The organism is Kitasatospora sp. NPDC015121, from assembly GCF_055562955.1.
Map to the genome: position 1 here is coordinate 115,344 of NZ_JBVHEH010000019.1, position 51,555 is coordinate 166,898.

Consider the following 51,555-nt stretch of genomic DNA (forward strand, 5'->3'; position numbering starts at 1 on the left):
ATACTGCAGCCCATTGCCGGTTCCGTAGAAGATCGCCCAGGTTGCAGTCAAGCCCGCGAGTTGCGGGTTCTCCTGGCGCACGTTCGCGAAATACCGGTCATGGTCGGCCACGATCTTTTCGGCCGCCTTCGAGAGGTCGAGGGTCTCGCCGAGTACGCGAATCGATTCCTTCCACGGTACGAGCATCCGCGATTTCGTGTCGGGACTCGTCACCACCGGTGCGATGGAGGACAAACGCTCGTAGTAGTCGCCCATGGACAAACCACCCAGGCCGTCAGCCCAGCCGACGGCAACGATGAGATCAGGCTCGCTCGCGGCGATGGCTTCGACGGGAAGTGTTCCGCCCATCGCGAACTCGAAAGTGTCAAGATCCTCTGCGTCGTAAGGCAACAAGTACGACTGGGAAGCCGATTCCTTGACCATCGACGAGGAGAGGACCGGTTTAACGCCGAGGGCGAGGAGCATTTCCGTGTCGACAGCATTGGGCACGATCGCGGCGATACGCTCCGGCCGCTTCTCGAGAACGCTTGTACCGTAAGGGGATTCCAGGGTGAGCGGGTAGGTGGTCGTTCCTTCCGCCGCGGGAAGGGCACTTCCTTCCGAATTGGGGGAGGATGCCGTTTTCGAGTCTTCGGCCGGGGCCGAGCACCCGGTTACGAGGAGCGCTGCGGCGAGCGCGACCCCGATCAGTCCGGTGATCCGTGATCGTCTGGTGCGCAGGACTGTCATTTCTGCCTTTCGGTGTTATCGAGCGCTGTCGGTCTTACTGAGTACAGATGTCGGGTGAGCGATGGAGCCAGGTCAGGAATCTGCACGTACGGCCTCGCCGCGTTTCCAGTAGCCGGTGAAGTCGATGTCGGTCTTCGCAATTCCTCGATCACGAATGAGGTACCGACGAAGCGAGCGAACCGTCGCCTGTTCGCCTGCAAGCCAGGCGAATACGCGTTCGTCACACCATTCGGCGGCAGTGACCGCGTCGAGTAACAAAGAAGTGGTGCCGGGCTCGGCCCCCTCGCGCGGCAACCACGTGACACTCACCCCGGGCAACTCGCGCACCGATTGAATGTGAGCTGAGTTCGCAATTTCGACGAACACCTGCCCCCTGGTATCGGCGGGCAATCCTTCGAGCAGACGCGCGATCGCAGGGAGCGCCGTCTCGTCACCGACGACCAGCAGATGCTCGCAATCCTCCGGAAGTCCCTGCGATACAGAGGGACCCGCGATGTGCATTCGGTCGCCCGGACCGGCGCCGCGTGCCCAGGCGGTAGCCACTCCACTGCCGTGAACGACGAAATCGACCTCGAGTTCCCTTGTTCGCGGATCGTAGCGACGCACGGTGTAGACGCGGGCAAGTGGGCGGCGCCCCGCAGCGAAAGTCACACTGCCGTCGACCATCACCGGTAGGACGGGGTCGATTTCGCCAGGGTAGGCGAACAGCAACCGAATGTCGTCATCGAAGCCCGTGCTGGTGAAGGCAGGCTCGACGTAACCGTCGGCGTTGGTAAAGGTTTCGAGCTGGGTGCCGGTGAGCGTTACTCTCCTCATGCCCGGCGTCACGTCTGCCACCCGACATACCTCGAGTTCACGCAAGGTGACGGGGTACGCCGTTGTCGGACGGGTGTTTCGGGGCACGGAAAGACTCCTCGGAAGCGCACAGACGGGGGTTCGGCCCACGTTCGATCACGGCGAGACGGCCAGTAATTAAAGCTAGCCTGCCCTAATCGGATACGGTTATCCGTGCGTGCCGACTTCTTACACTCATCGGTCGCCTGTGCGAGAAGGCATCTACATTGGGGGCATCGTGGGACCACGGTTGGTGTTCTCTGCGGGAGAAGTCCCCGAAATCCCTGCCGCTCGACTCGCCTCGATTGCGAATGAACGCGAGCCGCTGCTGTTCTGGGTACACACCGGACGCGCAGAACTGCAGATCGGCGACCGCGTCCGCAACGTGCCCGCGGGGGCCGCAGTGTGGGTACCGGCGGGAATCGCGTACAGCATTCGAGTGGACCCGGAGGCGGTCGCATTTCCCATCCCGATGCCCGCTGCCGACCTGCCTCCCACGTTGAACCGAATCATCGACTTCGAGATCCCGGCCGCCTGGCAGGACTGGCTCGTCCACCAGTTCGCACACAACTTGGGATTTCTGCGCGGTGGGACGGCCGTGGGTGCCGGGCTGCTCGAGCTGGTCGCGGGAGCCCATGCCAAAAAGTCGGGCGCTTCGGTGCCGCACTCCCCGCCGAGATTGCCTCGCTCGGCCGAAACCCTCGAGATCGCTCGCACACTTCTTCGGACACCAGCCGACGACACCGAACTTTCCCAGTTTGCCCGGCAACTCAAGATCGGTGTCCGCACCCTGCAGCGCCGATTCACCGAGGAGACTGGGTTGTCTTTCGTGCGTTGGCGTACCTCGGCCCGGATCGCAGCAGCAACCGCCTACCTGGACGCCGGACGCGAAATCGGTTGGACGGGTGGACAGGTCGGATTCGCGACGCCCGCGGGATTCACCCGCGCCTTCCGTGAACACACCGGCATGACACCAAGCGCCTACGCACGTGCACACCGAGGTGCGGCGCCGATCCATGAGAACGAAACGTTGGCACAGAGCGTCGCGCTGTTGTCCGAGGAAGGCACCCAACCACGCTCGGCACCGATACCGCCGACGATCTCCGCAAGCGGAACATGGGCTAGGGTCAACGACTTTCACGTCGTCGTCTGGATATATCGAGGCTCCGCCCGGGTTACTTTCGGCGACCGAACGTGGAATCTGAGGCGGGGCGACGCGATGTGGCTTCCAGCGGGAGTTCGCAACAGTGTCGAGATCGCGGAAGGCTCTCTACTACTTCCCCTCGGGTCCCAGCCGGGCGCCTCTCCGGTCGCCGCACCGCCGCCACGTGTGCTGCACTTCGCGCGCGAAGCGGAGAGGTATCTGTTGCACACGGTGGTCGCGAATTACACCCACCTGCGCCCCGAGATCCACGACCCGGCGCGGATCTCGAGGCTGGTCCGCAACTCTGCGGCGGCTCGTCCACATGGCAGTCGTCAGAGCGATCCAGTCGAGACGATCCTTGGCGCGCTTCGGGCCGACCCCACCGATTCGCGCACGCTGTCGGAGTGGAGCGCTCGACTCGGCGTCGACGAGAATTTGCTCCACCAAGGCTTCACTGAGGCCACCGGCCAGAGCTACCCACGCTGGCGTGCCCAATTACGTATGACCCTCGCCCGTGCTCATCTCGAGGAGGGTCTCTCGGCCGGAGAGACTGCCCGCCGACTCGGCTACGCGCACGCCTCCGGCTTCACCAAGGTCTTCATCGCTGCCCACGGCATGTCGCCGCGGGCTTACCAGCGCCGCGGTTGGCGGGGCGCGGCCGAAGGTCTCATCGACTCGTGACCCTTCGGTCGGAGTATTCCGACAGGCCCCACTACACGAACAATGCGGCGGCCATTCCGGCGAAAACCAGGGAGATGGCAAACAAGTAGAGACGCAGAATTCCGCGATATCTCTCGCGAGCCTGCTCCACTTCGTACGAACTGCTCAGTGTCCTGAAGAGAACTATGAGCATCAGAGCGACGGCTGTGAACAGTGTGACCACGATGACCCAGTCGGTCGTGGTTTCCACCGGCGCTTTGCCGTCGTCGCGAATTGCCCACTGAGCCAGAAAGTTCAGCAAGAACCCCAAGATGATGCCGAGCGAAGTCACCATTGGCTGGCGGGTATCCCGAATGTCGTCATTCATGCTCACTACTTTCTTGACTGAATTTTCAGTCAGGGTTTATGCTCTGTGCAAGTAAGTCGACGCCAGAAAAATCTGGTGGGATCGAACAGTAGCTGGATGTTGGCCCGTTCGCGCGATGAACAGATTCCTCGGCGACCAAGCGAGCACGCGAAAAACAGAAGGAGTCACCGCAATGCACAGACGTCGGTTCATTCAGGCAGGCGCCGCTGCGCTCAGTGGCCTCTTTTTGGCAGGTTGCGGCGATTCCGACTCAGCCTCGGGCGGGAGCAACGGAGATGACGATCTTCGCGAGTGGGTGATGCCGGAAGAGGGTGATCCGCACAAGCGCACCTGGATGGCGTTCGGCGCCAGCGAAGCGATCTGGGGAGCGGCCCTCCTGCCCGAGGTCCAGCGCAACCTTGCGACGATCGCGCAAACTATCGCGCAGTTCGAGCCCGTCTCGATGCTAGTCCGTTCCGAGGAGCTGGACTTGGCACGCACCCTCGTCGGCCCATCCGTCGAACTGATCGCCGCACCTCTCGACGACCTCTGGATGCGCGACACCGGTCCCGTATTCGTGAAAGGCAACGGGACCAAAGCGGGTATCGATTTCAACTTCAACGGCTGGGGCGAGAAGCAGGATTTTGATCAGGACGGCCGCGTCGCAGCGTTTGTCGCAGCCCGCGCGGGTGTCGAATCACTGCCAACCGATCTGATCCTCGAAGGCGGCGGCATCGAGGTCGACGGCGAAGGAACGGCCATCATCACCGAAAGCTGTGTCCTCAACGACAACCGCAACCCGGGATGGTCGAAGTCGGACGTCGAGGCCGAGCTCGGCCCCCTGCTCGGTCTCGACAAGATCATCTGGCTACCCGGGATCGCAGGCAAGGACATCACGGACGGCCACACGGATTTCTACGCCCGCTTCGCGCGACCGGGTGTGGTGGTTGCCGGACTCGACACAGACCCGGAGTCGTTTGATCACGACGTGACCAAACGTCACCTCGAGATTCTCGAGAACGCAACCGACGCACAGGGACGAAACCTGGATGTTGTCGTCCTCGAGGCGCCTGTTTCGATCAGGCCGGACTTCGAATCAGATGATTTCGCTGCCGGATACATCAACTTCTACGTATGCAACGGAGCGGTCATCGCCCCTGAATTCGGTGACCCCGAGGCCGACCAGGCCGCCAAAGGCGAGTTGGAGCGCCTCTTCCCCGACCGTCGTGTCGTGCAGATCAACATCGACGCAATCGCCGCCGGTGGTGGCGGTATTCACTGCACCACCCAACAGGAGCCTGTGGACTGAAAACCCGCCCCGACCATCCTCGTAGAATTCGGACTCGTGTCGAACCGTCAAACGCAAATCTTGGAAGCAGCAGTCCGCGTCATCGCTCAGCACGGCGTACGCGGACTGAGAGTGGAGACGCTCGCTGCCGAGGCCGGCGTGTCGACGGCACTCATCTACTACCACTTCCAGAACCGCGCGGGTGTGCTGCGCCGGGCCCTCGATCACGTCAACGATCGCGCCGCTCTGTACACCGAAAGCGCCTTCACGGAGACAGACCCGCGTGCGCAGCTCGAGCAGATGCTCCTGCTGGAGTTTCAGAATTCCCCGAAGATTCGGGAGAACAGCATCGCCTGGGGCGAACTCCGAGCAAGCGCTGTCTTCGCCGACGAGCTGCGCGAGCCGCTGCGCACCACGACTCAACGATGGGCAGACGACGTCGAATCCTTGATCCGACAAGCGCAGGAATCCGGGCTCGCTGACCCGAAGGCAAGCCCGGCCGACGCCGCCGAACGACTCACTGCACTGGTCGAGGGTTTGAGTGAACGCTGGCTGAGCGGCTCGATGTCCATCGAACGAGCCAGAGGACTACTCGTCGGCGCGATCAGCGTGGAGATCGATCCGAAGTAACCCTGAACCGTTAGTCGGTGCCCTTCGATTCCGGCGACAGGGCCGGGAACCATATATCGGTCAGAACCTCGGCCGCTTGAACCCGCGTCACGTCGATCGTCCCCTGCACGGCCCAGCGTGTGAAGAATCGCTCCAGCTGACTCACGAGCAGTTCGACGCGCAACCTCGCCTCGTCGTGCTGTTCCACCGGCCACCGGCCCAGATACTTGGGCATGGCGTTCGGTAGTTCGGTCATACCGTCCCGCGCTGTCTCGCGGAACTCCGGTTCGAGTGCCACGGCCTCGTCCCACGCCGGCAGCAGGCGCTTGTTCTCGTCGAACCAGTCGAAGGCACGTTCCAGCCATGCGGTGAATTCCACGCGAGAGTTCGTGTCGAGGACTCGATCGAGATCGATGTAGAAAGCGAACGCACTCGCAGCCATCCCGGCCGCGCCGATCGTCCTGAGCATCTCCACCTTGCTGGCGAAATGCACGTAGAACGTGGCTCTACTGCATCCGACGACCGAGGCGATGTCGTCGACCGTGACTGCCGCATATCCCCGCTCTTCGAACAGGGTGCGTGCGGCGTCCACGAGTTTGGCCCGCGTCGCGCGTTTCTGCTCGTCGCGAAGGGTCCCCCGCCTGTTCTTCGGGCCATCGGTAGTCGTGCTCACGTCGCCAACCTTGCTCGCATTTCGACCTCCTGGCAAATCACCGACTCACCGTCATCAAAAAACATTGCGTCATTCATTGACACATTGTCAGCGAATGACGCACTATGACTCAAGTCACTTCTCGGGCTTCGATACTTCTTCTCGCACGCCCCAGACAGAACAGAAAGCGATGGCGAATGAGCCCCTCCCCCTTGCCGAGCGTGTGCATCATCGGCGCCGGGCCCACCGGAATCACGACGGCCAAGCGAATGAAGGAATTCGGAATACCCTTCGACTGCTACGAAGCGTCCGACGAGGTCGGCGGAAACTGGTACTACAAGAACCCCAACGGAATGTCTGCCTGCTACCAGAGCCTGCATATCGACACGTCGAAGTGGCGCTTGGCATTCGAGGACTTCCCGGTCTCCGCCGACCTTCCCGATTTCCCCCACCACTCCGAACTCTTCCAATACTTCAAGGACTACGTCGAGCACTTCGGCCTGCGTGAGTCGATCATCTTCAACACCAGTGTCGTTGCAGCAGAACGTGATGCAGACGGACTGTGGACCATCACGCGCTCCGACGGCGAAGTTCGCACCTACGACGTCCTGATGGTCTGCAACGGACATCACTGGGATCCCAACATCCCCGACTACCCGGGTGAGTTCGACGGCGTGCTGATGCACAGCCACAGCTACAACGACCCGTTCGATCCGATCGACATGCGCGGCAAGAAGGTTGTCGTGGTCGGAATGGGCAACTCCGGCTTGGACATTGCTTCCGAACTGGGCCAGAGATACCTCGCCGACAAGCTCATCGTCTCGGCGCGCCGCGGCGTGTGGGTGTTGCCGAAATACCTGGGCGGCGTGCCGGGAGACAAACTGATCACCCCGCCCTGGATGCCTCGGGATCTGCGCCTGTTCCTGAGTCGGCGATTCCTCGGCAAGAACCTGGGAACCATGGAGGGCTACGGACTACCCAAGCCAGACCACCGTCCGTTCGAGGCCCACCCGTCGGCCAGCGGCGAGTTCCTGGGACGCGCCGGATCGGGCGACATAACCTTCAAGCCCGCCATCACCAGACTCGACGGAGAGCAGGTTCACTTCGCGGACGGCACTTCCGAGGACATCGACGTGGTCATCTGCGCCACCGGCTACAACATCAGCTTCCCCTTCTTCAGCGATCCGAATCTTCTGCCGGACAAAGACAACCGATTCCCACTCTTCAAACGAATGATGAAGCCCGGAATCGACAACCTCTTCTTCATGGGACTGGCGCAGCCCATGCCGACGCTCGTCAACTTCGCCGAGCAGCAGAGCAAGCTCGTCGCGGCCTACCTCACCGGTAAATACCAACTGCCGTCCGCCAGTGAGATGCAGGAGATCACCAAGGCCGACGAGGCGTACTTCCTCGCTCCCTATTACAAGTCACCGCGACACACCATCCAGCTCGAGTTCGATCCCTACGTCCGCAACATGAACAAGGAAATCGCCAAGGGCACCAAGCGCGCAGCGGCCTCCGGAAACAAGCTCCCTGTTGCGGCTCGTGCAGCAGCACACGAACTCGAGAAGGCGGACCGCGCATGAGCACGGTGAACGGTCATTGCAACAACGAGTTCGACGCCGTCCGCACCGCCTTCGAGGCTCAACTCGAATCCGGCGAAGAACTCGGCGGGTCCATCGCCATCACCGTCGCCGGAGAATCCGTGGTCGATCTCTGGGGCGGGTACGCCGACGAATCCCGTACCACTCCTTGGGGTCCGGACACCATCGTCAATACGTTCTCCATCACCAAGACCATGACAGCTCTGTGTGCGCTCCTGCTGGTCGAACGCGGCCAATTGGATGTGTTCCAGAAGGTCGCTCATTACTGGCCCGAATTTGCGGTAAACGGCAAGGAAGACATCGAAGTTCGCCACCTCCTCTCGCATACGTCCGGAGTCTCCGGCTGGGAACGCCCGATCGAACTGAAGGACATCTACGACCTCGAGGCGTCCACCACCCGCCTCGCTACGCAGAAGCCGTGGTGGACCCCCGGTACGGCGTCGGGCTATCACGCGATCAACTACGGCCATCTCGTCGGTGAGGTCATTCGTCGCATCGACGGGCGGACTCTCGGCAGGTTCTTTGCCGAAGAGCTCGCCGGTCCACTGGGCGCCGACTTCCACATCGGCACGTCCGCAGAGCACTTCGGCCGAATCGCCACTCTGGTTCCGCCGCCCGCACTGGAATTCGACCTGTCTACTCTCGACCAGGACAGCATCTTCATCAAGACCCTGACCTGCCCATTGCTCGACTATCCCGAGGTCAACACCGCGCCCTGGCGGGAAGCTGAAATCGGCGGAGTCAACGGTCATGGCAACGCCCGTTCGATCGCTCGGGTCCAATCCTTGATCTCGAACGGTGGTGTGCTCGACGGCCAGAAGTTGCTCTCGCAGAGCACCATCGACCTGATCTTCGAGATCCAAGCCGACGGTATCGACCTCGGGATCATGACTCCGCTCAAGTTCGGCATCGGATACGGACTGCCGCACCCGGATACCGCACCCCTGGTTCCCGACGGACGCGCCTGCTGGTGGGCCGGTATCGGCGGCTCGATGCTGGTCAACGATCTGGACCGTCGGATGACCTTCGCCTACGTCATGAACAAGATGGCGCCGGGTCTGATCGGATCCGATCGCAGCAACGCGTATCTGAGTGCCGCATACAACTGCGAGATCAGCGAGGTCAACTCATGAAGGCAGCTCAGCTCATGGGGCCTGGTCTCCTCGAGATCAACGACGTGCCGGTCCCCGAGATCGGTCCGTCAGAACTACTGATTCGGGTTGGTGCAGCGGGAATCTGCCACTCCGATCTCCATCTCCTGCACTTTCCGTACAAGATGCGCGAAGAGCCGCTGACCATCGGCCACGAGATCGCCGGCACCATCGAAGCGGTCGGGACCGGCGTCGACGGTCGCTCGGTCGGCGAACGCGGCGTCGTCTATCTGTGCTGGTCGTGTGGACAGTGCCGAGAATGTATGAGCGGCAACGAGAACATGTGCCTCGCCGCTGGACGCACCGCCATGCCGCCCTGCCCCGGGCTCGGTCCCGAAGGCGGGATGGCCGAGTACGTCAAGATCCCGGCTCGCTCCTTCGTACCCATCGGAGACCTCGACTTCCTGCAGGCCGCACCACTCGCCGATGCAGCACTGACGAGCTACCACGCCATTCGCGGCGCACGCGAACATCTCCAGCCCGGTGCCACCGCCGTCGTGATCGGCGTCGGCGGACTCGGTCACGTTGCAGTACAGATACTTCGCGCAATCAGTGCCGTGCGCATCATCGCCGTCGATGTCGGACAGGATCAACTCGATCTCGCCAAACGCTGCGGCGCCGACATCACGCTCGAATCGGGACCGGACACCGCGCAGCAGATCCTCGACCTCACCTCGGCCAGAGGCGCAGAAGTCATCTTCGACTTCGTCGGTGTCGATGCAACTGCTCAGATGTCCGTTCAAGCGGTTGCGCCGAACGGCGCGTATCGCATGGTGGGTCTGGGAGGCGGAAACCCCGGGATCACCGCCGAAGCTGCCGGTGGACCGGGCTGGCCGTGGGGCGCATCGATCCGGAAGTCCTATGGCGGCACCAGAAACGACCTCGTCGATTCCATCGCCCTGGCACAGGCCGGTCTGGTAACGGTAGAAGTAGCCCGCTTCGACCTCGCTGATGCCCGCGACGCACTCGACCGTCTCGAACACGGCAAGGTCACCGGACGCGCAGTGCTCGTACCCTAATCTTCGAAAGGCGCTTCACGTGACCACTTCCGCTGATACACAAGCATTCATCGCGTCCGTCATGGCCGGGCTGACCGGTCCCGGTGGCCCTTTCGAGATGCAAGTCGAGGACGTACTTGGCAGCTCGATGCCCGTCATGAAGAACCGTGACAAGGCACTCGGCGACGTGCTCGCTGCATCCTTCGACTACGGATCACGCGACTACCTGGTGGCCAAGGACCGACGCTTCAGCTACCTCGAGCACGGCGAGGCCGTAGCAGCATTGGCCACGGCGCTGCGCGAGCGGTACGGCGTCCGCAAGGGCGATCGGGTGGGCATCCTCGCCGCCAATACGCCGGAATGGGTGATGACCTTCTGGGCGGCTCAGGCGCTGGGTGCGATCGCAGTAGGGTTCAACTCGTGGTGGGTGGCGCGTGAGGTGCAGTACGGAATCGATCACACCACTCCTACTGTCGTGATCGCCGACGCCAAACGCGCACAAGTTCTTTCCGAGCTGAACACCGATGTTCCCGTGCTCACGATGGAAGAAGATCTACCGGCTCTGATGGAGAAGTACTCGGGATCGCCACTCCCCCGAACCACGGTCGACGAGGACGATCCGGCTGTGATCCTGTATACGAGCGGAACCAGTGGGCGCCCGAAGGGGGCAGTTCACACTCACCGAAACGTGTTGGCCGTCATCGACTACCACCGCTACAGCGATCGCCTCGCTGCGGCGTTCACCGGAAAACCCAGCGATGGCAGACCAAGCGACTTGCGGTATCTGCTGACCGCACCGCTGTTTCACATTGCAAGCCTGCATAACCTGGCGATCCCACGACTCGCAACGGGCGGGGCCGTGGTCATCCACCAGGGCGCCTTCGACGTCGACGAGGTCCTTTCCCTCGTCGAACGCGAGAAGGTCACCAACTGGGCGGTGGTCCCCACCACGGCAACCCGACTCCTCGAACACGGCGATATCGAGAAGTACGACCTGAGCTCACTGAGTGCCTTTGCATTGGCGTCAGCGCCGTCGTCCCCGGCCTTGCAGGAACGCCTGCGTGCACGCCTGCCTTTTGCGCAGCACACCTTGGTAGACAGCTACGGGCTCACCGAATCCTCTACTGGCATTTCGGTTGCCACGCCACCGGAACTTGCCGCGTTCCCCGGAACTCTCGGCCGGCCGATCATCGGTGTGAGCGTGGAGGTCCGAGACGCCTTCGGGAGTGCAGTCCCCGACGGGGAGGAGGGTGAAATCTGTGCGCGAAGCCCCTACGTGATGTTGGGATACTGGAACGACGAGACCGCGACGGCTGCCGCTATCGGTCCTGATCGGTGGCTCCGAACCGGCGACTTCGGAGTTCTCGAAGACGGCCGGCTCCGCCTGACGGGCCGCCGGTCCGACCTGATCCTGCGCGGCGGCGAAAACGTCTACCCCGTCGAAATCGAGCAAACCATCGACGAGCATCCCGCAGTCCTCGAATGCGCTGTGATCGGCATTGATTCGGCAGACCTCGGCCAGGAAGTGGCGGCCGTTGTCGTTCTTCGCAACGAGGGAGAGGCGACCGAAGAAGAACTACGCGACTATGTCGCCGAAAAGCTCGCCTACTTCAAGGTGCCGGTGAAGTGGAAACTGAGCACAACTCCTCTGCCCCGCAATGCAACCGGGAAGACCATCCGCGCAAAGGTGGCTATCTCATGACCTATGACGCCGTGATCAACAACGGTCTGTGGTTCGACGGCACCGGGGCGAAAGCAGCTGTCCGAAATCTGGGCATCCGAGGCGGGTTGGTCACCGCCATCTCGCTCGATCCACTCGACGAAACCGGCTGTCCCCGTGTCATCGACGCGCGGCGCAAGTGGGTGATCCCGGGCATCGTAGACATCCACACTCACTACGACGTCGAAATCCTCGAGGGGCCGGCGCTCAGCGAATCTCTCAGACACGGAGTCACGTCGATCTTTGTCGGATCGTGTTCCCTGTCCACCATTCACGCCAGCCCGTCGGACGCCGGCGATCTTTTCGGCAGAGTCGAGGCGATTCCGCGCAAGCACGTTGTCGATGCACTCACGCGGGCCAAGACCTGGAACTCCGCGCGTGAATACATCGCGGCGCTCGAGTCACTTCCGTTGGGACCCAACGTCGCAGCATTCATCGGGCACTCCGACATGCGAGCCGCGGAGATGGGATTGGACCGTGCAACGCGGAAGGATGTGCACCCCACCGACTCCGAACTCGCGTCGATGGAAGCACAATTGACCGAGGCGCTTGACGCCGGATTCGTTGGGATGTCCAGTCAGCAATTATTGTTCGACAAACTCGACGGCGAGACCTGCCGCTCACGCACACTGCCGTCGACGTATGCAACCACGAAGGAACGACGTCGACTCAATGCGATTCTCCGCCGTCGGGGACGGGTATTTCAGGCTGGACCTGACCTCTCCAACCCCATGAGTACCGGTGCAATGGCGTTCTCCAGCGCCGGCCTGTGGCGCAAGCGACTCAAGACGAGCATGCTCTCGGCGGCTGATATCAAGTCCAACAAGTTGGCCGTGGTGATCCTCGGTCCGCTGGCGCATCTGGTCAATCGACTCGGCGGCGACCTGCGCTGGCAGCACCTACCGGTTCCCTTCGAGGTGTACGCCGACGGCATCGACCTGGTTGTCTTCGAGGAGTTCGGATCCGGCGCTGCAGCACTGCATCTGACCGACGAGATGGAGCGCAACGTTCTGATGCAGAGTGAGGAGTACCGGCGACAGTTCCGCAAGGACTACGACCAAAAGTTCGGTGTCAAAGTCTGGCATCGAGATTTCTTCGACGCCGAAATCGTCTCCTGCCCCGACGAATCCCTGCTCGGCAAGAGCTTCGGACAGGTCGGCGTCGAGCGCGGAGGCCTCCACCCGGTCGACGCCTTCCTGGATCTGGTCCTCGAGCACGGCACGAAGGTGCGCTGGCGCACAACCATCTCCAATCACCGGCCGGAGATTCTGGACAAGTTCGCCCAGGACAACGGTGTCCAACTCGGGTTCTCCGACGCCGGAGCACATTTGCGCAACATGGCGTTCTACAACTTCGGCTTACGACTACTCCGACGTGTCTACGACGCCCAAAAGGTCGGGCGGCCGTTCATGACCGTCGAGGCAGCCGTGCATCGTCTCACCGGTGAACTGGCCGAGTGGTACGACGTGGATGCCGGGCACCTTCGATTAGGTGACCGCGCCGACCTGGTTGTGATCGATCCCGCCCACCTCGACGATTCACTCGAGACGTACGCGGAGAGTCCAGTTGTGGAGTACGACAATCTCTCCCGCATGGTCAATCGCAACGACCAGACTGTCACCGCAGTGTTCGTCGGCGGCGAGTACGTCTTCGGAGACGGAGAAGCAGCACCCGTTCTCGGCAACCGCCGGACCGGAAAGTTCTTGAAAGCAGGTGCTCATTAACACGTCCAGATTCGCCGGAAGAACCGCAGTCGTCACTGGCGCAGCCTCGGGGATCGGCGCGGCCATCGCACTACGACTTATCAGCGAAGGCGCACGGGTGGCCGGAATAGACATCGCGGCAGAGGGTTTGAAGGAGACAGCGTCCCAGCACGGCGCGTCTTTCCTCGCCGTTCCCGCTGACGTCACCAAGGAATCCGATGTCGCCGGGGCTATTGCCGCTGCGGCAGCGGAATTCGGCGGTATCGATCTGGCTTTCAACGTTGCCGGGGCGTCGAGGGTGGGTCAGATCGTCGACCTCGACGAGGCCGACTGGGACTTCACCATCGACCTGGTGCAGAAGGGCGTCTTCCTCTGTACCAAACATGAAGCTCGACATATCCGAGAGCACGGGCGCGGCGGTGCGATAGTCAACGTTTCCTCCCTCAACGCGCACGTACCGAGCCCTTACGGGAGCGCGTATGCGACGGGTAAGGCCGGGGTCGAGATGTTCAGCAAGAATGCCGCGATCGAACTGGCGGCGTCGAAAATTCGGGTCAATGCAGTTCTGCCCGGCCTGGTCGACACCCCGTTGGTCGCACCGGTCATGAACTACGAGCCTGCCCGCGACATGTTTCTGAGCCGAATCCCCATGTTCCGAGCGGCAACTCCCGACGAGATCGCCGGACCGTGCCTCTATCTCGCCAGCGACGACGCCTCGTACATCACCGGAACCAGCCTGGTCGTCGACGGCGGCTGGGAGGTCTCGAACTACCCGGATCTGACGACGCTGGGCAATTAGTTCAGTTACCGGGCAACACACATTGAGTGTCGAGGCCGAGGACGTGGTTGAGCCGACCGAAGGCCAACCACGATCCGAGGCACATGCTCAACTCGACGATTTCTCGCTGGGAGTAGTGAGCTGTCATACGTTCCCAGAACTCGTCGTCGAGTCCGTGGTGGTCGAGAGCGTATCTCTCGGCGTATTCGGCAGCGAGGCGTGTCCTGTCGTCGAAGGCATCGGTGGTGCGCCAGTCCGTGACAGCCTGATCGAACGTCGATTCCACTGTCTCGCCGTCGCGCTCGGTGCGCCAGTCCTGACAGAAGATGCATCCGTTGATCTGAGCAATCCGAAGCCTGGCCGCCTCGAACTCGCGGAGTCCGAGAGTGCCGTCCGTGTAGACCTTTTGGGAGAAGCCGGCGGCCGCGGGCCCGATGCCTGGGACCATCTCGCCCCACACGTAGCCGATCGGATTCTTGCCTTCGGGTATGTCGATGTTCATGTGAGTACCTCCGAGTTTCGGGCACCGAGCTTGCCGACGCCGGGTGTGAGCGGAACGTCCAGCGCGTCGTAAAGACCGGGTTCAGCCTGACGAAGCCACGGAATTGCGTTGACGAGACGTCCTACAGCCGTGGCATTTCCGCCGGCTGCGCGGTTTCCACCTTCATCGGTGGCCTCGACGTTGATCTCGATACGTGGTCGTCCTTCGACGATCACCTTGTGCGCACCATCCCCACCGTCGGGCGGAAGCGGCCAATCGCGGGCACAGGACGGATGAATACGCGTGACGTGTTCGATCACGATCAAGGGTTCCCCGCCGACGATTCCCTGAACCTCGAATCGCAGTGCGCCCTGGGTGCCGGCCGCGAACTCCCCCATATGGTCGGTCGACACGGTTTCCTCGAGCGGGCGGCGCAGCAAGGTCTCGCGGATCTCGTCGAGTTCCACCCCGAGCGCCCGGGCGATGAGCCGAATCTGGCCGCCCCAGACCATGGTGGGCACACTCGGCGCGACCATGGGAGGTTCGTAGTCCATCGGCTGACCCATCCCGATCAGGTAGCGGACCGAATCCGGCTGTTCGTAGGTCGTGTAGTCGAAAATTTCCTGACACCGGATCTGGTCGATTGTCCCCGCAAGCCCGCTGACGAGAATCGGCAGGATGTCGTTGCCCCAGCCTGGGTCGATGCCGGAGACGAACAGAGCGCCGCCGCCTGCCTTGGCTGCAGCTTCGACGGGATCACGAAGCTCGGAGGGTGCAGATTTCGGGTCGTACAGCGCGTATACGGACGGCGTGACCACCACAGCTCCGGCGGCCAGCGCCCGCGTGATGTCTGCAACCGCGTCATCGGGCCGAATGTCACCGGAAGCCGCGTAGACCACCGCGCCCGGGGACCCTGCGAGCACGGCATCGGCATCATCGGTCGCCGCGACGCCCAGGTGCACTCCCAGATCGGCGAGATCACCGGCGTCTCGTCCGACCTTCGCCGGGTTGGCAACGATGACGCCGACGAGTTCGAGGGCAGGATTGGCTGTCACAGCGCGAATCGATGCACGCCCGACATTGCCCGTACCCCACACGGCGGTCGGAATCTTGGACTCGGCTTCATTCGAAACTGCACCCATCAACCGGACATTACCCAGCTCAGCGCGTCAGGTCAGCAGAATTGCAAGAATTCGTTTCACTTCATCCGGCCAAGAATGCCATTGCCTGCGCAGTCAGTGCGCCGTCACCGCGTCTCCGGTAAGTCTCGGCGGGCCGGCCGTTACCCGGCCTACTCATCTCGCCGGTACTTTCGAGCGCGTCGAACACCTGCCGGCGGAAGCTGTCCTTCTGAAACGGACGATCGAAGATCACCTCGTACAGTCCCCGAAGTTCGGCGACGGTGAACGATCCTCCCGACAATCCGTCCGGATCCACGTACGACGCGTACCTCGTGCGGAGGTCCGTGACCGCGAGTCGCACCATGTCGGCGTGATCGAACGCGAGTCCGCTCACTGCTTCGTCGTCGTACACATCGACGAGAAGTGCCGAATCGGGCAGAGCCGATTCCGGTAGGCCCACGGTATGCGCGACCGACAGAACCCAACCGCGATCGTCGCGGTCAGGTCGGTCGAAGATCGCCAACTGGCGAAAGTCCGTCCGAGCCAAGTCTGCCTTGACCGACAATGCACGATCAGCTGCGGCCGTGAGCAACTCGCGTTCGTGGAGAAAAGTTCCCGGTAGCGCCAGCGAGCCCAGACGGTGCCGAACAACCAGAACCTTCAGGGATTCACCGCTGTACGTCAACACCGCGACGTCCACTGCCACGGACGGACGCGGGTAGTCCGATAATGCCCTGCCGCTCGTGTCTGTCCATTTATTCACCCTTGCATGTTATCTCAAACATGATCTATGGTTAGCGCAAAGTTGATCAAACGATCTCCGCGAACTTGAAAAGGTGGCTATGAAACTCACCGCACAGCAGTCCGATCGAGCGGCCGGCGTTCTGCTCGGCACCGCAGCAGGCGACGCACTCGGCGCCGGGTACGAATTCACCTATCCGAACACCGAGGTCACCATCGACATGATCGGCGGCGGTCCGTTCAACTGGGCGCTGGGAGAATGGACCGACGACACCTCGATGGCAGTTTCAATCGCCGAGGTGGCCGCGACAGGAATCGACATCGGCGGCTCTGATGGCCTCGATGCCATTGCAGCACAGTTCATCCGGTGGTACGACTCGAAGCCCGCAGACATCGGCAACCAGACGCGAGCGGTATTGTCTACCCGCTCCGAAAGCGCAGCCGTCATGGCGGATCGTGCGCGGGCGATCAGCGGCCGCAAGGCCGGCAACGGCTCGCTCATGCGCACCGCTCCCGTCGCCCTCGCCTACTTGGACGATGCAGAGCGAGCCAGGTCGGCCGCGCACCGGATCAGTTCACTCACGCATGACGACCCGCGCGCCGGACAGGCGTGCGAGTTGTGGACCCACGCCATCCGCCATGCCGTTGTCGCCGGCAACTTCGAGGGGGCTCGCGACTTCCTCTCCGTTGCCGATCAGGAGGTCGCCGAATACTGGGGCCCGCTGCTCGATCAGGCCGAAACCGGGAAACCTCAGGACTTCTCCAAGAACGGTTGGGTGGTGCATGCACTTCAAACCGCTTGGTGGGCCATCACTTCCACGGACAATGCCGATGCTCGCCACCTCCAGTACGCGCTGGAAGCAGCCGTGCGAGCCGGCGGGGACACCGACACGACTGCGGCCATCGCGGGTGGCCTCCTCGGCGCCCGTTGGGGAGCGTCGGCGGTTCCCGCCCGGTGGCGCCGGATCATGCACGGCTGGCCGGGATACCGTTCCTCCGATCTGGTTCGCCTGGCGATCAAGACTGCTCGCGGCGGCACCGACGACAAGAACGGTTGGCCGTCGACGGCAGAACTCGATTACTCGCGGTTCCGCGGAACCCACCACCTGACCACGCACCCGCACGACGACGGCGTCCTGCTCGGCGGCGTCGATGCGGTGTCCACTGCGGACTACGACGCTGTGGTCAGCCTGTGCCGCATGGGAACACGGCAGGTCTGCTCCGATCACGTCGAGTTCTGGTTGGTCGACGATGGTCCCGATTCCAACGCCAACCTCGAGTTCGTCCTCGACGACGCAGCGCGCACCGTCCAGGCGTTGCGGGCTGAAGGCAAGCGCGTACTCCTTCATTGCGTTCAGGCACACAGTCGCACACCGTCGGTTGCGGCGCGATACTCGATGTTGATCGGACGTGACCCCTACGACGTACGCTCGGCTATGCCGTGGGCTCGCCCCAAGCGTGAACTCTGGACCACGGCCCTCGGAAACACGGCCCTCGGAAACACGGCCGTTGGAAACACGGCCGTTGGAAACACAGGAGGATCCATGCCCGCTATTACCGTCGTCGAAGGCGACATCACGACGCTGACCCTCGACGCCATCGTCAACGCGGCCAACTCCAGGCTCCTCGGCGGCGGCGGTGTCGACGGCGCGATCCACCGCGCCGGCGGACCGGAGATCCTGAAAGCTTGCGAGGTATTGCGCAACACCAGCCTCCCCGACGGCCTGCCGGTGGGTGCGGCCGTAGCCACCACCGCGGGAAAGCTCCACGCCAAGGCCGTGATTCACACCGTCGGCCCGAGGTATTCACGATCCGAGGACCGATCCGGATTGCTTCGGTCGGCGTACACGCGCAGTCTCGCCGTTGCAGACTCGATCGGTGCACGAACCGTCGCCTTTCCGTTGATCTCGGCAGGGGTCTACGGCTGGCCGAAGGAAGATGCGGTCCGACAGGCCGTTTCAGCGATTCGCGCGGCGAAGACCGACGTCGAGACGGTCACACTGGTCGCATTCAACAAGGAGACGGCAGACCTGATGCGCCGCGCGATCGCTTGAACACCAGCGGCGCAGTCAGCCGTGCACCAGACGTGATACCAACTCGGTACGTGAATGCACGCTCGACTTTCGATATACGTGCTGGAGATGGCTCTTCACGGTCGGGACGCTGATGAACAGCGCACGGGAGATGTCGAGATTGCTCGCACCCTGTGCCAGGAGTTCGACGACATCACGCTCCCGAACAGAAAGCTTCCAATGTTCGGGTACTGCAGAAGAATCCGGTGCACTGGGGAATTGGCGCAGCATGCAGTAGGACTGTTCAACGAATCCATGGGACTTCTGCAGAAATTGGACCTCTTCCCTCGAGAAGTCACCGTCACGAGAACTTCGGAGCAAGGACACCCCGGCCACGATACGTCCGGCATGCCGTAGATACAGCTCAGCCTCGTATCGATACCCCATCGGGCGAAAGAAGCCTGCGTAGTAGTCGGTCTTGTCGAACCGCTGGCCGATGTCGTTCGACGTTGCGAGGTCGGCACCCGACTCGGCGAACCTACGCGGATGAAAAGGGTCCAACTCGTGGAAGTGACCGGTGTATCGGCCATTCTCTTCAGGGCAAACCCGATCGAACACGTGGGTGTCGGCATTCATGCCGCGATCAACGGAGTAGAAGACCATCCCGGACACGCGGACAAACCTGGCAAGAAACTCCATCGCGTTGCGTTTGAATTCGGTGTTGCGTGCGAAATCGTGGTTGCACCTGATCGGTTGGGGATTCGGTTCAACGAATTCCGACTGAACCACCGACATATCGCACTCCTCCACAACGAACCGGTACGACGCTACCTCTGGCCATAATCACTGGTCAAGACCAATCGGAGTTCATCCTTTCGGATGATTCTCGCCCAGGTGGGCCACTCATAGAGTGCTACTACCTGGCGAGCCACACGCGGTGGACTCGTCGAGATGTACGGAGGTAGGTCCACGTGAGCAAAACACTCATCCGATCGTCGAAGGTCCTGACATTCGACGATGCGAACCCTGTCGTGGAAGCGGTACTCGTGGACAATGGCGTGATCCTCGACTTGGGCAGATTCTCCGACCTGGTCGAGTCCGCCGGCCCGAACACCCAGATCATGGAAGCCGGCGAAGCGGTCGTCATGCCAGGACTCATCGACACGCACCCACACGTCATGCACTTCGGCGCACTACGAGGCGGCCTTGTCGATCTGAGCGATGCCGTCGATCATGCCGATATCGTCGAACGAATCCGTGCTCGCGCAGTGGTCACAGCGCCCGGTGAGTGGATCATCTGCACGCCCGTCGGTGAAGCTCACTACTTCATCCGCAGATCGTGGCGCGACCTTGCCGAGCGACGGTTGCCCGACCGTCACGCCCTCGACCAGGCAACAACCGACCACCCGGTGCTCATCCAGGCGTGGGCACCACGTACCCCGAATATCGTGGCGTTCAACAGCGCCGGCCTACGTACTGTCGGTCTGTCGGACTTCATTCCCGATCGCGTGTGTGATGTGGAGATCGACAAGGACGAAGCAGGACGTTTGACGGGAATACTTCGCGGGCCGGTGAACAACTACTACACCTACGACCCGTTCTGGGGGCAGATCCTTCTCAAGCTCCCACCACTCGATCCCGATCACGCAGTCCCCGGAGTACTCGACGAAATGGCTCGCTTCTCCGCTCGCGGCGTCACCACTTTGTACGAGGGACACGCTATGGAACCAATCCACATACAGATGTATCGACATCTCCGTGCAGCTGACTTGCTCACCATCCGGGTCCAGGCGACTCACGATGTGGAGTCGGTCATCTTCTACCCCTTCGAACCGTTGTCGTCGCACGAGTTCGACGATCGATTGAAATCGCTTGCGCCACAGTCATCCGATACTGCCGACGACATGTTTCGAATCGACGGTATGACCATCAGCCCTGGGGGGCCCTGTTTTGCAGGGCATTTCGCCATGCACGAAAGCTATACCGACCCTTTCGGCAGACCCACCAAGGGGAATCGCTTCGTCTCACTGGAGAAAGAAGAATCGTACGTCCGATTCTGCGCGGAGAACGGCATCCGGGCAAACATCTGTATCGGCTCCTACCGTGAGCATGACGACTTTCTCGAAATCGCCGAGCGTGTCGTCACCGAACACGATTTTCGAGACAAGGCGTGGATTCTGCAGCATGCGATCACTGTCAGCCCGGACCACGTTCGCCGTTACAAAGCACTCGGGTTCCAGATCACCACTTCTGTCGGGTTCGCATGGGGCAAGGGTGCTGTGTACGAAGAGCGAATCGGCCGACACGTCTGGCGTGACATGGTCCTCTTGAGACGTCTACTCGACGCAGGCCTCGACGTCTCCGGCGGGTCTGACTGGGGACCGAAGAATCCCTGGGAACAGATTGCACTTGCGCAGACGCACGAGATTGCCGGCACCGATCTGAGAAACGACGGTCCAGACCAGGTCATCAGTCGCCAGGAATCTCTCGCCATGTGGACAACAAGCGCTGCGAAGATCCTCGGATGGGACGGAATCGGATCCATCAGCCCCGGCAATCACGCGGACCTCATCTTCGTCGACCGCGACCCGTCGACCTGCGATCTCGATGACTTGAAGAACACCCGAGTACATCGAACCATGCTGGGCGGAAACATAGTTCACGACGACGCCGTCCTCCCTGCTGCCGAGAGGGTTCTTCGATGAAGCCGAACGAGTACATCGAACATGACGCTACGGGGCTCGCCGAACTGATTCGCGACAAGCGGGTATCCGTCGACGAAGTTCACGAGGCAGCACGCACCGCGGTCGAAGCCGTCAATCCGACGCTGAACGCCGTGGTCGACGGCCCGTGGGATCGCGCTCTCGATTACAACGAACAGGGACTGTTTGCGGGGGTTCCCTTTGCACTCAAGGATTTTGCCGTACACGCGGCTGGAGTCCCGACCCGGTTCGGAAGTCGGCTTGCGGGCGAAGGGGCAATCTTTCCCCACGACACCGAACTCATGACACGATTCCGGGCCGCAGGATTGGCTGCTGTGGCAGTGACCGCCACACCGGAATTCGCATTCAACGGAAACACCGAACCTGTTGCTCAAGGCTCGACGCGCAATCCGTGGGACACCAAACGCAGCGCCGGTGGATCGAGTGGCGGATCAGCAGCATTGGTCGCAGCGCGAGCCCTTCCCATCGCTCACGCTACCGACGGTGGAGGGTCGATCCGAATTCCTGCGTCCGCCAACGGGTTGGTGGGTCTGAAACCGAGCCGAGGCCGTGTACCAGTAGGCCCTGACTCGAGCGAGCCACTCTCAGGGCTGGGGGCTGAGTTGGGGCTCACCCGATCGGTGCGTGACTGCGCAGCGTTACTCGATGCCGTGAGCGGGCCGGCCCCCGGAGACAAGTACGTGATCCGTGATCCCGCGCGGCCATACACCGACGAACTCAACCGCTCACCGGGGCGTTTACGCATTGCGATCCACACTCAGTCGTGGTCCGGAGACCCGGTGGACATCGAGGTCGCGAGTGCCGTGTCCGCTGTCGGCACGGTCCTCGAGGGACTCGGCCATCACGTCACACCCGACACGCCGGCCTTCGACTGGGATCAGTTCGTCGAAGCCAACCTGCCGGTCTGGAGTGTCTCTCTTGCCGAAGGCGTCGACGCGCTTGCCGGAGCCTTCGGCGTGACCCCCGGACCCGAAAATCTCGAGGCGACAACCTTGGCCTGCGCGGAGTACGGGCGCCGAGTCACGGCCATTCAGCTCGCCGGAGCGCTCAATGTCCTCAACCAGGTATCCCGTACGGTCGGAACCTTCTTCACGAATTACGATCTGCTGCTCACCCCGACACTCGGTGAGCCACCCCAATTATTGGGCAAACTCGATTCCAATGACGCATCACTCTCCCCGATCGAATGGACTCGCAAGTTGTTCGGCATCTGTTCGTTCACTCCACTTTTCAATGCGACGGGCGGACCCGCAATCAGCCTGCCGCTCGGTTCCACGCGCTCGGGGTTGCCTATCGGTGTTCAACTGGCCGCACCCATGTGTGAGGAGGGCTCCCTGATAGCGGTTGCATCTCAATTGGAGAAGTTGTTACCGTGGGCGCACCGCATACCGGAAGTGAACGCCGGTGAATGCTGACACGGCCGCAACTCCGATCGCACCCTATACAGCGATTGGTCTCTCGACAGTGGTGCGCAACATCGAACGCCGATCACACATAATCGCGAACCTCGACGTAGTGGAGGAAGCGATTCACGCTGCGGTGTCAACGGTTTCGATCAACATTCCTGTCAAACTGATTGCATTGGCAGAAGGCGCCTTGACCGGATTCGGGGACGAAGTCTTCGACATACCTCATGTGAAGGCCGCGCGCGAGATGTTCATCGACATCCCCGGCCCCGAGACAGACCGACTCGGCGGACTTGCCAAGCAATACGGGGTTTACATCATCGCTCAATGCAAGGCGCGGTGGCCCGAAGTCATGGCCGATCGCTTCTTCAACTCCATGGTGGTGATCTCCCCGACGGGCGAGGTGGTACATCGCGCCACGAAGAATCACGTGTGGTGCCGCGAGCGTTCCTGCACGCCGCATGATGTCTACGACCGCTGGACAGAACTGTTCGGCGACGGCATCGACGCATTTTATCCCGTCCTGCATACCTCGGACATCGGTTCGATCGGTACGATCTGCTGCAGCGACGGAGAGTATCCGGAAGCAGTACGCGCCTTGGCTTTTCAAGGTGCCGAGGTCGTGTATCGTCCGAGCGAGGCGGTTCCGATGACGCAATCAGGACCTGACCCAGGGGGAACGTGGCTACTCCAGAACCGTGCACACGCGCATTTCAACAGCCTGTACATGATCTGCCCGAACACCGGACCGGTATATTCGACTCAGTCGGCGACACAGTCATTCGACATTGCCGGAGGAAATTCACATGTCGTGGATTACAACGGAGCGGTACTCGGCCACACCGTCTCCGGGCACAATTCGTTCGTGTCGGGTGTGATCGACATCGAAGCATTGCGCCAGTTCCGCGTCTTGAACCTGAACTCAAATTGGCTCAAAGACCTCCGTACCGAACTCTTCAGCCGTATGTACGACGAACCCATTCATCCTGCAAACCTATGGCTCGAGAGTGATCCCGTTCTCCATGCCGAAGCCGACGAGATTTACCGGGCCAACATCGCCCGACTGCTCACCCGCGGGGCATACCGGAAGCCCGCATACGACTGCCGCAGCGCCCACATCACACCACGTTGAAGCGCTGCAGACCGGGCTGGAGGGTGGAGAAATTTCACCGGTTGGACGTTTGTCCAACAATTTGTCCGATTCGCATATTTCGCGGCGCGCTCTGTGTTCTACTCCTCTCCAGGGTTTGAGCTGGTGGTGAGCAAACGACAAAGACGTATTCGCTTCTCTGTCAGCTCGAGGCCGGTTCCCGGACCCGGCTTCAAGCCGAGAGCTCGATCTTTTCGAGCGCTACTCAAGGAGAATGTGAATGGTGTCGACGTTGATGCGCCGAGGAGTGGGGGTGGCTGCGTCCTTGACCGGATGCGTTGCCCTGGTCGTCGGCGGAGCGGGAGTGTCATCCGCCGCTGATGTGAACCTTCCGTTCACGGCGTCGTGTCACGGGTGGCAGTTCCCCGGCCCGATCACACACAACGAGACACGCGATTCCGGCGTCACGATCAGTGCCCCGACCGTGGTTCCGCCGAACTCCACCTTCACCTACCGCCTTGCCCCCAAGCCGATGACGGTCCCCAAAGACGGCTACGACCTCAGGTCGGTCGTGAACTGGACGCGTCTCAAGTTCGATTTCGACATTCCTGCGGGCACCACCTTCGTGGGAGCGCAGATCGTGGCCGGGACCAGCTCGAATCTGGGTGGGGTCGCTCCCTCGGTCACTCGTGTGAACGATGCCGGTTCACCCGATCCGAATGGGACGCATCTTCGTATCTCGGGCAACAACATCACCGCGGGCAACGGACCGAATACCGACGACAACGGCGGCGGCGGAATCGAAGTCGGTGGAGGAAAGACGTTCCAGCTCCCGGCAGTCGACGTCACCGTCACGTCCGGGGCCGTCGGCACCCAGATCAAGCCCATGCTCCGCGTTTCCGATACCAACTCGGGTTCCTACGACAGTGCCGCCAACTACCTGACCTTCCTGCAACAAGAGACCCTGCTCGGCGGCGTCAAGTACTGGCTGACCACCAATTGCTCACCACGCGACAACCGTTCGGCCGGATTGAACGCTGGCGGCCAGCCACTCGCCGTGATCAATGTCGACTCCAGCCTCGCCCAGACACAGACGCGAATCGACGCACCCGGTAAGGCTGTCGTCGGCGACTCCGTCGAGTTGACGGCAACGGTCACTCCTTGGCCGTCGGGAGGAACGGTGCAGTTCCGTGACGGAGGGGTCGATCTCGGCGCTCCGGTGGCCGTCGTCAACGGCGTCGCGAAGGCCAACCGCACGATGACAACAGCAGGCGACCACAACATCACGGCGTACTACACGGGATCTGCAGGCTTCATGGAATCGATGTCGGGCGCCGTGACGATCAACGTCGTCGAGCCATCCGAGCCCGAGCCTGGCACCGGTAGCCTCGGCAGCCTTGGTACCCCTGGATTCGGGTCGTGAAAACTGTGAACAGAAACCAGGATTCGTCGATGAACTCGAAACTCATCCGCGGCTCTGCGATTGCAACCGTCTCGGTACTGGCCGGCGGCTTGTTCTCCATCGTCGGCGGCGGAATCGCCTCTGCTGCCCCCGAGACCAAGAGCGTGGCCTTCACAACTGCATGCCATGTGCGCGAGATGGACGGTGTGGCAAGCCCGATCACGTTCAACGAGACGCTCGGCTCGGGGGTCACCATCACCGCGCCGACCACCGCGGCACCGGGTGAGACCGTCACCTACCGCGTGCAGCCGAACGAGATGAAAGCAAACAGCGGCGGCCATGCCAGCCGTGGAGTCGTGCATTGGGCCCGAATCAAGTACGACTTCGACATCCCGTCGGGCGTCGAATTCGTGAGTTCCCAGCTTGTGGCGGACAGTGCGTACGGCCTCGGATCCGACAGTGCCACTCCAACAGTCACACGGATCGACGACGGCGGTAATCCATCGACATCCGGAACGCACCTGCGTATCTCCGGATCGAATCGGACCACCGGAAACGGTCCGTCCTCCGCGGTTCGATCGAGTGACGGCATCATCGTCGGCGCCAACACCAAGTTCCGACTCCCTGCAGTCGACGTCACGGTCAAAGCCGGTGCGGCCGGTAGCGAGATCAAGCCTTCGCTGAGAGTTTCCGATCCCGGCTCCGCCAACTACGACGACGACCGCAATGCGCTCACCTTCGTCCAGCGCGAAAAGGACGTCTTCGGCGTCAACTACTGGGAGCGCTACAACTGCTCCCCGAGGGACAACCGGAACTCCGGCCTCAACGCCGGCGGGCAGGCTCTGACGACGATCTACGTCAGCCAACCGACAACGACCACGATCCAGATGCCCGGCTCGATCCAAGCCAGCACTCCGACAGAGCTTGTCGCGAAGGTGGATCCGGCTCCGGTCACTGGAAACGTTCAGTTCAGGGTGGACGGCGCTGACGTCGGTACACCTGTCACGCCCGGTGCCGACGGCACTGCCCGGCTACCGCATACCTTCTTCACCGCCGGAACCGCGCGGGTCTCCGCAACGTTCCAGGGAGTCAACGGATTCCAGAGTTCCAACTCGACAGAGGCGATGGTCACGGTGACTGCCGCCCCTGTCGTCAAGCAGACCGACACTGCCGTGAACGTTCCTACCGATGCAAAGACGGGCGTATCGGTGTCGCTGAGGGCGCAGGTCACGCCGACACCCACCGGCGGCACTCTCCAGTTCAAGGACGGCGCTGCTGATATCGGTGCTCCGATCCCGGTGGGCGCTGACGGCAAGGCCACTCTCGAACATGCTTTCACCTCGGCAGGATCTCACGCAGTGTCGGCCTACTACTCCGGCGCAACAGGTTTCATGCCGTCGATGGCATCGGCCCAAACGGTCACCGTGTCCGATCCCGCGCCGTCCGATGTCACCACCTCGACCTCACTGGCAGCACCCGCGACGGCCAAGCAGAATGTCGCGGCAGAACTTTCCGCGACGGTCGCTCCCAATCCGGGCGGAGGCTCGGTTCAGTTCTTCGACGGTGACCAACCCATCGGACAGCCCGTTGTCGTCGGAGGTGATGGTGTGGCGCGACTGACCCATGCTTTCGCATCGACTGGTGATCATCGGATCACGGCGTCTTTCGCGGGGCGAAGTGGATTCACACAGTCCGCGTCCGACGAATCCGTCGTCAAGGTCTCTGCTGCGCCTGACGATGGCGGGAACGGCGGCTCGGGCAGCCTCGGTTCACTGAGCGGTCTCTTCGGTTCCTGATCGTATTTCGCTCGACACTGTTGCCGCTGCACCGATTCGGAGCAGCGGCAACAGCATGTCACGGCTGTAGTCATAGCACTGATTGATTTATCGATGGAGCACAGGTGTCCAGGAATTCTCTTTCTCGACGGTCCTTTCTCGCCGCCGGGGTCGGTGCGACTGCAGTCGCCGCCGCTTCCCTTCTGCCACCGTCCCTTCAGCGCGCACTGGCAACGCCCGCAAACTCCGGTGGGCTCGATTCGATCGAGCATGTTGTCCTTGTCATGCAGGAGAACCGATCTTTCGACCACTACTACGGCGCACTGAGGGGTGTTCGCGGGTTCGGGGATCCGAATGCGTTGCGTCTACGCAGCGGTCACAGCGTCTTCGAACAACCCGGGCCTACCGGTCCTGTGCTCCCCTTCCCCATCCGCGATTCCGCTGCGGCACAACGCATGGACACCCAGAACGTCACCGGGCTGGATCACAGCTGGGCGGGCGGACATGCCGCACTCGCCGACGGCTGGCACGACGGCTGGGTAGCAGCAAAGACCAGCACGACGATGGCCTACTACGACCGGCAAGACATCCCATTCCATTACGAACTGGCGGACGCGTTCACGATCTGCGATGCCTACCACTGCTCCGTGCCGACCTCGACGAGCCCGAACCGGAACTACTGGGTCTCGGGATACACCGGATACGAGCCACTTTCGCCCAATCCAACCGAGTCGATCCTGCCCTCGGATCCACCCGGCCCCGAGGGAAGAGCTGTCACCAACGCGGCCTACAACCCCTGGCACGCCGGCTACGGATGGAAGACGGTCCCCGAGCGGTTGCAGTCCGCCGGCATTTCCTGGAAGACCTACCAGGAGTGGGACAACTTCGGAGACAACAACCTCGAATACTTCACTGCCTTCAAGAAAGTGGCGGCAGGGCTGCTTGGCCGACCGAGCCTGCTCCCTTTCGAACTGCAGACCCTGGCCGGGTTCTATCTCGCGCTGCCGTCGATGCCGGCTCCGGTCCAGGATGCAGCGGTACTGGCCCTCGAGGATGCCGCAGACCAACTGTCGCCTGCTGATCGCCAACTCTACGATCGCGCGCTGTACCGATCCCGGCCCGGCACACTGGCCGCCGAGTTCAGGAAAGACGTCGAGTCGGGTCGACTGCCGCAAGTCAGCTATCTCGTTCCGTCCGAGATGGATTCGGAGCATCCGTCGGGATCGTCACCCGCGGCGAGCGCAACACTGCTCTATCAAGTGCTCGACGCCGTCGCCTCGGATCCGGATCTGTGGGCCAAGACGGCCGTGATCGTCAACTTCGACGAGAACGACGGTTACTTCGACCATGTACCGCCGCCTCGACCGCCGCGCTCGATCGAAACCGAATGGGTCGGCAATCAGCCGCTCGGTCTCGGCCCGCGGGTGCCGATGACGATCATCTCGCCGTGGACTGTCGGCGGTTTCGTTTGTTCCCAGGTTTTCGACCACACGTCCGTCACACAATTTCTGGAGAAGCGGTTCGGAATCACGCAACCGGAAATCGACCCGTGGCGACGCACGGTGAGTGGTGACCTGACGTCGGCGTTCGACTTCGCCAACCCGCGTAGCCGACCGACGGTGTCCCGTCCGCAACCCACCCCGCCACTGGAACCGCGCTGGACGCCAACCCCACCCACCGAACAGAGAATGCCCCTGCAGGAGAGCGGTACTCGACCTGCGCGGGCACTTCCCTATCAGCCCGACGCTCACATGAGCGTAAACCCTGGCGCCGGCTCGTTGACGCTCCATCTGGCCAATACCGGTGCCGCGTCCGCACACCTGGCCTTGTACCCGTATGCGCGAGAGTTCGACGAGCCGCGACATTACGACGTCGAGGGCGAGATCGACGACACCGTTGCGCTCAACGAACGCGTCTACAACCTGACCCTGTTGGGTCCCAACGGGTTCAGACGAGAGTTCGGCGGAGCGACCGACAGCGCGGCGGCCGCGCTCGACGTCTCCACCACCGTCGACGCAGGGTCGCGCACTCTCATGCTGTCCGCGACAAATTCCGGAAGTCGTGCACTGTCGGTCAATGTGGACGGGGACCGACGAAAACTCGCTGCCGGGGCACGCGGTCGGTGGACGGTGATGTCGGTGGACGGTTGGTATCAGGCCACCGTGACAGTCGACGAAGATCCTGAATTCAGGCGCGTACTCGTCGGGCACATCGAAAACGGGCGGACCAGTGTCAGCCAACCGACGTGAATCAACACCCAGCGATCGAGTCCAGACCCGAATTTCCAGTGGAACAAGTCAATCCATCCACACTTTTTGTAGGAGGCTATCCGTGCGTCGCATCCCGCTCTCGGCACTGATCATCGCAGGCTCGCTGGTTCTGGGCAGCGGCATAGCCGCTGCCGAAGGTAGCCTGCCCATGCCCGGCAGTGCCGGTGGCACGGACGTGCCGCCGTCATATCTGACCGACGACGCCGGCCGCTCTCTGATCCTGCGAGGGTTCAACACGGCGTCGAGCGCAAAAAGCGCTCCGGACGGCATGCCGAAGTTCACCGAAGCCGACCTCGAGCGCGAACACGCGGACATGGGAACAAATTTCGTGCGGTTCCTGATCTCCTGGCGATCGGTGGAACCCGAACCGGGACAGTACGACCAGGAATATCTCGACCGCGTCGAAGACCGGGTCAGCTGGTACGCCGACCGCGGCTACAAGGTCATGCTCGACATGCATCAGGACGTCTACTCCGGCGCGATCACTCCCGAGGGCAACAGTGGAAACGGCGCCGGCAACATCGGCAACGGCGCACCGGCCTGGGCGACCTACATGGACGGCCTTCCGGTCAGCCCTCAAGACCGGTGGGAGCTGTATTACATCCAACCCGGTGTGATGCGTGCATTCGACAACTTCTGGAACACCACGGGCCAACACCCCGAACTGGTCGAGCACTACGCGAATGCCTGGCGGGCGGTGGCCGAGCGCTTCGCAGGCAATGACACCGTCGTGGCCTACGACCTGATGAACGAGCCGTGGGGCGGTTCCCTGCAGGGCCCCGCATTCGAAGGTGGACCACTCGCCGCCCTGTATCAGCGAACCACCAACGCCATCAGGGAAGTTGATCAGGACAGTTGGGTATGTGTGGCTCCGCAGGCGGTCGGCGTCAACCAAGGTGTTCCCAGCGGGCTCACCAAGATCAACGATCCACGTGCCGGCGAGCAGCGTATCGCCTACTGCCCGCACCTGTATCCGCTGCCCCTCGACCTCGGTGACGGATACTCGGGCCTCTCACGCACTCTCACCGACGCGACCATCGACACCTGGCGCGACAGCGTCGAACACATTGCGGGCAACGTACTCGGCGGCGCTCCGATCATTCTCGGCGAATTCGGGCTCGACACAACACTGCCCGGCGCAGGCGACTACATCGACCGCGTCTACACGACCGCCCGAGAACTCGGCGCGGGCGTGTCCTACTGGTCGAGTGATCCCGGGCCCTGGGGTCCGTATCTCCCCGACGGAACACAGACGATCCTCTTCGACACCCTGAACAAGCCGTATCCCCGCGCCGTCGCGGGCACACCCACCGAATGGTCCTCGACCGTTGACCGTCTCCAGCTGACGTTCGCCCCGGACCCCGCGGTGACGGCACCGACCGAGATCTATCTACCTGAGAGCGGCTTTCCCGGCGGCGTCGACGTCGCGGGTGCCGACATAGTGAACTGGGATTCCCAAAGCCGCCTCCTCACAGTGGAAACCGCGGACGACACGGGTCCCGTCACAGTCACGGTCACTCCGGCGGCCTGATCTCGAGAGTCGAAGTTCCTGGATATCCGTCCCGTTCTTTCGTAACGTACACACGACGGGTGATCAGCCGACGGAAGGCGAGTATGTCCACGGAGAAGATGTCTGTCCAAGATCGTGTTGCGCGGGTGGTTCTCGATGTCGTCGGCGCCTTACCGACCGGCGCGCAGCGCATTCTCGGTGGCAAGCCGAAGGAGATCGACGGGCAGACTCTGCACCCGGAGATCCAGCTTGCGCTGCGATTGCTCTCGGCAGTGGAAGGTACGAGCTTCGAGAATCTTCCGGTCGAAGAGGGACGCGCTCAGATCGACGCCGAATCACGGCTGTTCGGCGGTACACCGATCGACATCGAGACGGTTCGTGACCTCGAGATCCCGTGCGGGGATCACGCAATTCCCGCTCGGCTGTATCGCCCGGCCGGAGTCTCCACGCCCGCTCCACTTTTGGTGTACTTCCACGGCGGCGGGTTCGTCCTCGACAGCCTCGAAAGCGGCGACAGTGTGTGCCGCTTCCTGGCCCGACACGGCGAAATCAGCGTGTTGTCGGTGGACTACCGGCTTGCGCCCGAGTTCCCGTTCCCGGCCGGGGTCGACGACGCCGTCGCCGCCTTTCGGTACTGCGTCGAACATGCCGCAGAACTGGGCGCGGATCCGAGATCCATTGCGGTGGGCGGAGACAGCGCCGGCGGGAACCTCGCTGCCGTCGTCGCGCAGTCCACGACCGAAGACGCCGTCAAGCCCGTCTTCCAACTGCTCTTCTTTCCCTGGGTCGACCTCTCGTCGAAGCGTCCGTCGCACAGGATGTTCGGCACCGACTTCTTTCTCACCGACGCCCAACTCGATTGGTATGCAGCCCATTACCTGTCGGGTGGCGCTTCGGCTCTCGACCCGCGAGTCTCGCCGCTGCTCACTCCGGACCTGGCCGGACTGCCGCCCGCGTACGTTGCGGTAGCCGGTTTCGACCCACTACGCGACGAGGGCGAGGCGTATGCGAACCGGCTGCGAGAGGCCGGAGTTCCGGTCGCACTGAGGCGTCACAGCGGATTGATCCATGCCTTCGTCAACACCACCGGCGTCGGCCATACCGGGCAAGACGCGATGTTCGAGGCCTGCGGCGCTCTACGGGTGGGACTCTCGGGCCCGCATTGACGGCAGATCAGGAAACGGGGAGAGCCAGATCCGCCCACTCGACCATCGCTTCGAGCACGGAGCGCAGTTCCATCCCCGTCGCAGTGAGTTCGTACTCCACTCGCGGCGGCACCTCGGCGTAGGCAGTCCGGGTCACCAGGTCGAACTCCTCGAAACGTTTGAGCCTGGCCGACAGTGTCCTTGGACTGATGCCGGGCAATGCGCGTCGTAGTTCCGTGAAGCGCATGGGGCCGTGCGTGAGCTCACGAACGATCAGTGTCGCCCAAGGTCCGTCCAGGACCAGCAGGAAGCGCGCGACGCCACACTCCGGAAGCACGTGACTTGATTCACTCATCGATTCCCCATTAGTTCACTTGAAGTAACTGGTTCCCGATCTGAACTATAGGGGTCATGACTTACACAGTGCATGGCGCCACCGGCGCACAGGGTTCTCCCGTTCTCGCGGGATTGGTCGCGGCTCTCGCCGGATCGACAGGCGCGGAGGTCCGAGCAATCACCCGTAACCCTGACCAGACGTTCGAGGGTGCGAACACCGTCGTCGCGGACAATGCGTCAGTCGACGCTCTCGCCGACGCTTATCGCGGGGCGGACGGAGTGTTCTTTCACCTGCCACTCGCCGGTGACACCGAGACGCTTGCGGGTTACGCCCACAACGTTCTGGCAGCAGCGAGAGTGGCACGTCCTTCACGCTTCGTGATCTCTACCAGCGGCACGGTCATCGGCGACACCACTTCGCCGCTTGCCGGTCCCAACGCCTCCGTTCTCTCCGAGCTCGTCGACGGACTTCGCGCCGAAGGCATCGCGGTGACCGTCCTGACCCCACGCTTGTTCCTCGAGAATCTACTTCTGCCCACCGTTCTGTCGGGGGTGAAAGACGATGGCGTCCTGCGTTACCCACTGCGTGCCGATCTCGCGGTCGCATGGAGTTCACATCTCGACGTCGCTGATGCAGCCGTCGCGGCCTTGACTCTCGACGGGGCACCGGACGCGGTCGACATCGGACAGATTCCGGCGATCACCGGCACCGAATTGGCCGAGGCATTCGCTCAACACTTCTCGCGCGCAGTAACTTTCGAAGCCGTGACACCCGACGCCTTCGGTGCGTCGATTGCACCGATCATCGGAGCGGGCGCAGCGGCCGGGGTTTCTCAGCTCTACACGGGGCTTGAGTCCGCCGACAACGTCGCGTTCGACTCGGCGACGGGTTCTGCTGCCACCTTGGGTATCACTGCCCGCAGCACCCGGGCCTGGCTGGCAGATCTCGGGGTGAACTGACCGGAACAACGCAAACGGCCGGCTCCGCGAAGCATCGCGTGGAGCCGGCCGTTTTCCGGGGTCACCGGTGCGTGCGGGTCTTCAACTGGCGGTTCAGCTGCCGACTCCCGAAGTCCAGACCGGCACCGTCACTGGTGGCCAGCACGGTGAGTCCAGCGGCGACCAGCAACGAAATAAGCACAACGCTCATGGTGAGTCACCTTTCTTCCTGTCGTGAAACGGTTTTGCGCCTCCGGGAAATGTCGACATATCCGGCACCCCACTTCAGCTGACCCCAAAGTATCTGTAACTATGGGTTACGCGCAATGTGTGGTCCCTCACCTGAAAGCGCAGGGTGATACGCAGATCACGCTGCGTTCGTTGGCGGACTTACCCGGCCAGAACCATGTTCACGAACTCGTCGGCGAGTGCATGACGGTCCGCATCGCTGCGAGGAACCGCATCGGGCGCACTGTGCACCAGCTGCATCTGCCCCAGGTACATCGAATACGCAAGTACGCCACGATATTCCGCCTTCTGCCTGTCCATACCCAGATCGATCAACAACGTCACGATGTAGGCGACTCGACGCTCGGTGACACGTCGAACCGCCGCCGAAACCAAAGGATGGTCGATCCCGGCAAGCAGTTCCAATTCCGCACGGCGTCCTGCCAGTCCGGTCGTGACCGCCTCGACCAGGCGACGCAATCTGACCTCCGCCGGTTCACCGGACGACTCGACGGACGAGATCAGGCGCTCGGTTGCCAGGACCTCCCATCGATCGAGCGCAGCCTGCAGTAATTCGTCGCGGCTCGCAAAGTGCCAATAGAAGGAACCCTTGGTCGATCCGAGCGTGCGCGCCACCTTTTCCACGGCTACTGCATCAGGCCCATGGCTGGTCAGAGCCTGGAAAGCTGCAGCGATCCACTGGTCGCGAGAGAGTCGGGCACGGGCATTCGTCACCTCCGTACGGTACCGTATGGGCAGGTTCCATACGGCACCGTACGGAGGACGAAATGACACTCGCTTTCAAGGCCATGCCTGCACCGGACTGGGCAGAAGCCACCACGATCACCATCCCGTCTGTTCCGACCCATACCTCCGAGGAGTGGGCGCAGGCAGTCTTCGACGTCAAGAATGTCCCCGCGCCAGTCCTCGCGATGTTCTGGCTCAGGGAGCGGATAGTCGGACTGCTCGGCATCGCCCAGGGACGCCCGGACACCTTTGCCGTCGACAAGATCGCCGACGGCGAGGCCCTCATCGAAGCGGACGAGAAACACCTACGATTCGTCGCCTCGGTTCAGGCCGACAACGACGCCGGTCTCCTGCACGTCGTCACTGCAGTGGAGCTGAAGAACCGCGCAGGCCGAATCTACTTCGCACCCGTTCAGGTACTGCACGGCGTGATCACGCGGGCAATGATGACGTCCGCACGAAAGAGACTGTGCACGTGATCAACCGTCCGGACCGCCCTTGAGTTCCAGACTGATCTGATCGGCATCCAGCGCGGCAAGTGCCGATCCGAGCATCCGGGCGTCAAAGAGCCCGTCGTCCCGCACGTCGAGGAGCGCTTGACGCTGCGCGTCGATCACGTCGAGCTGGGTCTTCTTCTTCGACTGCCCTTCCGGTGGAACGAAACCCGCAGAAGCATCCTCGAGGAGAGCGAGCAATCGTCGATGTTCGTCGAGTTCGGAACTGGTGAGGTCCTGGTCTGCCGGGCCGACCGCTGCGACGACGCGCTTCAACGTCCCGCCCTGCAGTATCAATGAGCCCGCAGCCACCAGGAACGCAACCAAGATCAGGAGTGAGCGGCTCGGGGTGTCTTCCGGAAGAGTCTGCGCGGCAGCCAGAGTGACCGCTCCGCGCATACCAGCCCAGATGACGATCGTGCCTTCACGCCATCCCAGAGGCGCGGCAAGGTAGTAGTCGATATCGGCAACCGTCCGCCGAACCCGAATCTTGAACCGTTCCATCTGATTCGCCGAAGGCTCCCGACGCCTACTGCGGCGTCGTTCGTCCGGTGGGTAGTCCTCGGGATTGTCGAGGCGATTCGCGATGTCGGAGAGTCTGGGCTTCATGCGTTCTCGAAACTTCGCCCGTGCTTGGAGTGCTCGCAGGAGCGGGGCCACGTACAGAGCCCGCACCAAGATCGTGAGGAACAGTGCACCCGCCGCCACGAACACCGCCGTGGATATGCCCTCGTGGTCGACCCGGACGTCGTCGACTATCGACGAGAGTTCGAGGCCCATCACCAGGAAGATCGCACCTTCGAGGACCAGTTCGACTGTGCGCCAGTTCTGGGAGTCCGACAACCGATGACTCGGCGACAGCTTCCGGGGAGCGTCGTAGCCGGTGACGAGCCCGGCCACGACGGCAGCGACCAACCCTGACGCACCCAACTCTTCGGCAGGGATCGCCGCCAGAAACGGCACCGTGAACGAGATGACCGTGTTGACCGTCGAGTCGGTGACACGGGCGCGAACCATCAGGTTGACCTTGCCGACGACCACACCGATGACCGCTGCCACGACCACGGCAAAAGCGAACTTGCCCAACACACTCCACAGCGACACCGACGCGGCCGCCCCGGCGATGGCAGTACGCAGCAGAACCAGAGCGGTGGCGTCGTTGAGCAGGCTTTCGCCTTCGAGGATCGACACCACCCGCGGCGAGACCGGGAGTTTCTTGACGATGGACGTAGCGACGGCGTCTGTCGGGCTCACGATCGCGCCGAGTGCAATGCCCCACCAGATGCCGAGTCCTGGTATCACCCAAGAGAAAAACGCACCGAGAACAAGCGCACTCACCACCACGAGCAGAACGGAGAGTCCACCGATAGCACCGAACTCACGCCGAAACTCCATCGACGGCATCGAGACCGAGGCGGAGTAGAGCAGCGGCGGAAGCACGCCTGCCAGAATCCATTCCGGATCGATGTCCACCGCGGGGACAAAAGGTAAGAGGCTGACAACGATCCCGGCCATCACCAGAATCAGCGGTGCTGCGACTCCGATCCGCGCTCCGAGCGTCGAGGCCGCGACGATACCGAGCAGACCGAGCACCACGATGATCAGAGCATCCACTGCTTCCCCCCACACCCCGGATTTTGTGTCTCGCTCTTTCTACACCTGCGCCGGCGCCGGGGGCGAGACCTGCCAGGCGACGGCGATCAGAACAACCGTGAATGCCGATGCAGGCCACAGAGCGTGAAGACCGATCCATCGATGAACCAACGCACCGATTACCGCTCCGGCGATCAATCCCGCGCACATCCCGAAGTGTTGCAGCCACGCCCACTTCGGGCCGCCCAGGAAGGCTCCGGTCAGACGCTGGCCCATCTTGACCAGCGCACCGGTCATGTACGTGACGCCGATCGTCACCTCGCCGTCGCGCTGGAACACCGAGTTGACGGCTCCCATTGCCAAAGCCATTGCCGAGATCGCGCCGGGGGTGACGTCGAGGCTGCTCATCACCGAACCGATGGCAAGCAGCCCGGCCACAACCGCGAGCACCGTGACCTTGCGAGCCCGGACGGAATAGCGCTCCGTGAAGTGGGTGACGACGGTTCCCAGCGCGATTCCCAGGAGGAAGAGCACGATGATCCCGCCGGCCACCCGCGCGGTCGACCACACCCCGTCGGCAAACGCGACGCTCGCCTGCGTCATGTTGCCGCTCATGAACGAGACGAAAGGCCCTCCGAGCGTGATGAATCCGAGCGCGTCGACGTAACCGGCCAGCCCGGCGAGCGCTGTCGCCAGGCCGATCAGCGACCTGCTGTATCCCGTCACCCGACGAGCTCGGTTCAGCTCAGCTTGCTGGTGCGCAGCTCGTGACCCTTGGACGTCTTGCAGCGGCCGGTCTCGAGATCCCACTGCCAGCCGTGCAGATCGCAGGTGAGGTTGGTGCCGTCGACGACACCGAACTTCGACAGGTCGGCCTTGAGGTGGGGGCAACGACGCTGAATCTCGTACCCGCCCAACTCGATCGACGCGCTGTCGTCGTGGGCCTCGGCGAACCAGCCGTCGGCGTAGGCGATGCGTTCGTCGGTGAGGCACTTGAAGAACGTGTAGAGGAACTCGTTGTAGCCACCGATGCGCCACGCCGTGAACCGCGTCGACAAGAAGATGGTGTTGACCCAGTCGGGCTCGTCGTCACGCAGAACAGTGCGAACCAGTTCGGGAGCGATGCGGAAGCCGTAGCGGTACTTGCCTTCTCCTTCGATGGGCTCGCGAACGATCCGCTTCGGGAAGTCGAGGACGACGGTCTCCTCCCCCATCACGAGTCCGACGGGGTAGCCGATTCCGTCGCAGATGAGGTCGGACTGAGCCATGATCGGCTCGAACTTGGCCTTGAGACCGTCGAGCAGCGGCTCGCCTTCGGCCGGAGCCCACGTGGCCTTCTGCGCGGCGATGACCGGCGCCATCTTCTGCGCCATCTTCTCGATGTATTCGGCCTTGTTCGAGAAGATATTGTCGACGTCCGCGTCCGGGATGGGATGCGTCAGGGCGACCTTCTCGCTTCCCCGAAGTTCGACGGCCGAGCCGGGGATCATCAGCAGACCACGATCGTTGCCGTTGATGCGCATCTGCTCGAGGAACGTGATCTGGTCGGGGAAGATGTTTCCCTCGTCACCGTGATCGTCGTTGAGGTAGCGCAGGTCGTCGTCGAGGAAGACCGGAGGGCCGGCCGACGGGACAACCCAGGCAGCGTCGACCTGGGAGATGTAGTTGCGGCAGCGGTCCATGCCGCGCTGACGCTTCTGCTTGCCGAAGTTGCGCTTGGTGCCCTTCGGGATGTCGTAGACCATCGGGTACCAGATCGCGCCCGAGTACTGCAGCAGATGGATGTCGACCTTCCCGAAGGCGTCGGTCAACGGGTCGAGGTCGACGGGCCTGGCGTCGTTCATGTTGAAACAGGTGGTTTCCCCGTCCGAGACGACGAGGCCCGAGTCACCGATCGGACCGTCCGCGGGAGCGCGTAGAGCGATGATCATGATGTCGAGGTCGCCCTTGGGGCCACTGACCGTGTGCTTGACGGAATCCTCGGTCTCGAAGAACTTGTGGAAGCCGAGCTTCTCGAGTTCACGCTTGAGGTCCGGCACCGGGTAATCGGGGAGCAGGACGGTGGCGTCCTTGTTGACGTGCGCGATCAGATTCTTCGGATCGAAGTGGTCCTTGTGCAGGTGCGAGACGTAGAGGTAATCGCAGTTGCCGAGCGCGTCCCAGTCCAATTCGGTGTTGTCGGGGAACGGCACCCAGGACGCGAAATACGTCGGGGTCACCCATGGATCACACAGGATGGATCCGGCCTCGGTCTGGATGTGAAATCCTGCGTGGCCGACGCTGGTGATCTGCATTGCAACCTCCGAAATCGTACTGCTGGTCAACTCAGCATAGTCGGCGCGATCAGGGCCAAATCGCGATCGAGGAGGCGGTCGGTTGTGACGTCATGCACGTCAGAGGTCGAAAGTGGGTTGCGGATCAGACCGGCCGGTGACGCGGACAACACTCCCTGCGCTGGCGTGTTCGCCGTATTTCTTGGCGCTCGCGGGAGCTGTTTCAGCATTCCCGGAGACAGCCTCTAAGGCTAACCTAACAAGCATGACTCGACTCCTTTCTCCCTCCACGACCGATCGCGACTACTGGGCGATCGTGGACAACCTGACGCGACGCGGTTTCTTCGGCGTCGGCGCGGGCGTCGCTGCGACCGCGTTTCTCGCGGCCTGCGGCAGCACGGAAAGCTCGACGCCCGACAACGCGGAGACCTTCGAGTTCACGCGCGGCGACGAGAAGCTGATCATTCCCACGGACCCCCGGAATGTCGTTGCCCTCGATCCACGCGATGGCCTCGAATTGTCGATCCTCGCCGGATACCCGGTGACCGCCTACCCCACCGGCGCCGCCGAACACCTGCGCCGTGAGGTCCCGGATGCCACGGGTGTCGAGATCTTCGCCGAAGGTGCTTCGGATCCCAACTTCGAATACATCTCGACCCTCGGCGCAGACCTTCTCGTCCTCAGCGCCGGCTGGTGGGACACCGGGTCGTACGGCAACGACCGGATGCAGCAGATTGCACCGGTCCTCCCCGTCGGCAAGGACTTCACCCCGGAGTGGCGGAAGGTCATGTCGGACTTCCTCACCGGCATCGGGCGCAGCGATCGCGCCGAGGAAGTCCTCGCCGAGTACGACGCCCATGTGGCGCAGATCCGCCCGACCGTCGAACCGCTGATGGCCGGCAAGAAGGTTGCCTTCGTTGCCGCCGCAGAGGATCAGATCGCGTGGTTCCAGAACGATTTCCGCACCGCCGTCGCCGAGGACCTCGGGTTCGAGGTGCTCCGTGAAGGCCCCGACCTTCGCGTGATGCTCGGGTCGGAGCAGTTCAACCGCCTCGAAGAAGCCGACGTCATCTTCGCCTTGGATCGCAGCGCCTCCGGCAGTGTGTACACCTCGCCGACGTGGCAGCGCCTGCCCGCCGCGCAGGCCGGTCGCGTCATTCCGTTCGACTACTACAAGGCCGCGGGATACGCCTTGACCGCCAAGGTCCTGGTCGACGACTTGGCTGCCGGGGTCAAGCGCTAGAACTACCTTTTCAGTAGGGTGCGGATCGTTTCGACCACTTCGGCAGGCGCCTCTTCTGCCATGAAGTGACCAGCGGACAGCGTGCGGTGTTCGAGATCGGGCGCCCACGCTTTCCACAGGGCCTCGGCGTCGTAGCCGAGCATCGAACCCCAGTCCTGCTGAATGACCGTGACCGGCATGTGCAGTTGGTTGCCCGCATCGCGATCGGCCTGATCGTGTTCGACGTCGATGCCTGCCGACGCCCGGTAATCGGCAACGATCGACGGCACCGCCTCCCGTGAGGCGCGCAGGTATTCGGCCCGCACGTCTGCCGGAATCGCTTCGCGGTTCTGCGTCCACACGTCGAGAAAGTACTCGAAGAATGCGTCGGCGCTGGCGCTGATCATCTGCTCGGGGAGACCGGGTGGCTGAGCCATGAGATAGAGATGAAATGCCACAGCAGCGTTCGATCCGTGCAGGATGTCCCACATATCCAAGGTGGGGAGCACGTCCAGCGAACCGAGCTGCGTGATCACGTTCGGATGATCCAGCCCCGCTCTGACGGCAACCAGTGCGCCACGATCGTGGCCGACGAGGGCGAACTTCTCGTGTCCCAATTTCCTCGCCACCTCGACGATGTCGGCAGCCATTGTTCTCTTGGAGTAGGTGTCCGGGTTTTCCTCGACCGGTTTGTCGCTGGCCCCGTATCCGCGGAGATCCGGGCAGATGACGGTGTGATCCGACGCCAAGGCAGTGGCTACGTGACGCCACATGAGGTGAGTCTGAGGGAAGCCGTGTAGAAGGACAAGTGGGGTTCCGCTTCCACCGACCGCGACATTGAGTCGCACGCCGTCCGTGGCGGAAATCTGCTGGTAGTCGAAGTCTGGGATGGTGATCGTCATCGGTTGCTCTCGTTCGTCGGGGTGATGGCAAGTCGGGGTGATGGCAATCAGCTTCGCCGCAGTCGATGAGCATTCGATGAGCGCGATAGCGTGGGGAAATGCGAGACCACACAGCTATCGGAGTTCTCGGACCCGTGGTCGCGTGGAACGATTCGTCAGGGTTGATCGATCTGAAGGGCCCACGACACAGAGCGGTCCTCGCTCGTCTGATCATCGCCCGGGGACGTGTCGTTCCGGTGGACGTGATTGTCGACGACCTCTGGGTCGATCCTCCGGCCGGGGCGACCAGCGCAATACGTACGTTCGTTTCCGCACTGAGGCGCTCACTCGAGCCGGATCGTGCGCCGCGAACGAAGCCGAAAGTCATTGTCACCGACGGGCCTGGCTACGCCTTTCATGCTGCACCCGACGCCGTCGACGCCTGGGAATTCGAAAGACTGGTTCGTGAAGCCACCCACTCGACGCCCGCGCAATCACTCGAACTGCTACGAACCGCGCTCCAGTTGTGGCGAGGACCGGCGTACGCGGAGTTCACCGAAGAACCTTGGGCTCGATCCGAGCGGTCACGCTTGGAGGAACTGCGTCTGACTGGCGTCGAAGGCTTGGCATCCGCGCTACTCGATCTCGGGCGAACCGCCGAAGCAATTCCCGAACTGGATGCCCACGTGACGGAACACCCTTGGCGCGAGGACGGTTGGCGGCTACTCGCACTCGCGCTGTACCGCACCGACCGTCAAGGCGATGCTCTGGCAGTCATCCGTCGCGCACGAAAGTTACTCGCCGAAGAGTTGGGTATCGACCCCGGACCACGACTGACCGACCTCGAGTCCGACATTCTCCGCCGCGAGACTCACCTGAATCCTGTAGCAGCAGAACAGATCTTCGCTCAGGTTTCGGCAGCGTACGACCGGACCGTAGCGGCAGGATCGAAATCGAGATTGGAGTCCACAGTCGGTCTCCTCCGAAGTCTGGCAGTTGCGGGTGGAAGCGGACTGGAGACTGCCCGAAACCAGCGACTGACCATCATCGGCGCCGCTGAACAAGTGGACGATGTCGAACTCACCGCACGGATCATCGGCAACTACGACGTGCCCGGAATCTGGACACGATCCGACGATCCTCGGCAGGCTGCGCAGATCGTCGAGGCCGCTCAGCGCACCCTCGATCGACTTCCGGTCGGCAACGAACTCGCTCGGGCCAGACTGTTGGCAACAATCGCACTCGAATCGCGCGGACTATCCGGTCATCGCGGACTCGAATGTGCCCGTGCTGCAGTGCAGATCGGTCGCGCTCTCGATGATCCAGGGCTCCTGGCCTTCGCTCTGAACGGGTTGTTCATGCAGACGTTCTGGACTACCGGTCTGGCCTCCGAGCGCGACTGTATCGGTCGTGAACTGGTAGACCTCTCCGTTCGACACGGCTTGTCCACCTTCGAGATCCTCGGCCATCTGATCCGCATGCAAGCCCTCAGTGCACTGGGGCATTTCGATGCAGCAGAGCTACACGCCGAGACAGTTGATCGATTGGCCGGACGTCACGAGCGACCGTTGGCAGCGGTGTTCACCACCTGGTTTCGCGCTATGCGTACTGCCGCTACCGGCGCGGAGGTCGCGCACTGCGAGAAGCTGTACGAAGCTGCGGCGGTGAACCTTTCCGATTCCGGTATGCCCGGCCTCGAGGACGGCATACTCCCCCTCGCAATTCTCGCCCTCCGCGTGTGGAGGGGACTGCCGGCGGTTTTCGACCCGACTACGCAGTGGGGCCCGTACGAACCCTGGGTCCGGCCGCACCTCCTTCTCGCACACGGGCAGGTGAGCGAGGCCGCCCGGGCAGTCGAGGCAATGCCGGACCCACCCGAAGACCTGCTCTCCGAGGCACTGTGGTGCCTGACTGCCGCAGCGGCCACTGCAGTCGGCAACCCTCGAGTCGAGGAGCGTGCGCGAGCGGCACTCCTACCTGCCGCCGCCGAAATAGCCGGCGCCGGAAGTGGAATGCTCACTGCGGGACCCGTCTCGCACTATCTCGCCAAACTGCAGTAAACCGGAACCATCAGGTGAATGCGATCACCGTGTCACCCCACGCCTCCCGGATCTCGCGGTCGAGATCAGCGACGACGGCGTCGTGCTTGTCGATCAACAGTGTCGAGCGTGTATCGGTGTCATAAGTGGGCCACCCCGGAGCCGTACCCAGTTCGCTATCGGCCCCGATCCCGTAATCACCTGCAGCTCTGGCGAAATCCAGCCACCTCGTCTGCATACGCTCCGATACATGACGCGCCGCGCTCAGTCCTCCCAACTTGTAGGTGATGTCCCGTGCTCCGTGGTTGATGTTGCCGAAGACGTAGGCGAGTTCGGTACCGTGCGTCGCACCGATCTTCAGCGCCTTGAGCATCGGCGGCGCGTAGTCGAACCGGTACAACCACGTCGGCGCAATCTTGCTGTGCGCCTCGGCAATCCACAAGGTCGGCAGACGGAATCCGAAGTCACGGGTCAACCCGAGACCGGCACCGAGCTTGGACAGTCCCGAATACGCACCTTCGATCTGAGAATGATCGGGCAACTCGAACCCTGGATGCTCGTCGGCGATCTCTGCGAACATCGACGTGATCACGACGGGATCGATCGGCATCAACGGCGACTTCATCATCCGGAAGAGCGAAGACTCGTCCTTGTTGGTTCCGATGATCAGCGGAATCGGGTGTGCGTTGCCGTGACGGAACGCTCGCACCGGGTAGTCGGGGAGCAGATCACCGTCGACGATCGGTGCGAACGCCAGAGTTCCCGGTGTCTCCTGCGGAACCCGTGCGAACAGTTCGTCCGAAGGCCCGAGAAGGTCCTCGGCGGCAGTGGTTCGCAACAGCCCCAGATCGGCCTCGCCGCCGCTGAAGATCTCGAGAAACAGCTTCGCGACGATCTCGCCGCGTTCACTCCCGTACACCGAAGTGGCGGGCGAACTTTCGGCGATGGCGCGATGAAACAATCCGCGGGCGGACGGGACGGTCATCAGCGTCGTCACGGCGCCGCCGCCTGCCGACTCACCGAACAGCGTCACTCGATTCGGGTCACCACCGAAGGCTGCGATGTTGCCTTGAACCCATTGCAGCGCTGCAATCATGTCGCGGAGAGCGACATTGGGCTCGAAGGTATGTTCACTCGAATTGAAGGACGAGAAGTCGACGAAGCCGAAAACACCGATACGGTAGTTGATCGAGACGACGACAACGTCACCGTTCTCGGCCAATGTGGTTGCGTCGAAAAGTGGTTGGCTGGATGCTCCGCGGAAGTACGCTCCGCCGTGAATCCAGACCATCACCGGTTTACCCGGCGCATCCGCACCGACCGGGCGCGGCGCCCACACGTTGAGGAACAGGCAGTCCTCGTCCATCGGAACGTTCTCACCGAGCGGAATCATCGCGAGCCGACTTTGCGGCTCACACGGCCCGAACTCTGTTGCGTCCTGAACCTCGGTCCACGGCTGTGGCGGAACTGGCGCGCGAAATCGCAGCGGACCGACAGGAGGTGCCGCGTAACGAATCCCCTTCCAACTCGACACCGAGCCTTCCGTCGATCCTCGAACCGGCCCGTACGTTGTCTCGACTACCGGCGCTTCGCTGGGTGTGATCGTCATTCGATTTCTCCTCGAATCCATACAGGCAAATAATGCTGCCAGCATTCGGGACAAAACGGGCATGTTTGCCGGTTTCCTGGCGACTGTCGACCCTGCGGGTCCCAAGCATTACGCCCGGGACGGCCCTGCGTCGGAGCGCAGTGTGTTCCGAGTGCACTCCTACGACACATCAGGACGGGCCGAAAACGCACCGACGACCCTGAAGATCGACCCGGAGAAGATTGCCCGCACCTACGACGAGGACACCGCTCATTGGCTCAGCGCATTGGCGAACACGCATGACCCACAGGGAGTTCTGGCCGTCGGCCAGGTCATGCGCCGGATTTCGTGAACTTCGCCAACTCTCGCAATCGGACCAGATCCCAGGCATGCCTGGGGCGGCGTACCCCGGGACGATCTTTCGGGACGCGGACGCGGAGTGCCTGCGGGCTGACCGTGCACCGCACCGGAGTGCGCATCACCAGAGCTTCGCCGTCGACGCCGACCGGAATCTCGTCGGTGTCGGCGTCGACGATCACCTCGAATCCGGTGCCCTGAGCCAGACCGTGTTGATGTGCCCGATGGAGCAACCCGACGGCCTGGCGGGCGCTGCCGACGGAGATCGCGACGATGCCGAGAGTGCCCCGGTCCAATCGCGGCCGATGGCCGAGCCCCGCCAGGTCGTTCATCTCGTACGGTCCGTTGCTGACCAGCACAGCCTGTGGGCCCACAGCAGACAGGCTCGCGGAGCGCGCGGTCAGCACCGCTCCCGCACGTCCGGCGAGCAGATCCGGGAGTTTCTGCAGGAAGGTGCTGGTCTTGGCGTCGCGGTACTCCGGACTCTGGACAACTTCGGCGTATGCCCCGAACGATGCGTTGTTGACGAAGGTTCGACCGCCGACATTTCCCAGATCCACGGTGACCTCGACGCCGTCGACAAGAGCGTCGAGGCACCGTGACGGATCGTCGAGGTCGAGACCCAGATCCGCGGCGAAATGATTGCGCGTCCCGGCGCTGACGACCAGGAAGGGCAGGTCGTGTTCGGCCGCAACAGCGGCAACCAACCCCTGAGTTCCGTCGCCACCGGCAACACCGAGTAGGTCGGCGCCGTCCGCGACCGCTTGCCTCGCCAGGGCCGTCACGTCGATCTTCTCCGGCCCCTCGAGCAGTGCGACCGTGGCTCCCCGTTCCTCGGCCTTGCGTTTCAAGTCGAACTTCCCGACCTTGCCACCGCCGGAGTTCGGGTTCATCACGAAGAACGGTTTGACGGGCGGCGTCGCCGGTCGCTCGACTACCGGCAGTTCCTTCTCCTCCCCCTCCAAAGCGGTGCGAGCGCAGATACCGGCTATGACGAACAACCCGATCGAGAGCAGCACCACCCACAGGAGTCGTTCTCGGACCAGGAAGGCGAGCACCACGATCGGTGTCAGAACCGCCACGGCCAACGAGATCCAGCGGAGGAATCCGCGGGTGGTCAGAAACCAGTACACCGCTACGACGCACACGACCACCCCACCGATCCCCAGGATCAGCATGGTCAAGGTTTTCAGTCCGGCGAAAATCAGGAGCACCACGACTGCAAGAACCAGCGCCGCAAATGCCGCACGTGCCAACCAACTCTGTTTCGACGAGGGCCGATCCGTGTGGGCAGGGGTCGTCATCGAACCACCTCCCCGCGATTGTCATTTCGGCCGGTACTTCGACGCTATCCCTTCGACGCAGGCCAGTCACCTACCGGAAGGAAACCCACTTTTCATGCGCTGATACTTTATGACGACACCTCGTCATAAAAAGGAGAAGGCCCGTGACAACACCGACGTCCGCAGCATGGGGATCCTCGGAGGAGCCTCTGACCCTGGCGCGGAAAGCCGGTCTTCACGGGCTGCGATGGATGGCCTGGCTGGCCGGCGCGACTGGCTTCGCACAATTGGTGTCGACCGGGCTGAACTTCACCGACACCGTCCGCGGAGTCGCGCCGGCCACCTACCCGACGGTGGACGTGGTGTGCAGTGTCGTGGCGCTCGTTCTTCTGGTCAGCCTGCTTGTCGGCCGACCCGACGGCCCCGCGATGTTGTCGGGTCTCGCCCTCCTCATGGCCATGCTGATGGCGCCGACTCTCCACAAACATGCACCCGAGTCGCTCTGGCTGGCGGCGGCACACGCCGTCGCGGTGGTCGCCGTCATCATGCTGTCCGTGATGACTTCGCGGTTCTCCAGTGCCGAGTTGGATCGGCCGTGACACCGGATACACCCCTCTCGCTTGCGGCCGAAGAATGGATCACTGATCTGACTGCCGCGGAGATGGAGCGATTGCGCAAACGCACGACGCTCACCGCCGCCGAAGAGCAAGAGGTCTGTCGATCCGTGCGCTCGATCGCGCAGCAGATGATGCTCGTACCCGTCTCGATGTGGCAGGGTGATCCACGCCTTGTAGCGGATCTGTTCGACCTCCCCGTGACCGTGAATCAGACACAGGAGGAACGACCATGCCGAAGCTGACCGGTGGCGCGACAACTGCGGAGCACAAGATTGCTACCCGAGAAGCCATGTTGGACGCGTTCATTCACGAACTTCACGAGCAGGGCTGGCAGAACGTGAAGCTGCAGACCGTGGCTCAGGCAGCCGGCGTCTCGCGGACAGCGGTGTACAACTACTTCCCCGACAAATCTGCATTGCTGCTTGCGTGGTCCACCCGCGAGATGGATAGATTCCTGCTCCTGGCCGAACGTGAACTCGCGGATCGCGAGAATCCTGTCGACCGAATCGAGATCCTCGTCAAACTGACACTCGTCGAGTTCTCACTGCAGCGATTCACGGGAATCGCTTTGGCCGAATTGTTGTCAGCGCAGGATCGCGAAAACTTCCTCGAACATATTGTCCCCCTGTCTGATCTGGTCGAACAACTCGTCCAGGAAGGTATCGACGCTGGCACTTTTGTCGATTCGGACGCCGGCGCTACGGCGCAACTCATCCTCGCCTGCGTGGAGAGCCGACGGCCGATGCTCATGGCCGGTGATCGAGTGGACAGCGTCGTGGCAACCACCGTCCCGTTCATCATGCGCGCGTTGGGCGTCTCGTGGCCGACTTCCCTCACCGCAGATCCTACCGATCGGCCTGCTCACGATCGGTAGGATCGCAGGTATGCACTTCGACCTCCCGCCCATCGATCAGCAGGCCGAGCGATTGATCGAACTCGGGGTACACGAGATGGCCGGACTTTCTGCGGGCGACGTCAGGGCAGCCGCCGCAGCCGGACAGGGCGATGTGGGACTGCTTACCGTGCACGAAAGACTCGCTCCAGCTTCTGTTTTGGCTTCACTGCTCGAACACAAGAACAAGCGGGGCTTCATCGTCGTCGACATGGCCGACGTCGATCTGTTCGCTCCTACCGAGCCTGCCGCGTTGCCTGACACCGCGATGTATCTGCTCGGTGAAGTCGACCGCGGGGATCACCTGGCCAATTGGAGCCCGGACGAAGCACTGCCTGCAATCGTCGAGGCGGACCGGACGCCGCTGACACTCACCGAAGGCATCCACTGGCTGCTGCAGCGCCCCGACGTCCTCGAACGCGGAAAGTGCTTCATGACGATCGGTTCCCGGTTGCGCAAGCCCGATGGATCTTTCGACACCAGGACTCCCGCCGTGTGGATCAGCAACGGAACCGGTCGCGACGGCAAAGACAACCGCAACGCCCCGAAGGTCGGGTGGTGTTGGTGGGGCAACCGCCACACGTGGTTGGGGTTCGCATCGGCGAGCGACCGGATACCGCTCCCGAACTAGAGCACGGTTGCGCGGTCGAATCGGTACCGATCCTTCCACGGCATCTCGGCCTCGAGCATTGCAGCAGCAGAGAGCAATTCCGCGTCGCAACCCCACTTCGCCGAAATCATCACACCGAGCGGAACGCCGTCTTCCGTCCAACCGAGTGGCAGACTGATCGACGGGAAACCGGTTGCATTGGCGACGACGGTGTTTCCGGTGAATGCAACCATGTCGATCAATTCGGTCGCGGGATCTTCGTCGTTGCGCAACTCCCCGATCGCGAGCGGAGGCTTCGTCACCGTCGGGGTGACTACAAGGTCGGCGTCGGCGTAGTCGAGGCTCCATCGCCGCGCCCAGGCTTGAACAATTCCGATTGCCGCGGCCAGATCGCCCGACGGCACCCCGCTTGCTTGAACTCGCAAGTGCTGCACTATCGGACGGAGAAGGTGCTCGTACTCCTCCGGGATCGGCTTGGTGCCGGCCAAGGACGAGAACATCTTGACGAACGCATCGACGAAAACATCATCGCGGGCTTGAGGTCGCTCGAACACGTTGTGCCCCAGGCTCTCCAAAACACTGCCGACCTTCGATACAGCGTCCGAGAGCTGCAGATCCACGACTCCGCCGGAGACCGATCCATGCGCTAGAGCGACGGTCAAGGGCCGAGCGCGCACTCCCCCAGCCTGTACGACGAACTCTTCGAACGACTTCGGCCGCGCCGGGTGGATAGTTCCGGCGCCAGGTCGCGTCGCCAGAACGTCCAGCAGCGCAGCGGTATCGCGAACCGTCCGGGCGATCGGCCCTTTGCTCGCAAATCCGAAGTTGTCATGCCCCGCCACGCCCATCGTGATCAAACCGCGGCTCGGCTTGAGGCCAACCACTCCGCACGTACTCGCCGGAGAACGCAACGACCCCGCCGTGTCGCTTCCCTGCGCAAACGGAACCAGACCAGCTCCGACGGCGGCTGCGGCGCCACCACTGCTGCCGGCAGCACTCCGTGTGCGATCGAACGGACTGCGAGCAGGCGGAGCAACTTCAGGCTCGGTGTAACAGGCTGCCCCGAACTCGGGCACCGTCGTCTTACCGATGTCGATCAGTCCACCTTCTCGGATCGCCTCGACGATCTCGTCGTCAGCGTCCGGCACGAAGTCGCGAAAGAGCGCCGATCCGAAGGTCGTACGAATGCCGCGAGTAGCGTCAAGGTCTTTGATTGCCGTCGGAACGCCGAACAGGCGCGGAAGGGGCCCGGCGTCCCGCTCGTCCAACCTGCGCTGTGCTTGTTCGGCGAGGGCGACTGCGTGCTCCCCGGCGATCGTCGTGAAAGCACCGACGTCGTCGGAAGTGGTCGCACGGTCGACGAAGTACCTGGTGACTTCGGGAATCGAGACCTGCTTGGCGGCGATCACACCGGCAAGTTCGACGGCGGACAGTTGATGGAGATCAGTCATCGGGCAGCGCTCCTTGTAGGTCAATAGACACTTGTAATTTCGATACGCGTATCGCTATTGTTGTCAGCATGGTATCCGAATCCGCCAGCTCTGCAAGGGCCGGTCGACCAAAAGCATTGAGTCACAGACAGATTCTCGATGCCGCGGCAGAGATCGCCGATACGGACGGCCTGGATGCGGTGTCATTTCGAGTGCTCGCCGAACGACTCGGCATATCGCCGATGTCCGTCCACCGCACAACTGGTGGCATCGACGCCTTGAGGCGAGATCTGATCTCGACTCTCGTAGGCGAAGCCGTCTCGTCGATCGACTGGCCGACCGACTGGCGCGGGGTTGCCCGCACGTTCGCCTACGGCCTCCACGATCTCCTGATGCGCCATCCCCTGGTCCTGGAAGCCCATCGGCAGGCATCACTGGAAGCACCCGGGGCCGACGATACTGCCCACCGAGTAGTGAACGCCCTTTCCTTGGCCGGCCTCGAGGACGAACAGGCCACGTACGCGTACGGCGCGCTACACGATTTCGTCACCGGACACGTCGCAATTCAATTGGGACGCGGCGCTTTCGACAGTGCACCGGCCGATCGACGCGAGGCATCGGTGTTCGCGCTTCATCACGATCCCACCCGAAGGTTCGAGTTCGGAGTCGCCCTCATCCTGGACGGTGTGGCGTCGATCGCGCAGCAAGGAAACACACCATGACGAGCAGCGTGACCACAACCGAAATTCGCGACGCCTCGGGCCGTCGTATCGCATTCTGTGAGTACGGCGATCCGACTGGCCACCCGGTAGTCGTGGCCCACGGATCACCTGGCAGCCGATACGAGGGGCTCTCACTCCACAACGCGGCTGCGACGGCAGGCATACGGCTGATAGTCCCTGATCGACCCGGCTTCGGACGCACGGATCCTTACACGGACAAGGGATTTCATTCCTGGGACGACGACTACGTCACCCTGATCGATCACCTCGAGGTGGACTCGGCCACACTGATGGGTTTCTCCGGAGGCGGCGGTTACGCGCTCGCAGTCGCTGCAGCCGTTCCCGAACGAGTCTCGAAACTGGTGCTGGCGTGCGCCATGATCCCCGGGGCGCCGCGAGATACCGTGCGACGCAGAATAAAACTGGTATCCGCGCTGTATTTTGCCGCCAACTGGGCTCCCCGCATGGCCGGCGCAATGCTCGCGGGAACCGGAGTGTTCTCCAAGCTACGCAGCGACTCCGTCTCGATCTGGCCGGCCGCCGATCAAGCTGTCATGACCGACGAGTCGCATCGTCCCGCTCTCCAATTGGATTCATCCGAAGGGATCGCGCAGGGCGGGTCAGCTGCGATTGTCGACTTGGCTCGGTATCGCCACGAGATGCCAGGATTATTTCAATCTATCTCGGTACCAACGGTTTTCCTACACGGAACCGAAGACGGAAACGTACCCATCGAAGTAGCCCGCTGGGCACACTCTTTGATCTCCCACTCACGCTTCGAAGAAGTCAGCGGGGGCGGTCATCTGTTCGTAGTCGCGGACCCCACCCCACTGATTCGCGCCCTCAGATAATTCCCCTTGACTCGAACGCATGTTCGAGTACTCTTTGTGTAGGGGATCGGGGGATTCAATGAGTGTTCTGTTGTCGGATGTGGTGTCGGGTTCTGCGGTGGGGTTACGCGGACGCCTGTGGCAGTTGTCTGCTGCGGAGCTACGTGAGGCTGCCGTGTCCGCGAGCGCGGAGATTCTCCGCCTCGAGGCTGTGCGGGTGGCGGTGGTCGACGAGTTGTCGTTGCGTCCGGATGATCAGGTGATCGCCAGCCGCGGAGTGGGTGCCTGGTTGGCGGCGAACACGATGCTCCAGGTCCGGGACGGGAAGAAGATCGCCGCCCTCGGTGCTGCGCTGCGGCCGTTTCCGGCAGTGGCAGCTCGGTTCGATTGCGGGGATTGTTCGTTCGAGCACGCCGTGTTGATCGTGGCGTTCTGCGAGTCACCTCCGAAGGGGATGCCGGACGAAGCGCTACCGAAGTGCATCGATTTGTTGTTGGCTGCCGCCTCCGGTGTGGAGGCGACGACCACGAAGGTGCGGAACGTGATCGCGACGTTGGAGCGAATCTTCGAATCCGATGAGAT

48 protein-coding genes (1 of these 48 cut by a window edge) are annotated in these 51,555 nt (G+C 62.4%); 30 read left to right on the plus strand and 18 right to left on the minus strand.

Features of this window, described 5'->3' with window-relative positions:
* Both ACZ3J7_RS27315 and ACZ3J7_RS27320 read right to left on the minus strand, forming a co-directional pair.
* Positions 1-729: the 5' portion of an ABC transporter substrate-binding protein gene (locus tag ACZ3J7_RS27315; RefSeq protein WP_298775774.1), read on the minus strand. It extends 357 nt beyond the left edge of the window; the window shows 729 of its 1,086 coding nt (coding positions 1-729); the start codon lies at positions 727-729; the stop codon falls past the left edge of the window.
* Between the two features lie 72 nt (positions 730-801).
* The gene (locus ACZ3J7_RS27320) at positions 802-1,566 is read right to left on the minus strand and encodes a siderophore-interacting protein (RefSeq protein WP_465625552.1); all 765 of its coding nucleotides are present in this window, start codon (positions 1,564-1,566) and stop codon (positions 802-804) included.
* A gap of 250 nt (positions 1,567-1,816) precedes the next feature.
* On the opposite strand from ACZ3J7_RS27320, the gene ACZ3J7_RS27325 reads away from it, so the two are divergent.
* Positions 1,817-3,388: a helix-turn-helix domain-containing protein gene (locus ACZ3J7_RS27325; protein WP_465625569.1), complete on the plus strand. Its 1,572-nt coding sequence runs from the start codon at positions 1,817-1,819 to the stop codon at positions 3,386-3,388.
* Between the two features lie 31 nt (positions 3,389-3,419).
* On the opposite strand, the gene ACZ3J7_RS27330 is transcribed toward ACZ3J7_RS27325, so the two are convergent.
* Positions 3,420-3,734, minus strand: a complete 315-nt coding sequence (locus tag ACZ3J7_RS27330) for a hypothetical protein (protein ID WP_206029123.1) — start codon at positions 3,732-3,734, stop codon at positions 3,420-3,422.
* A gap of 172 nt (positions 3,735-3,906) precedes the next feature.
* Here ACZ3J7_RS27330 and ACZ3J7_RS27335 point away from each other — a divergent pair, with 172 nt between their 5' ends.
* Both ACZ3J7_RS27335 and ACZ3J7_RS27340 read left to right on the plus strand, forming a co-directional pair.
* Entirely contained in the window at positions 3,907-5,022 is a 1,116-nt protein-coding gene (locus tag ACZ3J7_RS27335) for an agmatine deiminase family protein (protein WP_298775765.1), read from the plus strand.
* A gap of 36 nt (positions 5,023-5,058) precedes the next feature.
* Positions 5,059-5,631 carry a TetR/AcrR family transcriptional regulator gene (locus ACZ3J7_RS27340; protein ID WP_298775763.1) on the plus strand — a complete coding sequence of 191 codons (573 nt, stop codon included), beginning with the start codon at positions 5,059-5,061 and terminating at the stop codon, positions 5,629-5,631.
* Between the two features lie 10 nt (positions 5,632-5,641).
* Here ACZ3J7_RS27340 and ACZ3J7_RS27345 read toward each other — a convergent pair whose 3' ends face one another.
* Positions 5,642-6,283 (minus strand): TetR/AcrR family transcriptional regulator, encoded by a 642-nt coding sequence (locus tag ACZ3J7_RS27345; RefSeq protein WP_172436663.1) that lies wholly within the window; start codon positions 6,281-6,283, stop codon positions 5,642-5,644.
* A 176-nt stretch (positions 6,284-6,459) separates the two neighbouring features.
* Here ACZ3J7_RS27345 and ACZ3J7_RS27350 point away from each other — a divergent pair, with 176 nt between their 5' ends.
* From ACZ3J7_RS27350 to ACZ3J7_RS27375, 6 genes are read left to right on the plus strand one after another with little or no spacing between them, the layout of a single operon-like run.
* Complete coding sequence (locus ACZ3J7_RS27350) at positions 6,460-7,848, plus strand: flavin-containing monooxygenase (RefSeq protein WP_298775754.1); 1,389 nt, start codon at positions 6,460-6,462, stop codon at positions 7,846-7,848.
* A complete protein-coding gene (locus ACZ3J7_RS27355; protein ID WP_298775752.1) occupies positions 7,845-8,999 on the plus strand; it encodes a serine hydrolase domain-containing protein in 1,155 nt (384 codons plus the stop codon). The genes ACZ3J7_RS27350 and ACZ3J7_RS27355 overlap by 4 nt, the downstream gene beginning before the upstream one ends.
* A complete protein-coding gene (locus ACZ3J7_RS27360; protein ID WP_298775750.1) occupies positions 8,996-10,036 on the plus strand; it encodes an NAD(P)-dependent alcohol dehydrogenase in 1,041 nt (346 codons plus the stop codon). Before ACZ3J7_RS27355 ends, ACZ3J7_RS27360 begins: the two co-directional genes overlap by 4 nt.
* 19 nt (positions 10,037-10,055) lie before the next feature.
* Positions 10,056-11,717, plus strand: a complete 1,662-nt coding sequence (gene casG / locus ACZ3J7_RS27365) for a steroid-24-oyl-CoA synthetase (RefSeq protein WP_353799023.1) — start codon at positions 10,056-10,058, stop codon at positions 11,715-11,717.
* Entirely contained in the window at positions 11,642-13,459 is a 1,818-nt protein-coding gene (locus tag ACZ3J7_RS27370) for a hypothetical protein (protein WP_366054886.1), read from the plus strand. Before casG ends, ACZ3J7_RS27370 begins: the two co-directional genes overlap by 76 nt.
* Positions 13,449-14,237 carry an SDR family NAD(P)-dependent oxidoreductase gene (locus ACZ3J7_RS27375; RefSeq protein ID WP_298775743.1) on the plus strand — a complete coding sequence of 263 codons (789 nt, stop codon included), beginning with the start codon at positions 13,449-13,451 and terminating at the stop codon, positions 14,235-14,237. The genes ACZ3J7_RS27370 and ACZ3J7_RS27375 overlap by 11 nt, the downstream gene beginning before the upstream one ends.
* Position 14,238: 1 nt before the next feature.
* Here ACZ3J7_RS27375 and ACZ3J7_RS27380 read toward each other — a convergent pair whose 3' ends face one another.
* From ACZ3J7_RS27380 to ACZ3J7_RS27390, 3 genes are all read right to left on the minus strand, one after another.
* Complete coding sequence (locus tag ACZ3J7_RS27380; RefSeq protein ID WP_019745891.1) at positions 14,239-14,718, minus strand: carboxymuconolactone decarboxylase family protein; 480 nt, start codon at positions 14,716-14,718, stop codon at positions 14,239-14,241.
* Positions 14,715-15,839 (minus strand): NAD(P)H-dependent amine dehydrogenase family protein, encoded by a 1,125-nt coding sequence (locus tag ACZ3J7_RS27385; RefSeq protein ID WP_298775738.1) that lies wholly within the window; start codon positions 15,837-15,839, stop codon positions 14,715-14,717. The genes ACZ3J7_RS27380 and ACZ3J7_RS27385 overlap by 4 nt, the downstream gene beginning before the upstream one ends.
* A gap of 61 nt (positions 15,840-15,900) precedes the next feature.
* Positions 15,901-16,524 carry an NrtR DNA-binding winged helix domain-containing protein gene (locus ACZ3J7_RS27390; protein WP_366054883.1) on the minus strand — a complete coding sequence of 208 codons (624 nt, stop codon included), beginning with the start codon at positions 16,522-16,524 and terminating at the stop codon, positions 15,901-15,903.
* Between the two features lie 136 nt (positions 16,525-16,660).
* Here ACZ3J7_RS27390 and ACZ3J7_RS27395 point away from each other — a divergent pair, with 136 nt between their 5' ends.
* The gene (locus ACZ3J7_RS27395) at positions 16,661-18,613 is read left to right on the plus strand and encodes an O-acetyl-ADP-ribose deacetylase (protein WP_465625558.1); all 1,953 of its coding nucleotides are present in this window, start codon (positions 16,661-16,663) and stop codon (positions 18,611-18,613) included.
* Between the two features lie 15 nt (positions 18,614-18,628).
* On the opposite strand, the gene ACZ3J7_RS27400 is transcribed toward ACZ3J7_RS27395, so the two are convergent.
* Positions 18,629-19,366 carry a helix-turn-helix transcriptional regulator gene (locus ACZ3J7_RS27400; RefSeq protein WP_298775734.1) on the minus strand — a complete coding sequence of 246 codons (738 nt, stop codon included), beginning with the start codon at positions 19,364-19,366 and terminating at the stop codon, positions 18,629-18,631.
* Between the two features lie 176 nt (positions 19,367-19,542).
* On the opposite strand from ACZ3J7_RS27400, the gene ACZ3J7_RS27405 reads away from it, so the two are divergent.
* The 8 genes from ACZ3J7_RS27405 to ACZ3J7_RS27440 all read left to right on the plus strand — a co-directional run bounded on the left by ACZ3J7_RS27405 (position 19,543) and on the right by ACZ3J7_RS27440 (position 31,913).
* A complete protein-coding gene (locus tag ACZ3J7_RS27405) occupies positions 19,543-21,276 on the plus strand; it encodes an amidohydrolase (protein WP_298775732.1) in 1,734 nt (577 codons plus the stop codon).
* Positions 21,273-22,709, plus strand: coding sequence for an amidase (locus tag ACZ3J7_RS27410; RefSeq protein ID WP_298775730.1), 1,437 nt, complete (start codon positions 21,273-21,275; stop codon positions 22,707-22,709). The genes ACZ3J7_RS27405 and ACZ3J7_RS27410 overlap by 4 nt, the downstream gene beginning before the upstream one ends.
* On the plus strand, positions 22,699-23,832 hold the full coding sequence (locus tag ACZ3J7_RS27415) for a nitrilase-related carbon-nitrogen hydrolase (protein ID WP_209910377.1): 1,134 nt from the start codon (positions 22,699-22,701) through the stop codon (positions 23,830-23,832). The genes ACZ3J7_RS27410 and ACZ3J7_RS27415 overlap by 11 nt, the downstream gene beginning before the upstream one ends.
* 238 nt (positions 23,833-24,070) lie before the next feature.
* Positions 24,071-25,213 (plus strand): Ig-like domain-containing protein, encoded by a 1,143-nt coding sequence (locus ACZ3J7_RS27420; protein WP_124567159.1) that lies wholly within the window; start codon positions 24,071-24,073, stop codon positions 25,211-25,213.
* Positions 25,214-25,242: 29 nt separating this feature from the next.
* A complete protein-coding gene (locus ACZ3J7_RS27425) occupies positions 25,243-26,988 on the plus strand; it encodes an Ig-like domain-containing protein (RefSeq protein ID WP_298775723.1) in 1,746 nt (581 codons plus the stop codon).
* Between the two features lie 104 nt (positions 26,989-27,092).
* Positions 27,093-29,216: a phosphocholine-specific phospholipase C gene (locus tag ACZ3J7_RS27430; RefSeq protein WP_298775720.1), complete on the plus strand. Its 2,124-nt coding sequence runs from the start codon at positions 27,093-27,095 to the stop codon at positions 29,214-29,216.
* An 82-nt stretch (positions 29,217-29,298) separates the two neighbouring features.
* The gene (locus tag ACZ3J7_RS27435; protein WP_298775717.1) at positions 29,299-30,768 is read left to right on the plus strand and encodes a cellulase family glycosylhydrolase; all 1,470 of its coding nucleotides are present in this window, start codon (positions 29,299-29,301) and stop codon (positions 30,766-30,768) included.
* An 83-nt stretch (positions 30,769-30,851) separates the two neighbouring features.
* Positions 30,852-31,913, plus strand: a complete 1,062-nt coding sequence (locus ACZ3J7_RS27440) for an alpha/beta hydrolase (protein WP_298775715.1) — start codon at positions 30,852-30,854, stop codon at positions 31,911-31,913.
* A 7-nt stretch (positions 31,914-31,920) separates the two neighbouring features.
* Here the strand turns inward: ACZ3J7_RS27440 and ACZ3J7_RS27445 are convergent, their stop codons facing one another.
* Positions 31,921-32,247, minus strand: a complete 327-nt coding sequence (locus ACZ3J7_RS27445; RefSeq protein ID WP_296554053.1) for a winged helix-turn-helix transcriptional regulator — start codon at positions 32,245-32,247, stop codon at positions 31,921-31,923.
* Positions 32,248-32,303: 56 nt separating this feature from the next.
* Here ACZ3J7_RS27445 and ACZ3J7_RS27450 point away from each other — a divergent pair, with 56 nt between their 5' ends.
* Positions 32,304-33,188, plus strand: coding sequence for an SDR family oxidoreductase (locus ACZ3J7_RS27450; RefSeq protein WP_298775712.1), 885 nt, complete (start codon positions 32,304-32,306; stop codon positions 33,186-33,188).
* Positions 33,189-33,249: 61 nt separating this feature from the next.
* On the opposite strand, the gene ACZ3J7_RS27455 is transcribed toward ACZ3J7_RS27450, so the two are convergent.
* Positions 33,250-33,378 (minus strand): hypothetical protein, encoded by a 129-nt coding sequence (locus ACZ3J7_RS27455; RefSeq protein WP_003943237.1) that lies wholly within the window; start codon positions 33,376-33,378, stop codon positions 33,250-33,252.
* 179 nt (positions 33,379-33,557) lie between these two features.
* Complete coding sequence (locus tag ACZ3J7_RS27460; RefSeq protein WP_298775708.1) at positions 33,558-34,130, minus strand: TetR/AcrR family transcriptional regulator; 573 nt, start codon at positions 34,128-34,130, stop codon at positions 33,558-33,560.
* A gap of 53 nt (positions 34,131-34,183) precedes the next feature.
* On the opposite strand from ACZ3J7_RS27460, the gene ACZ3J7_RS27465 reads away from it, so the two are divergent.
* The gene (locus ACZ3J7_RS27465) at positions 34,184-34,621 is read left to right on the plus strand and encodes a DUF2867 domain-containing protein (protein WP_298775706.1); all 438 of its coding nucleotides are present in this window, start codon (positions 34,184-34,186) and stop codon (positions 34,619-34,621) included.
* On the opposite strand, the gene ACZ3J7_RS27470 is transcribed toward ACZ3J7_RS27465, so the two are convergent.
* The 3 genes from ACZ3J7_RS27470 to ACZ3J7_RS27480 are packed head-to-tail and all read right to left on the minus strand — an operon-like array spanning position 34,622 to position 38,523.
* On the minus strand, positions 34,622-36,250 hold the full coding sequence (locus ACZ3J7_RS27470; protein ID WP_298775704.1) for a cation:proton antiporter: 1,629 nt from the start codon (positions 36,248-36,250) through the stop codon (positions 34,622-34,624).
* 39 nt (positions 36,251-36,289) lie between these two features.
* The gene (locus ACZ3J7_RS27475; RefSeq protein ID WP_124567166.1) at positions 36,290-36,955 is read right to left on the minus strand and encodes a YoaK family protein; all 666 of its coding nucleotides are present in this window, start codon (positions 36,953-36,955) and stop codon (positions 36,290-36,292) included.
* A 14-nt stretch (positions 36,956-36,969) separates the two neighbouring features.
* On the minus strand, positions 36,970-38,523 hold the full coding sequence (locus tag ACZ3J7_RS27480; RefSeq protein ID WP_298775702.1) for an MBL fold metallo-hydrolase: 1,554 nt from the start codon (positions 38,521-38,523) through the stop codon (positions 36,970-36,972).
* 244 nt (positions 38,524-38,767) lie between these two features.
* Between ACZ3J7_RS27480 and ACZ3J7_RS27485 the strand changes: the two genes are divergently transcribed.
* Positions 38,768-39,745: an ABC transporter substrate-binding protein gene (locus ACZ3J7_RS27485; protein WP_298775699.1), complete on the plus strand. Its 978-nt coding sequence runs from the start codon at positions 38,768-38,770 to the stop codon at positions 39,743-39,745.
* A 2-nt stretch (positions 39,746-39,747) separates the two neighbouring features.
* Here ACZ3J7_RS27485 and ACZ3J7_RS27490 read toward each other — a convergent pair whose 3' ends face one another.
* Positions 39,748-40,626: an alpha/beta fold hydrolase gene (locus ACZ3J7_RS27490; RefSeq protein WP_124567169.1), complete on the minus strand. Its 879-nt coding sequence runs from the start codon at positions 40,624-40,626 to the stop codon at positions 39,748-39,750.
* A gap of 98 nt (positions 40,627-40,724) precedes the next feature.
* On the opposite strand from ACZ3J7_RS27490, the gene ACZ3J7_RS27495 reads away from it, so the two are divergent.
* Positions 40,725-42,665: an AfsR/SARP family transcriptional regulator gene (locus tag ACZ3J7_RS27495; protein ID WP_298775696.1), complete on the plus strand. Its 1,941-nt coding sequence runs from the start codon at positions 40,725-40,727 to the stop codon at positions 42,663-42,665.
* Positions 42,666-42,675: 10 nt separating this feature from the next.
* On the opposite strand, the gene ACZ3J7_RS27500 is transcribed toward ACZ3J7_RS27495, so the two are convergent.
* Positions 42,676-44,253 (minus strand): carboxylesterase/lipase family protein, encoded by a 1,578-nt coding sequence (locus ACZ3J7_RS27500; RefSeq protein WP_298775695.1) that lies wholly within the window; start codon positions 44,251-44,253, stop codon positions 42,676-42,678.
* Between ACZ3J7_RS27500 and ACZ3J7_RS27505 the strand changes: the two genes are divergently transcribed.
* Positions 44,243-44,584, plus strand: coding sequence for a hypothetical protein (locus ACZ3J7_RS27505; RefSeq protein WP_366054469.1), 342 nt, complete (start codon positions 44,243-44,245; stop codon positions 44,582-44,584). The two genes, ACZ3J7_RS27500 and ACZ3J7_RS27505, sit on opposite strands and share 11 nt — an antisense overlap.
* Here ACZ3J7_RS27505 and ACZ3J7_RS27510 read toward each other — a convergent pair.
* The gene (locus tag ACZ3J7_RS27510) at positions 44,565-45,893 is read right to left on the minus strand and encodes a diacylglycerol/lipid kinase family protein (RefSeq protein WP_298775693.1); all 1,329 of its coding nucleotides are present in this window, start codon (positions 45,891-45,893) and stop codon (positions 44,565-44,567) included. The two genes, ACZ3J7_RS27505 and ACZ3J7_RS27510, sit on opposite strands and share 20 nt — an antisense overlap.
* Before the next feature lie 143 nt (positions 45,894-46,036).
* On the opposite strand from ACZ3J7_RS27510, the gene ACZ3J7_RS27515 reads away from it, so the two are divergent.
* Genes ACZ3J7_RS27515 through ACZ3J7_RS27530 form a run of 4 tightly spaced genes read left to right on the plus strand, consistent with a single transcriptional unit; the run spans position 46,037 to position 48,012 of the window.
* Positions 46,037-46,471 (plus strand): hypothetical protein, encoded by a 435-nt coding sequence (locus ACZ3J7_RS27515; protein WP_298775691.1) that lies wholly within the window; start codon positions 46,037-46,039, stop codon positions 46,469-46,471.
* Positions 46,468-46,731, plus strand: a complete 264-nt coding sequence (locus ACZ3J7_RS27520) for a hypothetical protein (protein ID WP_298775688.1) — start codon at positions 46,468-46,470, stop codon at positions 46,729-46,731. The genes ACZ3J7_RS27515 and ACZ3J7_RS27520 overlap by 4 nt, the downstream gene beginning before the upstream one ends.
* The gene (locus ACZ3J7_RS27525; RefSeq protein WP_124567179.1) at positions 46,719-47,363 is read left to right on the plus strand and encodes a TetR/AcrR family transcriptional regulator; all 645 of its coding nucleotides are present in this window, start codon (positions 46,719-46,721) and stop codon (positions 47,361-47,363) included. The genes ACZ3J7_RS27520 and ACZ3J7_RS27525 overlap by 13 nt, the downstream gene beginning before the upstream one ends.
* Positions 47,364-47,373: 10 nt before the next feature.
* Complete coding sequence (locus tag ACZ3J7_RS27530; protein ID WP_235170641.1) at positions 47,374-48,012, plus strand: DUF5701 family protein; 639 nt, start codon at positions 47,374-47,376, stop codon at positions 48,010-48,012.
* On the opposite strand, the gene ACZ3J7_RS27535 is transcribed toward ACZ3J7_RS27530, so the two are convergent.
* On the minus strand, positions 48,009-49,442 hold the full coding sequence (locus ACZ3J7_RS27535; protein WP_298775683.1) for an amidase: 1,434 nt from the start codon (positions 49,440-49,442) through the stop codon (positions 48,009-48,011). The genes ACZ3J7_RS27530 and ACZ3J7_RS27535 overlap by 4 nt on opposite strands.
* A gap of 68 nt (positions 49,443-49,510) precedes the next feature.
* On the opposite strand from ACZ3J7_RS27535, the gene ACZ3J7_RS27540 reads away from it, so the two are divergent.
* The 3 genes from ACZ3J7_RS27540 to ACZ3J7_RS27550 all read left to right on the plus strand — a co-directional run.
* The gene (locus tag ACZ3J7_RS27540) at positions 49,511-50,143 is read left to right on the plus strand and encodes a TetR/AcrR family transcriptional regulator (protein ID WP_260395404.1); all 633 of its coding nucleotides are present in this window, start codon (positions 49,511-49,513) and stop codon (positions 50,141-50,143) included.
* Positions 50,140-50,994, plus strand: coding sequence for an alpha/beta fold hydrolase (locus ACZ3J7_RS27545; protein ID WP_298775676.1), 855 nt, complete (start codon positions 50,140-50,142; stop codon positions 50,992-50,994). Before ACZ3J7_RS27540 ends, ACZ3J7_RS27545 begins: the two co-directional genes overlap by 4 nt.
* 58 nt (positions 50,995-51,052) lie before the next feature.
* Positions 51,053-51,555 (plus strand): DUF222 domain-containing protein (locus ACZ3J7_RS27550; protein ID WP_353799024.1); only part of this gene is annotated, 503 nt, incomplete at its 3' end.

Excerpts from the sequence above, each read along its gene's own strand:
- ACZ3J7_RS27480 (WP_298775702.1), bottom strand. The coding sequence starts at position 38,523 with ATGCAGATCACCAGCGTCGGCCACGCAGGATTTCACATCCAGACCGAG.
- ACZ3J7_RS27495 (WP_298775696.1), top strand. The coding sequence starts at position 40,725 with ATGCGAGACCACACAGCTATCGGAGTTCTCGGACCCGTGGTCGCGTGG.
- ACZ3J7_RS27425 (WP_298775723.1), top strand. The coding sequence starts at position 25,243 with ATGAACTCGAAACTCATCCGCGGCTCTGCGATTGCAACCGTCTCGGTA.
- ACZ3J7_RS27490 (WP_124567169.1), bottom strand. The coding sequence starts at position 40,626 with ATGACGATCACCATCCCAGACTTCGACTACCAGCAGATTTCCGCCACG.
- ACZ3J7_RS27380 (WP_019745891.1), bottom strand. The coding sequence starts at position 14,718 with ATGAACATCGACATACCCGAAGGCAAGAATCCGATCGGCTACGTGTGG.
- ACZ3J7_RS27530 (WP_235170641.1), top strand. The coding sequence starts at position 47,374 with ATGCACTTCGACCTCCCGCCCATCGATCAGCAGGCCGAGCGATTGATC.
- ACZ3J7_RS27360 (WP_298775750.1), top strand. The coding sequence starts at position 8,996 with ATGAAGGCAGCTCAGCTCATGGGGCCTGGTCTCCTCGAGATCAACGAC.
- ACZ3J7_RS27400 (WP_298775734.1), bottom strand. The coding sequence starts at position 19,366 with ATGTCGGTGGTTCAGTCGGAATTCGTTGAACCGAATCCCCAACCGATC.
- ACZ3J7_RS27540 (WP_260395404.1), top strand. The coding sequence starts at position 49,511 with ATGGTATCCGAATCCGCCAGCTCTGCAAGGGCCGGTCGACCAAAAGCA.
- ACZ3J7_RS27440 (WP_298775715.1), top strand. The coding sequence starts at position 30,852 with ATGTCCACGGAGAAGATGTCTGTCCAAGATCGTGTTGCGCGGGTGGTT.
- ACZ3J7_RS27420 (WP_124567159.1), top strand. The coding sequence starts at position 24,071 with ATGGTGTCGACGTTGATGCGCCGAGGAGTGGGGGTGGCTGCGTCCTTG.
- ACZ3J7_RS27445 (WP_296554053.1), bottom strand. The coding sequence starts at position 32,247 with ATGAGTGAATCAAGTCACGTGCTTCCGGAGTGTGGCGTCGCGCGCTTC.
- ACZ3J7_RS27355 (WP_298775752.1), top strand. The coding sequence starts at position 7,845 with ATGAGCACGGTGAACGGTCATTGCAACAACGAGTTCGACGCCGTCCGC.
- ACZ3J7_RS27485 (WP_298775699.1), top strand. The coding sequence starts at position 38,768 with ATGACTCGACTCCTTTCTCCCTCCACGACCGATCGCGACTACTGGGCG.
- ACZ3J7_RS27510 (WP_298775693.1), bottom strand. The coding sequence starts at position 45,893 with ATGACGACCCCTGCCCACACGGATCGGCCCTCGTCGAAACAGAGTTGG.
- ACZ3J7_RS27330 (WP_206029123.1), bottom strand. The coding sequence starts at position 3,734 with ATGAATGACGACATTCGGGATACCCGCCAGCCAATGGTGACTTCGCTC.
- ACZ3J7_RS27525 (WP_124567179.1), top strand. The coding sequence starts at position 46,719 with ATGCCGAAGCTGACCGGTGGCGCGACAACTGCGGAGCACAAGATTGCT.
- ACZ3J7_RS27335 (WP_298775765.1), top strand. The coding sequence starts at position 3,907 with ATGCACAGACGTCGGTTCATTCAGGCAGGCGCCGCTGCGCTCAGTGGC.
- ACZ3J7_RS27535 (WP_298775683.1), bottom strand. The coding sequence starts at position 49,442 with ATGACTGATCTCCATCAACTGTCCGCCGTCGAACTTGCCGGTGTGATC.
- ACZ3J7_RS27450 (WP_298775712.1), top strand. The coding sequence starts at position 32,304 with ATGACTTACACAGTGCATGGCGCCACCGGCGCACAGGGTTCTCCCGTT.
- ACZ3J7_RS27395 (WP_465625558.1), top strand. The coding sequence starts at position 16,661 with ATGAAACTCACCGCACAGCAGTCCGATCGAGCGGCCGGCGTTCTGCTC.
- ACZ3J7_RS27500 (WP_298775695.1), bottom strand. The coding sequence starts at position 44,253 with ATGACGATCACACCCAGCGAAGCGCCGGTAGTCGAGACAACGTACGGG.
- ACZ3J7_RS27455 (WP_003943237.1), bottom strand. The coding sequence starts at position 33,378 with ATGAGCGTTGTGCTTATTTCGTTGCTGGTCGCCGCTGGACTCACCGTG.
- ACZ3J7_RS27545 (WP_298775676.1), top strand. The coding sequence starts at position 50,140 with ATGACGAGCAGCGTGACCACAACCGAAATTCGCGACGCCTCGGGCCGT.
- ACZ3J7_RS27410 (WP_298775730.1), top strand. The coding sequence starts at position 21,273 with ATGAAGCCGAACGAGTACATCGAACATGACGCTACGGGGCTCGCCGAA.
- ACZ3J7_RS27350 (WP_298775754.1), top strand. The coding sequence starts at position 6,460 with ATGAGCCCCTCCCCCTTGCCGAGCGTGTGCATCATCGGCGCCGGGCCC.
- ACZ3J7_RS27385 (WP_298775738.1), bottom strand. The coding sequence starts at position 15,839 with ATGGGTGCAGTTTCGAATGAAGCCGAGTCCAAGATTCCGACCGCCGTG.
- ACZ3J7_RS27465 (WP_298775706.1), top strand. The coding sequence starts at position 34,184 with ATGACACTCGCTTTCAAGGCCATGCCTGCACCGGACTGGGCAGAAGCC.